Genomic DNA, 57671 nt, shown 5'->3' on the forward strand with positions numbered 1-57671 from the left:
CATTTCATCGATCCGCTGGTCCAGCACCGCTTTATCCGGATGGCGGATATCCGCGCTGAACACCGTTTTTCCCGGGATGACATTGATGGTAAAAGGCTCCGTTTTGATCCGGCCAAATGTGATTGTCGTCTGATCCTCCAGGCTGGATACCCATTCATGAAGAGCCAGCATGGCTTTCATGGCCATAATACCGGCGTCTGCCCGAGAGGCCATTGGGGAGGGTCCGGCGTGGTCGGCGTCTCCCCAAATCGTAAATTCATGCCAGGACAGCCCCTGAATTCCTTTCACAAGACCAATTTGTCTTCGTTCATCTTCAAGCACGGGGCCCTGCTCGATGTGGAGCTCGAGAAAAGCATGCGCCTGCTGCAGCCGGTTGGTTTCGTCTCCCTGAAGAACGAGCCGCTCCAGCTCGTTTTGTACCGTGATATGGTTCTCGTCTGTAAGTGTCATCATTTTTTGTGTACTGTAGGTTTCCGCAAGCACTCCCGAAGAGATCATCGGGACGGGAAAGCGGGCACCTTCTTCATTTGTGAAATTAACAAGCAGCAGCGGGCGCTCGGGCATCTTTCCGGATTCCTTGATGGACTGGATCACTTCCAGTCCGGCGAGGACACCGAGAACACCGTCAAACGTACCGCCGTTCGGAACAGAGTCAAGATGGGAGCCAAGAACAATTGGGTCAAGCGAAGGATCCCTGCCTGGAAGAAGGCCGTACATGTTGCCGAGGTCATCCTGCGATATGTCCAGATTCAGCTCCTTCATCCACTGCTGGAGGACGTCTCTTGCCTGTTTATCTTCGTCGCTCAAAGCAAGCCTGGATACTCCGCCTCCGGCAAGCGCACCAATGCCGGCAATCTGGGCATGCCGGTCACGGATACGGGTAATGCTGATGGGGGATGTCATGAGCCGTCACCTTCCCGTTTCTTTAATCCGCACCAGTCTGCGAGAAAAGCGGCGTATACTTTCGTCACCTGTTTCACGCTTTCCAGGTCGACCCATTCGTCGCCGCCGTGCATGTTGCCGCCGACCGGGCCGTAGCAGGTAGCCGGCGTATCATAATAAAGGGTATAAAATCGTGTATCTGTGGTCGCTGTGATCGGCTGAAAGGAAAGAGCTTCCTCATGAATGGTTTCGTGAGCCCGTCCGAGCGTCTGCATCATCGGAGAGTCTTCTTCTACAACAGCGCCTTCAGCATGAAAGCCGAAGAAATAAATATCAGGCGGATGGGAGGCGAGCCACTCGTCATCCTTTACGTGCTCGAGAACCCACGCTTTGAGTTCTTCTTTTATCTCAGATGGATCCTGACCCGGAAACAACCCGGCCCGTCCTTCGATAACAGCTTCAGCCGGCACGCTTGATGGCCAGTCGCCGGATTGAATCGTACCGATATTAATATTCAATGGATGGGGATGATGTTTATAGGCCTCCGGACGTTCGCGGCTGTTGATCATCTGTTCGTAGCTTTTCAACGCTTCGATAACTTTATATGATTTTTCGATAGCATTAACGGCTTCACTGGCGCGTTCTGTGTGAGCGCCGGCGCCGAGAACCGTGATACGAAACCAGACAACGCCTACCTGGGAGGTGGAGGCTTTCATGCCGAATGGCTCTGGAATCAGTACAGCGTCGGAATTCCAGCCTCTGTCCAGCGCGGCAAGCGCTCCATTTCCTGTGCATTCTTCTTCAATCACGGTCTGCAGCATAAAGGGAGCATCAGGCTCATAGCCTGCTTCACGGATCGCCCGGTAGGCAAAAATCATGGCCGAAGCACCGGACTTCATGTCCTGCATCCCCCGTCCGTACAGTTTATTTCCCCGCTGAACCGGATCCCAAGGATTGGTGGACCAGAAGCGGAGCGAACCCGGCGGCACCACATCGATATGGCTTTGAAACAGCAGACTTTTGCCGCTGCTGCCGTGCTTCTTTGAAACGGCGGCAACGACTTCCCGGCCATCGTAAGGATGCTCAGGGATGGAAAATCCCGGATGGGAGGATAACTTTTTCACATCCGGCGTAAAGCGATCAACTTCCATATCGAGCGTATTCTTCAGATAATCGGCTATATAAGACTGCAGCGGCTGTTCGTTGCCGAGCGTGGAAGGAAAACGTCCAATTTCTTTTAGAAAATCAAGCTGTTCTTCCCAGTGGTTGTCAATGGCTTGATGAATATCCGTAAGCGCGGTTTGTAAATGAGGCATAGAACATATCTCCTTTTGTAGTTGGATTTAAAAGCCGAGCATCATCAAGAAGTAACCCCAGATAAGTGCCGCTATAAATACAAAGCTGATAGAAATAATCATCGTCTGCTTATACTCTTTTTTCAGCTGGGCAAGACCGTTTGGACGCGAAGCGAAGTCTTTAATCGTAATCGCTGACATGCTCGTCTGCTTCATTTTTTTATAAAAAGCCTGTTCATGGGCAGAAGGACGCGTCGAGAAGCCGATAATAAACAGCGTCAGTACACCGACTGCAAAGGCGACCATTAAGGAATCAATATGGATGGGTAGGGTAATAACAGCCCTTCGGACAAGTTCATCCACTACGATAAAAGCAGTGGTGCCGGCAAGCATGCTGCCGATAGCGGCCTGGCTGTTCATTCGTTTCCATTCGAGTCCGCCTACAACAGTCGGAAGCCAGCCGACACCGAAAATCGCACCGGCATAGATGGAAATCCAGTAAATAGCCGCCGGCTGCATAATTGCGATCACGCAGACAACCACCGCTACGAGGACCTGTGCATAGCGCCCGACGCGAAGGCTGCGTTTTTCGCTCAGCTTTTTATCAAATAAATGTTCATACAAATCCCGGGCAAGAGCAAAACCTGTCAGGACAAACAGGGTAGAGGCCGTGGACATAATAGAAGCCATCAGTCCGGCAAGGCCGAGGCCGCCGAGCGCTTCCGGAACGTGATTCATAAACCCGATAATCATAACGTTATCCGTCGTTTCAATTCCCGGCTGGATAACCTGCATGCCGCCGGCTGCCAAAAAGACGATCACCTGCATAAAAGGAGCCAGAAATACGCCGATTACGGCAGCTTTTAGGATGACAAAATCATTTTTGGCTGGAAACACCCGCGATACGAGCGCCGGGGTGCAGGAAAAGAATAAGATCCAGACGAGAAACTGCGAAATCGACCAACCCAGCGGCCGTTGTTCGGCGCCGCCGATTGTCCAGTAAAATGGAATGGTCTCACTTAGTGCTTTCATATTATCAAAGCCTGCCTGGCCGATTAACAGCGGGGCAATCAGGCAGGAAATAGCAAGCATCGTGAACAGCATAATTGTGTCAGTCACGACAACGCCGTACATGCCGCCAAGAGCACAGAACACAAGCAGTGCAAGCGTGAACAGCACGATCATCAGCGGAAAGGAAATGCCGGTAACCTGGCTTAGTACAAGTCCCGCTCCGATAAGCTGAATCACGCCGTAGCCGAGCAGGCCGACAATCATAATAACAAGGGCGATAATGCTGACCTTTTTATTTTTAAAACGCATTTCGAAAAAATCGGGCATCGTCGTGCAGCCTAAGGCCTTCATCTTCCGGCCGATATAAACAACGGCAATCAATGTGCCGATCCAGGCGCCGAATGAGCCGAGGGCCGCGATTACAAGCGGTCCCTCTGCATAGGACTGCCCGGCAATACCGAGCAGCGTAACGGCACTTAAGTAAGTAGCGCCGAGCGTACCGACAATTAACAGGGTGGAACCTTTTTCCCCCATTACGTAGAAGTCAGATTTGTTTTTAACAAGCCGGGCAACGAGGCCGCCGGCTACCACATAAAAAATCAGTACAACAAAAAATATCGTCGTAGTCACTGGGTCCCGCTCCTCTCTGATTCAGGCTGCTGCCTGGATTTTTCCTGCTCCTGCTCCATTTTCCGGATAGCAGGAAGGTATTTTCTTCTTAAAATAATGACGACAATAATGGAAGATATGAGTGTCGTTAAAAAAGCATTTAAAAACAATATGAACACATCAATATTCACCACGTTCACCTCCTGATTCGATTCTTCCCCTATACATAAGCAAAAAGCGTGCCAACTTTTACAAGCCATTTCCGCCCTCTGGAGCTGTTTTGACACGTTACCTGAGAATCAGTACACTGAAATACGGGTAAAAATAGTCAAATACGGTTCGATTGAACGAAAATCGGTTCGTTTAAACAAGCTTTTTTAAAGAATTGAACCAATAATGGTTCAAAATAAAAGAATAATCTAAAAATTTATAATAATCTTTCGAAAAGAGGAAAAAATGAATCTGAAAACATTGTTTGAAACGCCAATGATTAAAGACTTATTCAACGTACTGGAGGATGGATTTTATTTTTCAAACGAAAAAGGTGAGACGCTTTGGAACAATGATGCGAGCGAAAAAATTCTCGGCTCGAAAAGAGAAGATCTAAGAGGAAAAAACGTGTGGGAGCTTGAAGGAAAAGGGATTATGAACCCCTCTATTACCAAAATGGTGCTCGAATCCGGGGAAGCTGTCAGCACGGTGCAGACTACGCAGCAGGGCAGACAGTATTTTGTGAGCGGCTATATTATTCCGTGGGAACAGGAAAAGCTGGTCGTGGTGCTCTCCCGCGATATTACAAAAGACATGCAGACAACCAAGCAGCTCGAGCAGGCCGAAAACCTGCTTCGTTTTTACAGCCAGGAAGTCCGGGGGATCCGCCTGCAGCGCAATAAAGAAAAAGGGGAACAGTTTACCGGAAAAAGCAAAGCCTTTACAAACACACTTGATTTATTAAAAAAAGTCGCCGCAGTGGATACGACCGTCCTGCTTTCCGGGGAAACCGGCGTGGGAAAAAGCTCCGCGGCAGGGAAAATCCACGAGTTCAGCGACCGGCATGAAGGACCATTTATTTCCATTAACTGCGGATCGATTCCGGAGTCGCTGATGGAGTCCGAGCTGTTCGGCTTTAAAAAGGGCTCCTTTACAGGCGCCTATCAGGGAGGGAAGGTCGGACTCGTGGAGCTGGCTGATAAGGGGACGCTGTTTCTGGACGAAATCGGAGAAGTACCGATGCACATTCAGTCGAAGCTGCTGCAGCTCGTCCAGCACAAAACATACCTGCCAATTGGCGAAACCGCTTCCCGTACCGTCGATGCCCGAATCGTCACCGCAACGAATAAAAACTTAAAGGAGATGATTGCCCGGCAAACTTTCCGCGAGGATTTATACTACCGGCTGAACGTGCTGCCTGTGCATCTGCCGGCGCTGCGCCACCGCCAGGAAGATATTTATCCGCTGCTTCAGGTGGCTCTTGACCGGTTTAATATGCAGCATACCAAACAAAGACGCTTTACTTCTGCGGTGCTGAAGCTGCTGCAGGATTATTCGTGGCCGGGAAATATCCGTGAGCTGGAAAATGTGGTCGAACGAATGGTGATTACCGCAGAGGAAGATGACATGAACACGATGGATCTGCCCGATGATATTGTCCGTGAAGTGTCAGGAGGAGGAAACTCCTTTGCTTTTGGATTAAACCGGACTCTTCCTGAAGCCGTGGAAGAACTGGAACAGAAGCTGATTCTTGAAGCTGAGGCAAAATATTCCTCTACCCGCAAGGCAGCTGCCGCACTTGGTTTATCCCAGTCTTCTTACATGCGGAGGAAAAAGAAATACACTTCTGATTGAAGCTTCTTTTCTTTTTCGCAGAGGCGTATAATAGAACAAAGAATATGTTTATCCAGACAGAACGTAAAGGCGGTTAAAAAATGAGACATAATATGTGTTGGATCGTTCCGGTCGTTATTATTGTCGGTGCCAATTTATTATCATCTCAGGCCGGCATTAGTTTTGGATTTCTTATCTGGCCGGCTATTGCTTTTGGACTGGCATATTACTTTTACAAAGGTGGATCAGTCTGGCTCAGCCTGCTGTTTGTCGGGCTCGCAATTATTCATCTGGCCCGGCATCTGGAAGGAATGTTTTTCGTGCTCGTCTTTTCGGTCATTGTGGCTGCAGCAGCGATTGCAGGAGGAATGCTTATCTACTCGCGGCGCAATCCGGTCGTTGATATTGACCGGGACCTTCCGGGAGGGCGCACAGAAGAGGAAGAAGAACCCGCAGAATCCCACTATTCCCGGCCGATGAGAGAAAAAAATATGCTGATCGGGGAGATAAAGTGGACAAAAATCCCTTATAAGCTGCCGCCGACAGCGATTCAGTTTTTTATTGGGGAAGTAACCATTGATCTCGCCAAAGCGGAAATCGACGAACGAGATGTTCACCTGCACATAAAAGGAGGCGTCGGCGGCATTAAAATTTTCCTCCCCGATACGTGGGATGCCGACGTCCAGACAAAAATAGGAATCGGCGAAGTGAACATGCTCAAGCAGAAGGAAGGCGGCATCTTCTCCAACGCCCATTTTGAGCACAAGACGCCCGTTGATCCGGAGCATAAGCTTTATCTTCAGGCCGACATCGGTATAGGAGAAATTGTTATTAAAAAATCCAGATGGTAAATACCTTTCCGTCCTGCCGGGACGGAGGGTATTTTTTTGCCCGGATAAAAAGAGAACTTGGACGGATACTAAACATTCTGGATATATGCTTCAATAAAGAGACGGACAGAGGGAGGTTTTTTCCATGAAAAAAGCAAAGATCGGTTTGGCCGCTGCTCTCACATCTGCGGCACTAATATGGCCGCAGGCGGCAGGCGCTCAGGAAGACTATGGAGATAAGGCAATGGAACATATGCGTTATCTATCCGAAGATATTGGTGAGCGTCCGGCTGGAACAGAGGACGAGCGCGAAGCGAAAGCATACATAGAGACAGCGCTGGAAGACATGGGATATGAAACAAAAACCGAAGCGTTCCCATTTACGAGAGACGGAGAAGAGCTTGAATCCGAAAATCTTTCTGCCGTGAAGCCGGGGAAGTTCAAAAAAGAAATTATTGTCGGTGCCCACTACGATACGGTAGCGGATGTAGAAGGCATTGATGATAATGCCTCCGGTGTCGGCGTAATGCTTGAAACTGCAGAGCATCTTGAAGATATGGACGTTCCCTATACGATCCGGTTTATTGCCTTTGGAGCGGAGGAAGGCGGATTAAATGGCTCGGAAGAGTTTGTGGAAAACATGTCCAATAAAGAAAAAAACAATACGCTTGCGATGATTAACCTCGACAGCCTGGCTGCCGGTGATCAGATGTATGTATACGGAGGCGGAGGCAAAAGCGGATGGTACCGGAATTTTGCCCAGCAGCTGGCAGAGGATGCCGGTATTGATATACAGACTAATCCCGGCCTCAATCCTGCATACCCGGAAGGAACAACAGGGCTTTGGAGTGACCATGCCCCTTTCCAGGAAGCGGGTATCGATATCGGCTATTTTGAAGCCACGAACTGGGAGCTTGGGGAGCAGGATGGCTATACCCAGACAGAAAAGCATGGAGCCGTCTGGCACGATCCGGAAAAAGACAACTTTGATTTTATAGAGTCCGAATTTCCCGGCCGGATGGAAACAAATATTTCCGGCTTTTCCGAAGTACTGACCGAATCATTAACCGAGATGAAACCCGAAACAAAAGCCCACTATCAGCAGTGGAAATAATACCGCAGCACCGGCAGAAATGCTGGTGCTTTTTTTAATAAAGTAAGAGAAAATTGATTGTCTGAATGAAAAGAAGGGAGTATGTTTAAAGCAAAGATATTCCACCGAAGAAAAGCCGTCTGCTGCTTTCATGCTGCTTGTGGAATGAAAAAACGGAAAAAAGGAGTGCTGGTGGGGATGCGCATAAAAAATGTTTACCTTTATGTACTCGACACAATGGCTGACTGGGAATATGGATATCTAACGGCTGAGCTGAACACGGGAAGGTGTTTTAAAAAAGACATAATGCCGTTAAAAGTAATCACTGCCGGAGCGGATAAAGAAAAAGTCACTACGATGGGTGGAGTGAGCATACAGCCGGAGTTGTCTTTTGATGAATGTTCGTTTGAAAGGGACAGTCTTTTCATTCTGCCCGGCGGAGATACATGGGGAGAAGAAATTCACGAGCCTGTTCTGAGAAAAGTCGGGGAAGCGATGGAGGCCGGCGCTGTCATTGCAGCTATCTGCGGAGCTACAGTTGGCCTTGCCCGAATGGGATATCTGGATACAAAAAGGCATACAAGCAATGATCTGGAGTATCTTCAAATGGTCTGTCCGGATTATAAAGGAGAAGCACTGTACGAAACGGAACCGGCTGTGACGGATGGGAATGTTATTACTGCCTCGGGAATAGCCCCGCTGGAATTTGCGAGAGAAGTGCTGAAGAAACTGGACGTGTTTACACCAGACACGCTGGATGCATGGTACCACCTCAACAAAACACATCGACCGGAATACTATTATCAGTTAATGAAAGCGACGAGCTGAATGTCAGCAAGTCTTTTTTATAAAAGACTTAATTTTCTGAACATTTAGAGTATAATAGTATTGCATTATGTTAAAAATAGAAAAGAGAGGTTGGTGTAATGATGGGTAAAACAGCTGTTATCACAGGGTCAGGACAGGGTATCGGCCGGGGGATCGCACTTCGGCTGGCGGGTGACGGATTTAATATTGTTATCAGTGATATTGATGAGAGCAGGGCAGAGGACGTCGTCCAGGAAATTAAAAATGCTGGTGGACAGGCCGTTTCAATTAAAGCAAATGTAACGAGCAAATCTGACATTCACCATCTTGTGCAGCAGAGCGTTCATGAGTTTGGAAGTGTGGATGTGTTTGTGAACAACGCCGGCATTGACCAGGTTGCTCCCTTATTAAATGCAACAGAAGAAGATATTAATACCATTTTCAATGTTAATGTAAACGGAACAATATATGGCATCCAGGAAGCAGCCGAGCAGATGAAAAAACAGGGAGGAGGCAAAATTATTAATGCCTGCAGCATTGCCGGCCATAAAGGATTTGCTCTTCTCGGCGTTTATTCGGCAACGAAATTTGCGGTGCGCGGACTAACCCAGGCCGCCGCCCAGGAGCTGGCACCGGAAAAAATTACGGTCAACGCTTACTGCCCGGGAGTCGTCGGTACCTCGATGTGGGAACGGATTGATGCCAGACTGGTCGTGGAGATGGGACTGGCAAGCTCCGGAGATGCCTTTAAAAAATTCACGGAAGGTATAGCACTTGGACGGGCCCAGACCCCGGAGGACGTTGCAAATTTTGTATCCTACCTGGCGTCATCAGACTCCGATTACATGACCGGCCAGTGTGTGCTTATTGATGGCGGGATTCTGTACAACTAATAAAAAAGAAGCGTGAATCGGTGACTGAGCCGATCCGCGCTTCTTTTCTATTATAATCCCATAGAAAGATACTTTGTTTCTAAATAAAGAGCGATTCCTTCGCTTCCGCCTTCACGACCGAGGCCGCTTTCTTTCATGCCGCCAAATGGTGCTTCCGCAGCTGACGGAGCGCCGTCGTTCCAGCCGACAATGCCGTAATGAAGACGCTCGTGCAGGTAGTGCCCGGTACGATAGTTTTCCGTGAAAAAGTAAGCCGCCAGCCCAAACGGTGTATCATTGGCCATATCGATCGCTTCATCAAGTGTAGAGAAGGAAACGATAGGTGCAACCGGACCGAAGGTTTCCACATGCATAATGTCCATGGAGCGGTCTACGTTGGTTAGTACCGTTGGGTGCACGAAGTAGGTGCCGGCTTCCGCATCTTCCTCGTAGCGGGCACCGGTGAGAACAGATGCGCCTTTTGCTTTTGCATCTTCAATCTGGCCTTTTACTTTTTCAAAGCCCTGGGCATTAATAAGCGGTCCGATATCGGTTCCTTCTTCTAAGCCGTTGCCAACCTGAAGAGCCTCCGCTTTTGCTGCAAGTTTGGCTGCATATTCTTCAAGCACGTTTTCCTGTACGAAAATACGATTGGCGCAGACGCACGTCTGGCCGGCATTGCGGAATTTAGAAGCCATCGTATGCTCGACAGCAAGATCAATGTCCGCGTCCTCTGCTACGATAAGCGGAGCATGTCCGCCAAGCTCCATTGATACATGTTTAACCGTATCTGCGCTGTTTTTAATTAACAGCTTGCCGACAGGAGTGGAGCCGGTGAAAGTAATTTTTCGTATGAGCGGGCTGCTCGTAAATACTTCCCCGATTTCTGCCCCGTCCCCGTTTACAAATTGAAGCACATCTTCCGGAATACCGGCTTCATGTCCGAGACGCACGAGCTCCATTGCCGTAAGCGGCGTATTTGGAGCCGGCTTAATAACAAAGGTGCAGCCTGCTGCAAGCGCCGGAGCGGCTTTTCTCGTAATCATAGCCGCCGGGAAATTCCATGGAGTGATGGCAGCGACCGGGCCGACTGCTTCCTTTGTCACATATAAACGTTTGTTGGCAGCACCGGGAAGGGTTTTGCCGAATACGCGGCGCGCTTCCTCCGCGTAGTATTCAATATAGTTTGCCGCATATACGACTTCGCCGCGCGCTTCTTTTAACGGTTTTCCATTTTCCTGTGTAATAAGAGAAGCAAGCATGTCCTGGTTTTCCAGAATAAGCTGATGCCATTTTTTCAAAAGGCCGGCACGGTGGGAAGCAGCCTGGCGGGACCAGGCGGGAAACGCTTCGTGAAGACGTGCTACAGCAGCCTCGACCTCTTGTTTGGAATGAAGCGGAACCTCCCGGACAGCTTCTCCGGTGGCAGGATTTTTAATTGTAACAGTGGATGACATACATAACTCCTCCTTCATCTTAGTACTTTTCATTATCCCGTTATTTGGTCGGATAAAAAGAACCAAATTAAAAATATTTATGGTACCAGAAAAAACCGCCGGTCTATAAACCGGCGGGTGGGGTGATGATTTACTTTTCGGATTGATTATAGGCCTTTAGATCGGAACGACGAAGCGAAAAACCCTGGAATCCGAAAGGAGGACGAGGATCGGTAAACACCCGGCCTTCGTTGGAGCTGGTTTCCTCTACAATTAACTCCCAAGTCCGGTTGTTTGATTCAAAGGAGACTTCAGCGAGCTGTGGAAAACGCTCAAGCACGCGCAGGCCGATGTAATAAATCAGGCTCTGAATGCTCGGGGAATTCAGTTCGTGAAAAAGTGTGCGGGCAATGCCTGCTACCTGTTCGGAGCTGACGTAGTTCTTCAGGTAATCGCGGCTGTCTTCATAAATCCAGTTAATATCAAGATAAATAAAAAGGGGGCGGTCTGTTGTTTCCGGAAGGGTTGTATATTCGTCTTTAATATATCCCTGAAACGAGCTGCCCTTTACTTTGATTAAATGAAGATCCTTTACGCCGCTCTGCCGGGACACAATCGCATGCTCGTTTTCTTCAGTACGCTCTGTTTCAAGCGATGCCACCGGAAGCTCCCGTTCCTTTTCATCAAACACGAGCGGACTGCTGCGGATGCCGGTTTCATCTCCGATGTCTGTTTCTGTAAACAGCTTCTGGACCGCAGATACGACAATGCCGTCAATATGGCTGTACGTTTCATAAAAACGTCCACTGATATATTCCAAAAATTCTTCCATCGTTGCCCCTTCAAAGCTGCCGGCATGGCGGAGAATAAAATTTTTCATCGAATCCGTTGCAATGACTTTCGAGTTGTCTCCCTCTGAAAAGGAGCTGAAAAAGGCTTCCCCTTTTAAGGCAATTTGAATGTCCATCGCAAAGATAATATTGCTGCGTCCTGTGAAGGAAGATTCAGGAATCGGCTGGATGTTTTTAAGGGGAGAAGCATAGGTACGATAGACAAATACATCGCCTTTTCCATAATACATTGTACGATTTTGATCGTTCTGGTGCTTCACGGCTTCTGTTTTTTTAATTTTCGTTTCCATTAGTATCCCATCCTTTTTTATAGTTAAGAGTTATTATAACGATGATTTCAACATGTAATAAAAAAAGCCGCAGAAAGCCTGTAATGGATTTACAGAGTCTTCGCTGCGGCTTCCTGCCTGCCGTATACGGCAGGGAAACGGCGCTGTAAGCTACCTGCCTGCTGCCGGGTCTGCGTAATAACGCAGCGCCTGACAGCGGCAGATTATGTATGGAGTAGAATAACAGTGCAGGAGGTATTGGTGTCCTGGTCGAAATCTTTGTAAATGGCTTTAACTACGAGGTCAAATTCCGAGGCCAGGATATCCTTGATACGTTGTTTATACTTATGATTCAAAGAAGCATCAATAAACAGCACAAGGTCGGGCCGGTCGGCAAGCGTATCGAGCATCGGTGTCCGGCTGACGGAGGCAAAAATCGTAATCTGACTTTCGGAAAGATCGATCTTCTGGCTCTGCACGCCGTGCTGATAAAACTCTTTATTAATTTCGTTATAGCGCAGAGCCAGCTCTTTCTTGGAAATCTTGAGCATGAGTATCACCTGCTTTACTGCAATTCATGAAAGCATCGTATCATGAGCAGAAAAAGACTACAGTACAATTGTCAGATAACGTGACATTCTTTTTGGAGAAAATGGAAACATAAGCATTAAAAAGCAGGAGCTCTGAGAAGAACTCCTGCTTTTTTACTGTTTATCGAAATAATTCGCTGCGTTATGCAGCGCCTGGTCGGCAAAGCGTTCCAGCACTTCATACGTTACATAGCCGATATGCGGCGTGAGGATAACATTATCGCAGTCGTGAAAGGGGTGCTCGCGAACGGGCTCTTCCTGAAAAACATCCAGGCCTGCGCCTGCCAGGTGACGGCTGCGGAGAAGCCGGGCAAGGGCATGTTCGTCTACAAAAGCTCCACGCGATGTATTAATAAATACAGCTCCCTGTTTCATTAAAGACAGTTTTTCTTCGTTTAGAAATCCTGTCCATTCCGGCGTGAGACGCATATGAAGACTGATCACATTGGACGTGCGCAGTATGTCTTCGAGCGTCATCTGCTCAATGCCAAGTTCTTTTTCAGACCCGTCCCCGCCGGTGGGGCGCCATACTTTCACGTTCATGCCGAGAGCCTGGGCTATACGGGCGGTTTCCTGACCGATGGACCCAAATCCCAATATGCCGAGCTGCTTGCCATGAAGTTCTGTGCCTGTATGCTGAATCCACTGATTACGGCTGAAGGCTTCCTGATGAGCAGGAAATTGTCTCACCGCCCCGATCATCATGCCAATAGTTAATTCAACAACAGAAGTCCGGGAACCTCCGGGAGTGGTTTTAATATCAATCCCTTTTGTTTCCAGTGCTTTCATATCAATATGAGCAACGCCTTTTCCCGTTTGGGAGATCAGCTGCACGTCATGAAGCTCATCAATAACCGATGCCGGCAGGGGGGTGCGCTCCCTGACGAGGATAATGGCTTTTTTCCCTTCCGCAAGAGAAGGGATCTGCTCCGGTTTAACCGGAATCGTAACAGCCTCCAGGTTCCAGCCTTTCTGGTGAAGCATACGGGCAGCGGGGGAGGAGGAATAAATGTTTTCATAATCGCCTAGCACAAGAATATTCAAACAAACGCCTCCTTATTCGATGGGCCTGAGGCCACACCATTCTGCATGAATAAATTCTTTTCTATCCAAAATGTTATATCTAGTATAAGATTCCCCTTTTACACTATCCTTAACCACAGCCGGCCGGCAAAAACAGGTGGGGATATTCCTTTTTTTCCAAATATGGTATGATGTTCTTAATAAAGTATAAATGGTTCGATATGAGAGGATGCTGGCGAGTGATTAATTTATACTCTAAAATCGTTCTGGAGAAACAAGAGCTGGAGGAGCCCTGGGCGGAAAGCATTGGAATCGCGGAACGTGCGGTTCGAAATGGGATTACTACTTTTGTGAACGCTCCTCCCTTCGTTAAGCGGGGAAATGAAAATTTTTCCATGACGCTGGACGAAGAGCAGAAAGAATTCCAGGCGCTGCTTGAAGAAAATAACCTGGACCTTACGGTGCTTCATGCCTACTGTATCCGTTCCCGCAAACGGGTTACAGAGGGAGCTAAGGAGCAGGAGCTTTTGACGGTAAACGAAACATCGTATGTGTATGTCGATTTAAGTGGTTTTTCTTCTGCTGTTTTTGCACAGACCCTTTTAGATCGGCTGCAAAGAGGAAACTATCGGCCGGTTCTGATTTTTCCTGAGTTCACCCCGATGTTTATTAACAACCCGGGATTTCTGCATTATTTCGTTAATCGCGGAGCCGTCAGTATTCTTTCAGCTGAATCCATCCTGCGCATTCATGGGAAAGAAACACAGCAGCTGGCCATAAAGTTTCTGCAGGCTAATCTTTCCCATGGGCTGTCTTCTTCCCCGCGGTCAGCTCTTGAACCATTCCGCCTAAAACAGGCATATGATTACATTGATCTGGAGTTTGGTACAGACTGGACCGGATTTCTGCAGAAAAATGCCGAGCATATTATCGAAGATAAGCCGGCCGTCATGTATGAGCCCGTACCCATGCAGAAAAGCAGAAGGCTTTTTCCATGGGGGAAAGGGTAAGATAAAGTTCCCTCTATTAAAAAGAGAGGACTTTATTTTTTTATTTTATGTCATCCGGTTGACATAAAATAAAGCGGGTACTATACTAAGATCAGAAAACGCTTACAAATAGGGAGTGATGAAATTGAGAGTTTTGGTAGCAGGAATGGTTTCCACTGCTTTACTGCTGTCTGCCTGTGGAAATGAAGCAGAAAGCGATGGCGGCGATAATGAAATTAGTCTATGGGTGCAAACATCGAGTGAAAGTCCTGAAGGACAGGCTATGCAGGGATCGGTGGAAAAATTTAATGAGCAGTTTAAGGGGACGTATACCGCCAACATAGAATTTATTCCACGCGGTGGCGGTGGTGGAGGATACGAAGATAAAGTGAATGCTGCGGTTTCTACCGGAACGCTGCCGGATGTATTAACCCTCGATGGTCCAAATACAGCCGCCTATGCAGAATCAGAAATAATAGCGCCGCTGGACGGAGTCATTTCTAATACAGAGGATTTACTGCCAAGTATCGTGGAGCAGGGAACATATGAAGATGAGATGTATGCGGTGGGGTATTCTGAATCCAGCGTGGGCATCTATTACAACAAGGAAATGCTCGAGCAGGCAGGTGTTGATCTTGAGACCCTGCCAACAGTTGATGAGCCGTGGACATGGGATGAATTTACCCAGCTCTCCGAAAAACTGACCGACTATTATGAAGTTCCTGCTATAGATATGGGACTTAATGACAATAGTGAGTGGCTGATGTACGCTTTTTCTCCATTTTTATGGTCGCAGGGAGGAGAAATTACTTCTGAGGATGGAAGGCAGGCAGAAACTGTATTTAATAGTGAAGCCAACATGAAGGCGATGTCTTTTCTACAGCATATGCTCAATAACGATTATACAACGATTTCTCCTGCTGAAAACGGATTTGAAACCGGTCAGTATCCTATGAAGATGAGCGGCTCCTGGACGATGGAGCAGTTGGACACTAACTATCAGGACATAGATTACGATATCATGCCCTATCCTGTTTCGCCGGACACCGGTGAATTAGTGACTCCAACCGGAAGCTGGCAGTATGCCATGTCCACAGCAACAGAAAATGAGGAAGGAGCCGGCGAATTAATTGACTTTTTAACTTCTACGGAAGCAGTGGTGGATATCAGTCTTGCAAACAGTGTACTGCCATCAAGATATTCAGCTATCGAAGAAATAGAAGATGACGTATCGCCGCAGATGAATACCCTGATTGAACAAAATGAGGCTTCCGGAAAAGCAAGACCCGTACTGCCGGAGTATCCGCAGATTACCCGTTCCTTTCAGCAGACAATAAGCGGTCTTCCTTATTATGAAGACCAAGCAGGCCTGCAGGAGCTGCTGGATGAAAAAGCAAAAGAGATGCAGACTTCATTAGAAAGAAGGGAATAACATGGATCTTACTAAAAAACAGACACGCTTAAAGCGCTGGGAAGGCTGGAAATCCAGTTCTCTTGCGTTTCAGGCACAGCCTTTTTATTTTCTGCTTCCAGCTATTATACTTCTTGGATTGTTTTTATTTCTGCCGGCGCTTTTAACAATTTATTATGCGTTTACCGATTATTATTTATTAACGCCCGACCAGCGTCAGTTCGTTGGATTAAGAAACTTTACGCAGATATTTGGGGATCCGGTATTTTTAAGAAGTCTGCAGAACATCACTATTTTTGTAGTAGGTATTATTATTTTTCAAGTAGGAATGTCTCTCGGGCTTGCTTTACTTATTAATAAACAGCGCAGAGGAAACATCTTTTTAAAAGTAGCTTTTTTCTCTCCTGTGGTCATGTCATTGGTTGTTATATCTGTACTTTGGCTCTATTTGTTAAATCCAACAGATGGGCTGGTCAACTCCATGCTGCAGGCAGTGGGAATCAATGCCCAGCCATTTTTAACCAGCCCGAACCAGGCTATTTACGCTATTATCCTCGTTTCTGTCTGGCAGGGGGCGGGGTATCAGATGCTCATTTTTCTAGCGGGCCTTCAGAATATTCCTGGTGATGTGTATGAAGCAGCCAGGATAGATGGAGCCGGCAAATGGAAAAGCTTTCTGCATGTAACCATTCCTCTGCTAAGACCGACAACGACCTTGATCGTTTTTACCACATTGATTGCAGCATTCAAGCTGATTATTCAGCCGATGATCATGACTCAGGGCGGACCGTTAAATTCAACAATGACACCGATCTATTATATCTATCAGACGGGCTTCACTGATCGGTTAGTCGGTTACTCAAGCGCCATGACAGTAGTGTTTGGACTATTGATTGTCATCGTAACGTTCGTACAGCGCAGATTTGCAAAGGAGGACTTATAAATGAAGAATGTGAAAAAATTAGTAGAATACGTCCTGCTTACACTGCTGGCATTCTTCTTTATTTTCCCGCTTTTGTGGATGGTTTCTTCTTCCATGAAGTCAGAAGAAAGTATTTATCAGGATTTGAACTCCGTCCAGGCTCTCCTGCCGTCTTTTCAGATTACTGAATGGCTGTCTACCTATACAGAACTGTTCAGCCGGTTTGATATTGGCACTTATTTATTTAACAGCGTTTTTTATGCCCTGTTGGTTACGGCCGGAGCAATTGTTGTAAATGCCATGGCAGGATATGCCTTTGCTAAATTCCACTTTAAAGGAAAAAATATCATGTTCAGCCTGCTGCTCGCTATGCTGATTATTCCGGTGGAAACCATTATTATTACCCAGTTTACTATCATTCATAATTTAGGGCTCGTAGATAACCGGCTGGCCGTCATTATTCCCTTGATAGCGAATGCATTCTTTATCTATCTTTTCCGGAATTTCTTTATCGCTGTTCCGGATTCCGTTATTGAGTCGGCAAAGATGGAAGGAGCCGGCCACTGGACCATCTTTTGGAGGATTATGCTGCCGATGTCCAAGCCGGCAGTAGCTACAGTCGGCACACTTGCATTTATTGGAAGCTGGAACGACTATATCTGGCCTTTGATGATTTTAACCGATTCGGATAAATACCCGCTGCAGGTCGCTATAACGAGTATTAATGCGACAGAGCCGGTTTTCATTAATCAAGTGATGGCCATCCTTACCATTTCAACGATTCCATTAATTATTGTGTATATTGTAGCGCAGAAATATCTGCTCCAGGGATTAAGCAGTTCCGGGTCAGGTCAGAAATAATCAAAATTAAATCAATTAGTCAGGGGATAGTTACTATGCAGAAAACGACATACAATCACGAGCAGATGCTTAAAAAAGGACAGGCAGCACTACAGAAAAACACAGGTCAGTTAGAAGATACTGTATACCGGCTCGATTATCATTTCATGGCGCCGTCAGGCTGGCTGAATGATCCGAACGGCTTAATTCAGCATAAAGGAATATATCATTTATTTTACCAGCATCACCCCTACAGCGCAGATTGGGGGCCGATGCACTGGGGGCATGCGACCAGTAAAGATCTAATAACATGGCAGCATGAACCGATTGCCCTTGCTCCTTCAGAAACCTACGAATACGAAGCTGAAAAAACAGAAGTTGGCTGTTTCTCGGGAAGTGCCGTAACAAACGGGGAAGAACTGGTATTGATTTATACCGGTCATGTTGAAGGCGGGGAACCTAAAGAAGTACAGGCAGCCGCTACGTCGTCAGACGGCATTCATTTTACAAAAAATAAGAATAATCCTATTATATCTGGTCCTCCATCAGAATTATCCGATGATTTTCGGGATCCTAAAGTATGGAAGTATGAAAATACGTGGTATATGGTCGTTGGCACGAGCAAAGGTGAAAATGGGGCGGCGGCTTTGTATTCATCAAAAAACCTGGAGGATTGGAACTATGCCGGGACGGTTCTCGAGGGGGATGGAACGCAGGGAGATATGTGGGAATGCCCGGATTTATTTCCGATCGGAGAAAAACATGCGTTAATCGTTTCCCCTATGAATATGGAAAATGGGAAAAATATTATTATCGTTGGGGAGATGGATTATGCCTCGGGTACATTCATACCGGAAACTCTTAAAGAGATAGATGAAGGCATTGATTTCTATGCCGCCCAGACGTTCGCGGACGAGAAAGGCAGACGGATTCTGATCGCCTGGATGGATACATGGGATACCGATTTCCCTACTAAAAAAGAAGGATGGGCAGGGGCCATGACCATTCCGAGGGAAATTACGCTGGACAGCGGTAATCACCCTGTTTTTCTCCCTGTACCGGAGATGAAAGAACTGCGGATAGAGCATGAAAGGCATCAAATTGAAATGCTTAAAGCAGACAGCGTACGGGATATTAATAGCAATAAAAACCTTGCAAACAGTTTTGAGATACAAACGGAAATAAAATGGAAGAAAGAAGAAGGGAAAGGAAGGGTTGGATTTATATTAAGGGCATCAAACGATAGAAAAGAACAGACTTTAGTTTACTATGATATAGAAAAGCAAAAATTGGTTGTAGATACAACAAACTCGGGAGAAAGCGCTCCAGCCCTGCCCTGTGAAATAAGCCTGAAAAGAGAAGACAGCCTGTCGCTTCAAATTTTTATCGACACTTCTTCCATTGAAGTATTTACTGAAGAAGGAGATGCCGTAATAACGAATAGGATTTATCCCAACCCTTCGCATACAGAAGCAGCCCTTTTCACAACAAATACAGATATTATATCGACAACCGTAGATACATGGAATTTAAAAAAAGTTATAAAATAATGAAAAACCCATCAATAGTAAAAAATATTGATGGGTTTTCAGGCTGTTGAAAAAGACAAAAAATAGGTATTTTTATACAAAACCTTTACAGGGGGTGCTTTCCGCAGGCCATGCCTCAGCTAAAGAGGAAAAACGCGGCTTTATCTTCTCCTATGGCTGTTCTGCAGGAGTCACCCCTGTTTATTTTCTTTTTTTCTTTTCATAAAAGACTTTAAAAATATTCGAGGTCATGTATGGTTATACCGTGGATCCTTTATGGAAAGAGACGGGATGACGTGTTTCACTTTTTTCCAAAGGCAGCATGTCTGTAATCTGTTTTTGAAGTATAGCAACAGCAGATTCTGCAATGGTAGAAATAGGCTGGCAGATGGTGGAAAGATGAGGGGCAGTAGTACGTATTGTTTCTGTCCCATCATATCCAATAATTTTCAGTTTTTCAGGGATAGGAATATTTCTTTTATGGGCCTCGCGGAGTACGTTAAGCGCCAGCAGATCGTCGCTTGCGAATATACCGTCTGCATGAGGATGCTCATCAAATACCTGACGTATAATACGATCCTGCTCTACCTGGTCAAACACGCCGGAAATTTCATAAGTGACAGGCTCCTGGCCACGTTTGTTCATCGTATCTTCATATGCTTTTCTTCTATAGTTTGCAGGTGTTTCCAATTCCCCTGGACCGTTAATATGTATAATATATCGGCAGCCGCTCTCCAGAAGTTTCTCCGTGGCCAGCCTCCCGCCCTGGTAATTATCTGAACCAACTACTGGAATATTTTTAGATAAATAATGGTCGATCGCTACAGTTGGAAGCTGATGCTGGTCATAATCAAGGATGCCCCGGTTATAAGTTCCCACAATTACACCATCCACCTGATTGCGGCGCAGCATTTCCCAGTATTTTCTTTCTTTTTCTATATTATTTAAACTGTTGCATATAAGCATTTTATATCCTCTATTGGAACAGTCATTTTCAATTTCTGCAGCTATTTCCCCAAAAAAAGGATTTTTCGTTGTAGGGACAATTAAGCCGATAATGTTAGTTTTTTTATTATAGAGAGAACGCGCCAGATCATTGGGTATGTAATTAATATCTGTCATCGCCTGATAAACTTTATTTTTCGTATTTTCGCTGATATAGCCCCTGTTATTCAATACACGGGAAACAGTTGTTGGAGAAACACCGGCAGCCTTAGCTACATCCTCTATTTTAGGTTTCATCGAAAGCCCCCCTTAACGCTTTGGTCACGTAGTTTTTTCATCAATCAAAAATATCAGGCTGCGAATCCAGCAGACCAACCATCGGTAAAGATAAAGAGGCGCTCTTTGTCTTTTTGTGAGGCCCGGCCTGCGGAAACGTCCGCCTGTATAAGTTATGCATGCATTTATTTTTTCTCCTGAATCTCCGCTTCGAGAATCAGTTCAGCAATTTCTTCGCAGCTGCGGATAAATTCCCGGCCCGTGTAATAAGAGAGGCCAAAGCCGGCTGTCATACCGCCGACTACGGGAACAACCTTTGTAATATTGGCGACACGCTGCTGGCCTTTAAATTTAGCCATGTACTCCAGCACCATCTGTTCGCTGATGTCATCTTCAGAAGAAAGAGCGGCAATCTGGTCGAAGTCTTCCACTTCCTCCTGGTCTTCCTGCATCATTTTCTGGAGCCTTTCTTCTGTGAGCCCGAACTGATCCGACACGTTTTCAATCATTTCTGTTACAACATCCACATCTACTGCCGTATCGAGCACATCTTCATACTCGGCCCCTTTGCCGGCGGCAAGAAATGAATATTTAAAAACAACCCGGTGGGCAGCTTTGGATTTCCGTTTTAAGAACGATTCGGAGTAGGCTTTCGCATTTCGGTAAAAAATATCCTGCTTTTTGGCGTCGAGCCGTTCGGTAACGGCATCATGCAGCTTACCAATACCAAGCTTGGTTTTAGAGCTCGTAAAAACTAATTTGCTGTCGCGGCCGAATACGTCATAAATTAAGTGACGGCGGATTTCGCGTTTCAGCTCGCGACGGCTTTTGTTCGGGTCATATAAGTTGTCGCTTTTTGTGCGCACAAAAATAATCTGGATGCCGTGCTCTTTTGCTTCTTTAAAAAAAGCTTCATCATCACGGTTCAGCTTTGTTTCAAAGCAGCAGAGCAGTACATCAAATGATTCAATGTCGTAGTTGACCCAGTAGTCATCCACCGTATGTTCTTCTATAAGACCACCGTATCCGGGAAGGTCAACAAACAGCATCGTGTCGTCTTCGCCCCAAATATGAGTCGTCACGTTCGTGCCCGGCGTGATTTTCGTATCCGTTTTACGTTCTCCGATCATTGCGTTCATAAGTGCAGACTTGCCGCAGCCGGGCGAACCGAAAAAGCCGATTTTCAACGATGTGCTGAGCTCAGATTCAACCCGTTCAGCAATAACCTCGACCGGTGTATCCTCTTCTACCTGCAGCTCCTGAAACAGCTGCTCCAATTCCTTATCCCATTGATTCTTTCGTTTCACACCCACCATCCAAAACCCCCTTTTTCTCTATTGCAGCGATGGTTTACGATCTTTTTTTGTGGATTTCTGCTTCGAGTATTTCAGAAGCGATCTCCCGGCAGCCTTCAATAGCTTCCCGGCCTGTATAGTACGTTAAGCCAAATCCAAGTCCGGCACCGCCGACAATAGGCACGAGCTTGGAGAAATTTTTGGTTGCTTCTTTTGCGGCATTGTTGGAAAGCCAGTTTGTCATAATTTTCTGGTTGGAGCCTTTCACCATAAAGCGGATCAGCTGTTCATACATTCTCAGCTTGTCTTCCTGTTCGGAAGTGAGCTGGCGCAGACGGCGCTCGGTAATCCCGAACTGGCGGCCGATCTGATTTGTCATCCGCATAACCGCAGGGATATCAATGGCTGCCCCAAGAAAGGGAACGGGTACTGCGCCGCTTCCCGCGGATATGAAGGAATAATACATAACGACCCGGTGCGCCGCTTTCGCTTTTTCTTCAAGAAATAAATCCGAATAAGCTTTGGCATTGCGGTAGTATTTCGCTTTTTTATCGGTATCCAGATGGTCTATGATGGCGAAGTTCAGTTTATCGATGCCAAGCTTTGTGCGGGCGCTTGTGAAGACCAGAACATTATCATCACCAAATACATCATAAATAAGATGCTGGCGGATGTCGCGCTTTAATTCGCGCTTGCTTTTTTCCTCATCATGCAGGGTATCTGTTTTGGTGCGGACAAAGATAACCTGAATGCCTTCCGCGATTGCTTCTTTAAAAAAGTTCTCGTCATCCTGATTGAGCTTTGTTTCAAAGCAGCAGAGCAGGGCATCAAAGGAATCAATTTCGAAGTTCTCCCAGTATTCGCTTACTGTATGTTCTTCATCCAGACCGCCGTAGCCGGGAAGATCCACAAACATAATAGAGTCATTTTCGCCCCAGGTATGGGTAGTGACGTTTGTACCGGGCGTCACTCCGGTATCGGTTTTCTGTTCACCGATGAGCGTGTCCATCAGTGCGGACTTGCCGCAGCCGGGCGAACCAAAAAAGCCGATTTTCAGCGGGCTGTTTAAATCAGCTTCCAGCTTCTGTGCAATCACATCAACAGCTACAGAACTGTTGGTTTCCACCGATTTTAAGTAGTGATCCAATTCCTTGTTCCAGCGTCTTTCGACTTTATCTTTAGCCATAAGAACCTCCCGAAGTCTAGTGTTGTCGTTTATTTTCGTGCCTGCAGCCAGGCCGGATCATAAAGAGACATATTGCATCAAATTTTCCCTAAAGCGGGGCGGCTTAAACCTTTCTATAAAAAAGAGCTGTTCCTTTAGCGGCTATAACGCCGGGAACAGCTCTCTTCCTGATATTATATCATTACTTTGCACATGTCGTTGGTGAAGGCCACCGGGTCTTCTACAGAAAGTCCTTCAATAAGAAGTGCCTGGTTGTATAAAAGGTTCGTATAAAGCGCCAGCTTCTCTTTATCCTGCGTGTAGGCGTCTTTCAGAGACTGGTATACATCATGGTTAATGTTAATTTCGAGCACTTTGTCGGCCTGGACGTGCTGATTTTGATCCGGCATCTGCTGAAGGATTTTCTCCATTTCAATAGATACTTCTCCATCGGCTGACAGGCAGACCGGGTGGGTTTTCAAACGCTTGGAAGCCCGCACGTCTTTTACCTTGCCGGAGAGGAGATTTTTAATTTCTGTAAATAGTTCTTCGTTCTCTTTTTCTTCGGATTCTTCCTTTTCTTTTTCTTCCTCGGATTCAATGCCAAGATCACCGGCAGCTACCGATTTGAATTCTTTATCTTCGTAGCTCATGAGCGTCTTAATGGCAAACTCGTCAATGTCTTCCGTAAAGTAAAGAATTTCGTAGCCTTTGTCGAGAACCATTTCTGTCTGCGGCAGTTTTTCAATACGGTTGTAGGACTCGCCTGTCGCATAGTAGATATATTTCTGGTCTTCCGGCATTCTTTCTACATATTCCGCAAGCGTAACGAGCTTTTTCTCTTTGGAAGAGTGGAAGAGTAGGAGATCTTTTAAATCATCTTTGTTGGCGCCAAAATCCATTTGAATACCGAATTTAAGCTGGCGTCCGAATGACTGGAAGAACGTTTCGTATTTTTCGCGGTCTTCTTTAAGCAGCGTTTTCAGCTGGGTTTTGATTTTGTTTTTAATATTTTTGGCAATCAGCTTCAGCTGTCTGTCGTGCTGGAGCATTTCTCTGGAAATATTTAAGGAAAGATCCTCTGAATCGACAATTCCTTTCACAAAGCCAAAGTAATCCGGGAGCAGGTCTCCGCATTTTTCCATAATCAGTACACCGTTGGAATAAAGCTCAAGTCCTTTTTCGTAGTCTTTCGTATAGTAATCAAAAGGCGTGTTTTCCGGTAGGAAAAGAATCGCCTGATAGCGGACAGCGCCATCCACGCTGAGGTGAATATGCGTCAATGGCTTGTCAAAGCCGTAGTGCTTTTCCTGATAAAACGCTTCATAGTCTGCGTCGGTTAATTCATTTTTATTTTTTCTCCAGATTGGAATCATGCTGTTTACAATCTGTTCTTCCTGTACTTCTTCTGTTTCTTCTTCATTGTCTGCTTTTGGCTGGTGGACAGATACGTCCATTTTAATAGGATAGCGGATATAGTCGGAATACTTCTTAACGATGGATTTAAGCTTATGCTCATCGAGATACTCGTCGTAGTTCTCATCTTCTGTGTTTTCGCGCAGTTTAATGATCACTTCGGTGCCGACGGTTTCTTTTTCAGCAGGTTCAATCGTATAGCCGTCCGCGCCGTTCGACTCCCATTTGTAAGCCTGGCTGCTGTCAGCAGACTTTGTGTAGACCGTGACATAGTCAGCGGCCATAAAAGCAGAGTAGAAGCCAACGCCGAACTGGCCGATAATGTCATGGCCGTCTTTGATTTCATTCTCTTTTTTGAAGGCAAGAGAACCGCTCTTTGCAATAATGCCGAGATTGGCTTCCAGCTCTTCTTCTGTCATGCCGATACCGGTGTCCGTAATAACGAGCTCGCGATTTTCCTGGTCGGTACGGAGCTTAATGTAATAATCATCTTTATTAAACGTGAGCGTATCATCCGTAAGCGCACGGTAGTACATTTTATCAATGGCGTCACTTGCGTTGGAAATCAATTCGCGGATGAAAATCTCTTTCTGCGAATAAATCGAATTAATCATCATTTCCAATAAACGCTTCGATTCGGCCTGAAATGGCTTTGTAGTCATAGTTTATCGTCACCTCGTATGTGTATTTGGCACTCATTGTGTTCGAGTGCTAAAAAGTCTCCTCTTATATTGTACATGTCATGGAAAACGTGTCAATATGCCTTTTTAAAAATTAGTCAGTCAATAATTTATTGATTTTTCTGATATTTTTATTGAAATTAATTTTATAAAGGTTACAATAGGGAACATAAAGGAACTATAAAGATCTTTTTATGAAAGAAGTGATGGTATGAATCGATATAAAGTAGCAGTGATAGCTCCGAGTGATATTATCGCTGACTGTATGGACGTGACGGAGACGTTTCCGCTGTTGGAACTGCTTCCGTATGCATATAAAAAGGAAGAGGAAATTCCTGAGGTAGTTCAATCAGTGGATAAGGGTGCAGCTGCCGTCCTTTTTGGAGGACTGGTTCCTTTTCATAAAATAAAAGAACGAATGAGTTTAACGGACAAGCCGGCTTTTTTTCTGCCTTTTACAGGAGCGGGTTTGTTTAAAGCACTTTATTCCTTAAAAAATGTAAATATCAATAACATCAGTATGGACACGATGAATAAGAAACCAATATTGGAAACTCTTATGGAGATTGGTATGGAGGAAGCACCGGGTCATATTCTCGAGTTTGAAAGCTCCATGAGCGTCAGCAGTATCGTATCGTTTCATAAAGAGCTATTTGAACAGGGAGAAACGGAGTACGCACTGACGAGTCTTGCAGAATGCTACGAAGCGTTAACTCAGGTGAATGTGCCTGTAAAAAGAATCAAGCCTCCTAAATCAGTTATACGGGAAACTCTTGAAAAAATAGAATTGTCCTGTGAAAGGGAACCGGTGGATACTTTTCAAGCAGCAGCCTGCAGTATTTCTTTAAAAGGCTACAGCGAATGGGCCGTTAATCAACATGCCATAGCAGTAAAGGAATATGAACTTGAACTGGAAAAATTAATGTATGCCTCTGCAGATAAAGTAAAGGGCTGCCATGTCCAGCGGTCTCCCGAGGAAATTCTATTAATGGCTACACTTTCACATACGAAAAAAAAGGAATTTATTCGTGAAATAGATGCACTAAAAACAAAAATAGAAGCCCTTCTTCCTATTCTTATTCATATTGGTGTTGGATTTTCACTTACGCTTCAAGAGGCTGTGCTTGAAGCCAGAGAAACAGCAGGGAAACCATTTATAAAAGAGTTCTCTTATGTAAAGCAGATAAAAAGAAAACCTATACAGGCAGATTTCCGGGAACTGGCTGATAAAGTGGGTATCAGCATACTCACCCTTAATAAAGTGTATGAGCTGTCCAGGACATATGAAGGGAAATTTACTGCTAATCAATTGGCAGAAGGGATAAGCATTACTGTGAAAAGTGCCCAACGGATTTTAAGACAGCTCGAAAAAGCAGACCTGGTAGAAGTTACTGGAAAAGAATCACATAACACGAAAGGAAAACACCGGCGTGTATATAGTTTAAGTAAACTATTTGATACTTATTCATAAAGGAGGCAGAGAAAATGAGGATAGTTATTGGACAGTTATCCCATGAAACAAACACTTTTCTAGAAGAAACGACAGACCTGTCTTTTTTCGAAGCAGGGGAGTGGGAAATGAAAGAAACTCTGCTGGCCAATCACACAGGAGTCCAGGACTATCTTGGAGGGATGATAGAGAGTGCATCAGAAGAAAACATAGAAATTCTGCCTGCCTTATCTGCTCTGGCTTCTCCTTCCGGCCTGATTGAAAAAGGTACATATGCGTATATTAAAAAAGTGTTTTTGCAGGAATGCCTTCAGTATTCCAATGTAGACGCGTATTGTCTGGCTCTTCATGGGGCCGGAGTAGTAGAAGGGATTGATGATCTGGAAGGAGATCTATTACAAACGCTCAGAAAAGAAATAGGCAGGTCTGTACCTATTGTGGTGACTCTGGATTTACACGCCAATGTCACAGAAAAGATGGCTGCATACGCAGATATTTTATTATCGATAAAAGAATATCCGCATATTGATACATTCGCGACTGGAAAAAAAGCGATGCAGCTTACTTCGCAAATAGTAAAAAGAGAAATAAAGCCGGTCATGCATATTGAAAAACTACCCCTGCTTATCCCCACATTTACTACAATGCATGAGCCTGCCAAAGCACTTGTTCTAACATGCAGAAGACTGGAAAAGCCGTCCGGCGTACTGGACTGTTCCTTCATCCATGGCTTTCCTTATGCAGACGTGAAAAGTGCCGGTGTTTCTGTTATTTGTATTACCGATGCGGATAATCTTTTAGCAGAAGAAACAGCCATAACGGCTGCTTCAGCCATTTGGGAGGTTAGAGAACAGTTCTTTCAATCTTTTTTTTCTCCAAAAGAGGGGGTAGAAGCCGCTGCTGTCAGCAGGGAGTCGCCTGTGATTATTAATGAGACCTCAGACAACCCTGGTGCAGGCACACCAGGTGACGGCACTTTTTTATTAGAAGAGATGCTGGAGAAAAACATAAAGAACAGCTGCTTTGGCGTTATAAATGATTCTGAAGTAGTCCAGCTGGCTCATGAAGCGGGGGTAGGTGAATATATCGAGTGCTCTATCGGAGCAAAAATAGATAATAAACACGGACGTCCTCTTTCTATTAAAGGCTATGTAAAATCGTTAACCGATGGGAAATTCATTCAATCTTCTGCAATGTGGAAGGGAATGAAAAGAAACATCGGAAAAACCGCTAGACTGCAGATAGGAAATGTAGACGTTATTGTATGTTCCCGGCGGGCTCAGGTGTTTGATGATCAGGTCTTCTTACTGCATGGTATTGACGTTTCTGCCTGCAGAACAGCAGGCCTGAAATCGAGCCATCATTTCAGGGATTATTACAGTACATTGGCTGCATCTATAATTACCGTAGATTCGCCAGGGCTTAGTACAAACAATTTATTTTCGTTTTCTTATCAGCATATTCGTCCCTCTATGTATCCTTTTGAAGAAACAGCAGCGTACAGCGCCGATTCAACTAATTTGTGAATGAGGAAAAGGAGGAAAAGTAAAATGGGTGAAGCATTGATTAGTCCAGATGATTATTGGGTGTTGTGGGGATTTTTAGCTATATGGGCTGCGGTGAGTATTTATTTAGAACAAACGTATCAATGGGCCTCCAAGATTTCCGGCGCTATTATTGCATTACTGGGGGCGATGATACTTACGAATATCAATGTGCTGCCTGTAGAATCTCCTGTGTATGATGCCGTATGGTCCTACATTGTGCCGCTGGCGATTCCTCTTTTATTATTCCAAGTTAACTTGAAAAAAATATGGAAAGAAAGCAGCCGGATTCTTTTCATTTTTCTTATTAGTTCTATTGGAACAGTAGCGGGTACCACACTGGCTTTTTTCGCATTAAAAGATGTGATACCTGAACTTGATAAAATTGGGGCTATTATTACAGGTTCCTACATTGGAGGTGGAGTAAACTTTGCTGCAATGGCAGCTAAATTCGACACACCCGGTGAATTGGTTTCCGCGACAGTAGTCGCCGATAACTTAATGATGGCAAGCTACTTCTTCGTTCTCATTGCTATACCGGCAATCGGATTTTTTAGAAAGAATTACCGGACTCCTTATATAGAAGAAGTAGAAAGAGAAGCAAAAAACACAGAAGGTAAAACAATTTCGGAAAGTTTTTGGGCAAGAAAAGACATTTCTCTTAAAGACATTGCGTTATCTATAGGAACAGCATTTCTGCTGGTCGTTGTATCTTTTAAACTGGCAGAGTGGTTCGCTTCGATTATTCCTTCCGGAGAAAACGTCTTCTGGTTTTATGCAGTACTTGGGGGAGTTCTTGGAGACAGTTATTTAATGTTAACTACGATCACTATTGCAGCGGTTTCGTTGTTTCCCCGGAAATTTGAGGCAATGAATGGCAGTCAGGAATTCGGAACCTATTTTATCTATATATTTTTCGTAGTCATCGGCATCCCGGCATCTTTACCAATTATTTTTCAAAATGCTCCACTTTTATTAGTGTTTGTGGCTATTGTAGTGATTATTAATATGCTTATTTCCTTTACTCTGGGAAAATTCTTCAACTTCAGCCTGGAAGAAATTATTCTCGCAACGAATGCTAATGTAGGTGGACCTACTACAGCAGCAGCCATGGCTATAGCAAGAGGATGGAAAGATTTAATTGTTCCGATTCTGCTTATAGGTACTCTCGGTTATATTATTGGGAACTATATAGCAACAGCGATGGGATTGTGGTTCTCGACTTTTTTTTAAAGAAGAATCAAATGTCATATTTTACAAATCAAGTCGGCAAAACCGGCTTTTTTGTTTATACTAGGCTAAAAGAGAGGAGTCGGTACCCATGAAAAATGACAAGCTGGCTGAGGCGTATATGTCTCCAAAGCGCCGGATGAACGCAATGATCGGTGCGGTCTTTCTGATGGCAACCTCCGCGATAGGACCGGGCTTTCTTACGCAGACTGCCGTTTTTACCGAACAGCTTCTGGCAAGCTTTGCTTTTGTTATTCTCGTGTCGATTATTTTAGACATCGGTGCACAGATCAATATCTGGCGGATTATTGCGGTGGCAAAAATGAGAGGACAGGATATAGCAAACGCAGTTTTCCCCGGGCTGGGCTACCTGGTGGCATTTTTCATTATTCTGGGAGGGCTTGCTTTTAATATTGGAAATGTAGGCGGCGGCGGACTTGGCGCAAATGCCCTGCTTGGCGTCGATCCTACGGTAGGTGCTGTGTTAACAGGTATTATCTGCATTGTTATCTTTTTATTAAAAGAAGCCAACGCTGCCATGGATCAGATTGTCCGGTATCTGGGCATTGTGATGATCGGGTTTACTGCCTATATTATGATTATCAGCGACCCGCCTTATGGGGAAGCTGCCCTCCGCACGGTTGCTCCGCTTGAAGTAGACTTTCTCGTAATTATTACGATTGTAGGAGGAACGGTAGGCGGATATATCACCTTTGCCGGCGGCCACCGACTGCTGGAGGCCGGAATTACCGGCCGGGAAAACTTAACATATGTGACAAGAACGGCTGTCTCCGGCATCATTGTAGCCTCGGTAATGCGTACCCTTCTTTTCCTTGCCATCCTTGGAGTAGTTGCTGCCGGGCATTCACTGGACGCCGGCAATCCCACAGCTTCTGCTTTCCAAATAGCGGCAGGAGACATCGGTTACCGGATATTTGGGCTTGTGCTTTGGTGTGCGGGTATTACTTCTGTCATCGGAGCAGCCTTTACGTCGGTGTCATTTCTGACTACTTTTCATAAAAGCGTGGAGCGTTACAAAAATTATTGGACAGTAGCTTTTATCGTACTGTCCACAGTGATACTGGCTGTTGTAGGGGAACCGGTAACGCTGCTTGTTCTGGCAGGAGCAGTGAACGGCCTGATTCTGCCACTCACTTTGGGATCGGTACTGCTGGCTGCCCACCGTGTCAGTATTGTAAAAGACTACAAGCATCCCATCTGGATGACTATATTTGGTGCCCTTGTAGTCGGGCTGACGACGTACCTGGGCATATATACGATGATAAATATGCTTCCACAGCTGTTTTAAAGGAGGAAAAGTATGGAGCACTATATTGATTTAAACTGCGACCTGGGGGAAAGCTTCGGTCCTTATGTACTGGGTAACGATGAAGAGGTATTAAAAGAAATTACGTCAGCCAATATAGCCTGCGGTTATCATGCAGGAGACTACCGGGTAATGGCTCAGACCGTTAAACAGGCCGCCGCTGCCGGTGTGGCAGCAGGTGCACACCCGGGGTTTCAGGATCTGCAGGGGTTCGGGCGCAGGGAAATACAGACGAGCCCGGAAGACGTCTACCAGTTGACCGTGTATCAGGTCAGTGCGCTTCAGGGTTTCTGCCGTATAGAAGGCACAGCCATGCAGCACGTAAAGCCGCACGGCGCTTTATATAACATGGCAGGCAGGGATCCCGGGCTTGCTGAAGCGATAGCTTCAGCCGTTTACGATGTGGATAAAAGCCTGATTTTGTTTGGTCTTTCCGGAAGCGAGCTTGTGAAAGCGGGGGAGAGACAGGGACTCCGCGTGGCAAAGGAAGCATTTGCAGACCGGACCTACCAGCCGGACGGATCCCTCACTCCGCGAGGCCGGGATAATGCTGTTATTCATGACGCCGATACGGCGGTCCGCCACGTAAAGCAGATGATTCTGGAGGGCACCTGCACTGCCGTAGACGGGACAATCATTCCATTAGAAGTAGATACATTATGTGTTCACGGAGACAATCCCCAAACACTGGCTTTTACAAGATCGCTTCGTCATATGCTGCTTGAAGAAGGCATTCAGATTCGTTCTTTTACCTAAAAGAATGTCTATGAAAAAAAAGAAACGTTATCTCTATCAGACGCATGTTTTCGGCTTCTCTTCAGTTAAATAACCTCGTATTCCTGTAAAGAGGAATACGAGGTTATTTGTTTATCTTTTAAGCAGCGAACGATACGCGCTACGACGCTTCTTCACTTATATAATAAGTGCAGAAGGCATCATATAGTAGGAAATAATGGAAGAAGTTTTGGAATGCGGTGTGGTATCGATGGCGGTCACTTTCGTTTCATAGGCACCAATGTTAAATTCTTCCCCAAGTTCGAAACCATCCCAATCGTTAAGGCTCTCGTCCAGAATGGGAGAAGTTCGCAGCGCTTCTACCGTATCGAAAAACAATACCTGCTGCTTTGTCTTTGGGTCAGCGGGAACATAAATGAACTGAATCACGGTGTCGTTGGAAAGATTCAATCGATAACCACCTTCTTTTTATAGTATGTAAAGTTCTTTATAAAGAATTATATACGAATTTAATTATCTGTCAACAGGTTTTCGGGAGAATATATTTGTTCTTCACGAATTCTTCATACTTGTAGGGTAAGCTGAGGGTATTCAAATAAAAATAAACAAAAGAGAGAGGCGCCTTACATATGCAGAAAATAACAGCAGGAAGCATCTTATTAACCGTTGTACTGGCTTTAGGAGCATGCGGGAGCGGAGAAGAAACCGAAAATATGATGGATGAAGACATGATGGATGAGGAGACGATGGAAGATAATATGTCCGAACAGGAAATGATGGGTGAAGATTCAGAAGGGCATATGAATCATTCCAGCTCCGGGGAAGTGCCGGAAGATTTACAGGAAGCTGAAAGTCCTGAATTCGAAGAAGGCAGCAGGGCCATAATTGAAGCAGGTCACATGGAGGGCATGGAAGGAGCGGAAGCCGTTATTGAAGGCGCATATGATACGACCGCCTATGCCGTCTCCTATACACCGGAAAATGGCGGAGATCCTGTAGAAAATCATAAATGGGTGATACATGAAGAGCTGGAGGATCCCGGAGAAGCTCCTCTTCAGCCTGGTGAGACAGCTGTTATGAATACCGATCATATGGAAGGTATGATGGGAACAGAAGCAGAAGTTGATTCAGCAGAAAATACGACAGTTTATATGATCACCTTTACTCCGACCAACGGGGGAGAGGAAGTATCCAATCACAAGTGGGTTACGGGTGCAGAATTATCTGAAACAGAAGAATAATCAGCAGAAGTTGTCCCAAAATCTATATTGTTCATCGTAATTAGAAAAAAAGATCCATCAAAAATCTCGTACTCCTTTTAAAAGGAATACGAGGTTTTTTTCGTTATCATAATGGTCATTTTTGTTGAAAAGAAGTGCTTCCGCCTGGTTCTGTTTTTATCTTTTTATTTTCCGATAATTTTTACTTCTTTTTTTCCAGCTTAAGGGCTACACCTGGCAGAAGGGAACAGGTATGCTTGTAGAAGGAAAATAAGATGCTATGAATAGAAAGGTGTTCAACGTATATGATACAAAATCCGCAGGGCAGACAGCGGCTTGGTCTGGCAGTGCTTCTCAGCCTGCTTGCTATTCTTGGTCCGCTTAATATTGATATGTACCTGCCCAGCTTTCCAAACATTGCCGAAGAGTTGAATGCCAGTGCTTCCATGGTCCAGCTCAGTTTAACCACCTGCCTGATTGGACTTGCCGTCGGCCAGATCGTTGTGGGGCCGATCAGTGATGCCAAAGGAAGAAGAAGACCATTAATTATTTCGCTGATTTTATTTGCGGTTGCTTCCTTTCTCTGCGCGGTGGCGCCAAACATTACGACACTGATCATCGGCCGGTTTCTGCAGGGATTCACCGCAGCCGCAGGGGTTGTCCTTTCCCGGGCGGTCGTACGGGATATATTCAGCGGACGGGAGCTGACTAAATTTTTCTCCCTTCTGATGGTCATTAACGCAACAGCCCCGATGGCTGCTCCGATTGCGGGCGGTGCTATCCTACTGCTGCCTTTTGCCAACTGGTCGACTATTTTTCTTTTTCTCGCCCTGCTTGGCCTGATCATCGTCATCATCATTAGTCTGCGGCTCGAAGAAACTCTTCCGATGGAAAAAAGACTGCCGAGCACGCTCAGACAGTCCGTCGGCACACTGTTTGACTTAACGAAGGACAAAGCATTTATCGGCTACGCCCTTACTCTCGGATTTGTGCACGGCGGCAGCTTTTCATATGTATCCGGAACGCCATTTGTGTATCAGGGCATTTACAACGTATCGCCGCAGGTGTTCAGTATTTTATTTGGGATTAATGGTATTGCTATTATTATAGGAAGCTTTCTGATTGGACGGCTCTCTGGTATCGTCACAGAACGGACGCTTCTGCGGACCGCGGTTCTGGTTGCCTCAGGTGCCACGGCTTTTCTTCTCACGATAACAATAATAGAAGGGCCGCTGGCACTCATCGTTATACCTATTTTTATTTATATGACAGCGATGGGAATGATATTAACGAGTTCCTTTACGCTCGCGATCGCAAAACAGGGTCACCGGGCGGGAAGCGCAAGTGCGCTGCTCGGCATGCTGCCGCTGCTGATTGGGTCTATCGTCTCTCCGCTTGCGGGAATTGATGAAACAACCGCGGTGCCAATGGGAGCCATTATGTTCAGCACAACGATGCTCGGTCTGATTGCCTTTTTCACTTTAACTGAGAAAAAAACAGATATTATGTAAAAAAAAAGACCGGAGGGGGTGACCTCCGGTCTTTCATATAGTTTACTGGAAAAACGGCATAATAAGCGCGTATCCGATAATAACCGCAAATAACAGTGTCATATGGTTCAGCGAAAAGATAAACATTGTTTTTGCCCATTTTTCCGGAACCATTTTTTTGTAGGTGGCAATGCTTGTAATCAACCAGGCGGCGCTTAAAATAAAAGCGACAGCTACTATAAAAGAGCTGAGCTGGATGAAAAGAAAGCTGGAAAGCACAAGGGCAATAAGGTAAACGTTCGTTTGAATATACGTCCGGCGGTTACCCTTTACAACAGGAAGCATCGGAATGCCGGCTGCTTTGTATTCATCATGACGGCGGATCGCAATTGCATAGAAGTGCGGCATCTGCCAGATGACCATAACAATGAACAGGCCAAGTACTTCCAGGTGCATAAAGTCATTTGTAATAGCGGCCCAGCCGATTAACGGCGGCACGGCTCCGCTGATGCTGCCAACCTCTGTATTGTAAATAGTGCGGCGCTTTGTCCACATCGTATAGGGGACAACATAAAGAAAGAGCCCCAAAAAGCCCATAAGAGCAGCAAGTGGTGAAGCAAAGGCCAGAAACCCGATACCGGAAAGAGACATTACAGTACCGAGAATAAGAGCGTTCCGGGAATTCATACGCCCGGTGACGGTCGGCCTGTTTTTCGTACGATCCATAATTTTATCAATATCCCGGTCGTATACATTATTGAATGTACCAGCGGCACCTATGACTAGTGCCGATCCGATGACAGCGAGAATAATTGTTCCTATCTGGTCGAAAAAAGATATTCCATTTATAAATAGTGCAAGGCTGATCCCCGCGAACATGACAATTAAATTGGATTTAATGATTCCGGTTTTTATCGTCTCAGCAAGTACTTTACGGAGTGCCTGCTGCGGAACGAGGAGAGAGTCCTGTTGAGCATTATGCTCGATATTTTCACTTCTCATCTGCTTCTCCTTCCTCCTTGAGTTGAAATGTTATGTAACCAATGTATCATATTAATACTATCAAATCCTGAAATCAAGAAAGAGTTCGGGATGTTGTCAATAATATGTGAACGCTTTTTGACTAATATCAGATAGTTCACACAGCTTTCATTCAAAAAACGCTACCACTTATTATACCTTATACGCTTACATTTTACGAGAACTTAAATAGGACTAAACACTCAAAATAGAATGACATAATAAAATACAGGTTTGAACATGCAGCCGACGTGTTTCTATTTTATAATATGTTTAAATAAAAAAATTATTTAGTGAATAAATAAGCCCCGAGGCACTGGACAGCACCGGCAAAGACACTTACTATAAAAAGAAAGAGAACAAACTTTCGGGAGGTGGCTATATGAACAATCAATGGATGATTGCAGCAGCAATGGGCTTTGCCATAGGCACATCCGGTGTTCTTCCTGCCCAGGCAGCAGGAGCGGCAGACCAGTCCGCTGCCCTGGAAGGCAGGGAAGTAGATGATACCCTCGCTTTTCAGTGGCAGACCGCATTAAAGCAGATTGCCTCCCAGTATAATATCGATGTAGAAAACAAAGCACGCCTGGACGTTGTCGAGGAAATAGAAGCCGCTGTTTTAAAGCAGGCTGCCAGTCAATATAACATCACCACAGCGCAAAAAGAGCCGCTTGATGTTATAAAGGATATCCAATCCATTCAGCTCAAGCAGGCAGCCGACGTTCTTAACATAGAAGTAAAAGGAAAAACGCAGGATGATATCGTCGGAGAAATAATGGATCATCACGAAATAGAGGCAGAAGCCAAAGGCCTGTTTCCCTTTATTTCCTACTTCGCTGTATAAGTTAAATGGATTTAAGAGAGAGCCGCTACCGGCTCTTTTTTTGTTTATTCGAAAGCAGATGTTACTAGAAGCAGTAATTCGGGAATTGGTAGTTATAGTGAACAGGAAGTAGTTGTTGATATATAGAGAACAATCACCATGTCATTATAAGGAGGGCCGGTTATGCAGTACACACAGGAAGAGTTAATCCAGCGTTTAAAAACAAACGCCGTTGTCCATCACAATGGCATTGAAAAAATAGATAAAAAAATTCCTTTTGATGAAAATAAAAAAGGAATGGACCCAAGAGTAAAAGAGCTTATGCTGGACGAAGAAAATACGAAATTAAAAAAACCGATTGAGCTTGCGGACCTGGAAGAAATCCGCAGCAGCGGTGGTTTCAAAAATGCTGATTTAAGCAAGGGGATCCGCACGGAAAACAGAAATGTTTTTCAGGAAGACAGCACCCTGCGTGTACGTGTTTATAACCGCGGAGAAGAAAAAAAACCAGCCATTATTTATTACCACGGTGGGGGATTTTTTGACGGCGATATGGACGTAGTGGAAAATCCATGCAAGCTTTTGGCCCAGGAAACAGGAGCTGTCGTTATTTCCGTAGAGTACAGGCTGGCGCCGGAGTTTCCATATGCCGCCGGGCTGATGGATTGTCTGGAAGCGGTCCGCTATGTATATAATTTTGCCGATGAATTGTCTATAGATCGTGATGCCATCGGTCTGGTCGGGGACAGCGTAGGAGGGAACCTGGCGCTTGGCGTAAATCATTTGAGCTCAGAGGAACCCTGGTCTATTAATTATTTGGGCCTGCTGTATCCGCTCGTTGACCTGTCCGATTTTTCCGGAAAAAAATGGAATATGGCAGCGTACGATTTCTCGGAAGATGAAGCATTGATACGAAGGGAACTTATTAATATGAGACAGTCTCTTTTTTTTATCCAGTCTCTTTATTTAGACGACCTGGAACAGGCTATATCGCCTCTCGTATCCCCGGTACTGAGCGAAGTGAAGCAGGATATTCCACCGGTTACCATTATTACGGCTGAATTCGATTATTTAAAAGTTCAGGGGGCCGAATTTGCCAGGCAGATAGCAGATGCTTCCGTTCCTGTCCGTCATATTGAATATAAAGGCATGGATCATGCATTTGTTGAAAAGCTGGGCTATTATCCCCAGGCAGCTGATGCGATTGCTGAAATTTCCCGGCACTTTAAAGAAATAATATACTGACCATTTGGCCATCTGCTTTTACGGGGATGGTTTTTGTATGGAGAAAATTCACTACAGCTGATTAAATGTAAGTAGTTACGGGAAAGGGACAGAAGGACTAAAAGAACAGGTTTCTTTTTATATAAATAAAAGAGTCTGCAGCCGGATATAAACTACTGCAGCGTTCTCTTTAAGGAGATGCATAAAATGGCAGGACACGATCAGCTGAGAAAACAGATGCGCGAAAAAGAAACGCGGCAGGTCTATGGAAATATGGAAAAAATGATTAAGCATATTCCGGACCAGGAAGAAACCGGGGGTCTGGATCCAAGAGTAAAGGAATGGATGCTTACATCAGAGCCTGATAAAACGAGAAGGCCTCTGGAAGTAGATGATCTGGAAGAGATCCGAGAGCACGAAGGTTTTCCAAATACAGACATCGCTTCTTTTGTATCAAGTCGGGAATTTTCAATTGATCTGGAAGACCGAAGCATTCCTATCCGCATTTATAATGAAAGCAGTGAAAAAAAGCCGGTCATGCTTTATTTCCATGGAGGCGGATTTTTCAGCGGTAATATCGGCATGGTGGAAAACCCATGCAAGTGGCTCGCACACAAAGCAGATGCAGTGGTGGTTTCCGTTGGATACCGCCTTGCGCCTGAACATCCATTTGCAGACGGATTAAATGACTGCCTCGAAGGAACCAGATGGGTATGGGAGCACGCAGATCAGCTGCAGATAGATACAGATAACATCAGCCTTGCAGGAGAAAGCGCAGGGGCTAATCTTGCTCTTGGCGTAAGTGAGCTGAGCCTGGAGGAAAAATGGGATATTAAGCATATAGCCCTTCTATATCCACTTGTTGATCTGGCAGACTTTACCGGAGAGCAGTGGAAAATAGATCAGTATAAATTTTATAACGATGAAGCATTGATACGGAAAGAATTAACGAGTATGCAGCAGTCCACCGTGTTTATTCAATCCTTGTATCTTCAGGATCTGAATGAGGCGAACTCGCCGCTTGTATCACCTATTCTCAGCGAAAATAAACACAGACTGCCGCCCATGGCTATTGTAACGGCAGAGTATGATTATTTGAAAATACAAGGACAGGAATATGCCAGACAGGTGGCAGCCGCCGGCGTTCCTGTAAGCCTATGGGAATATAAAGGAATGGATCATGCTTTTGTTGATAAACTCGGCCTATATCCCCAGGCAGCTGACGCATTAACAGAATTAGCGGACCACTTTCAGGAAGTCAGAAACGGAAAACAAGCAGCAGAATGGAAAAAAGGCTCTTAACATCATCAAATTCAGACATGATAAACAATTATTCTCATAAATGGATAGAATCTAGGCCCGAAATTGTATAAAATATCCTTATGGCTTTAAATGATGCAATTCTTAGGACATGGGATGGTGAATACGATGGATGAACGTTCTTTATGCAAAGGGCTGGTCTCTTTAAAAGGACACAAGCTTCGTCTGGTATATGCTCTTCTGCAGAGAACAAATACCATTGATTTGTTAATTTCAAGGGGAAGAGAAGCGCTGTCTGCTGAAAGCGAAGATGCTTTCGGCTCGCATCTGGAAAGAGAAATCAGCCAGCTCGAAGGCGAAGAAGACGCCATGCTGCAGCTGGATATTTTTTCAGAACTCGGCCGCCTGATGAACGTTATACAGCCGCCGCTGACGAACGAGGCGGCAATTAGAAGTCAGGCAGACAGTATTCTGGAACATGCTTATTCTTATTTGGAAAAGCAGAATAAAGTGTTTAAACAGTTTGCCGACGTGCAGACGGGCGGCACAAAGTTAGATCATATGATTCATTTTATTATGCTCTCGCTTTTGGATATTATCGATACAGAAACAAAAGAATATTCGGAAGAGGAGCTTGAAGCAACTGCTTCAGCTCTCCATGGCGGTTACCTGGATACGCTGTCGGATGAATCCAAACAGGAGCTGGCTTATCAAATTGGAAAGCCGGTCACGACTATGGGAGAAGTGAAACGGATTATCCGCCGATCTGAGCTCAGCACGCTGTTTTCTGCGGCGGCCGAAATAGAAGGAGTTTCTTCTTATCTGGGAGTAAAAACGATGCTTCCGGTTCTTCTGAAGCGAAAAGGAGTAAAAGTGCCGTTTGCTGAGCAGACAGACACTTCTTATTTAACCGCTGCTTTTGCATCACCTTTCTTTTTCCTGCCTGTCATCCTGGGAAACAGCTTTTTCTCACAGGGAGCCCAACATTTTTATTTTAAAAAACTGCTTGTGCCAAGTACGATCGTGTACATTTCCCTGCTCTCCTCGACCGTAGAAGAGGAGACGTGTGAACCGCTGCTGAAAGCCTGGGAAAAACGTACGGCCTTTTATAAGGATGAATTGGAGCGCGCGGAACAGTTAAAAAATAAAATATCCGCGCAGGAATCCGTGATCCGCTCCCAGGAGCAGAAAATTCAATCGTTAAAACAGGAATTGGATAAGAGTATGTCTGCTCTTGATGAAGCAAAAAACGATATTTGGCTGTCTTTGTATACGAGCGGTTTAAAAGAATGGGATATTAACGATACGTTTTCTTCACACCGGAGTGAATACAGGGAAGCAATGAATCGTTTGAATGAAATTGAACGCCAGCGCCGGAAGCATAATCCACGCGCCGGATTTCGAAGCATGATGAACCGGACGGCAGCTCACGTAACAACGTATATGGACGAAAAGAAAGAAAAGCGTGAAGCCAATGAGGCAATGCGGAAAATGGTGGATGAGTTTATTGACGCAGAGCATGCGTATGAACCCCACAAAAAAGCAGCAGCGCTGGAAAGAAAGAAAATGGTAGATGACCTCCAGAATGATAAACAGGAGGCGGAATACCAAAAAGAGCAGGAACGCCGCCGCTGGAAAGAATATAAAGAACAATATAAAGAAAATCTCGCCTCGATCCGGGCGCTTGAACGAGATAATGGATCGATTACGAAGTAAAAAAACACGATCCTCCTGTGTGGGGATCGTGCTTTTTTATGATGAAAGAAAGGATGTTATTCTGCGCTGTCTTCGAGACTTTCTACGACAAAATCAAGCTGGCTTTCAAGGGAAACGGGATCATTAAAGAAAGAGGCAGCCGTATCCAGTTCATATACGTTATCCTCCTGTACGGCAGGAAGGTTCTGCCACACATTGCTGTCATATACTTCATCTGCCGATCCGGTTTCCGATTCCTGCCACGGGCTTGTGAAAATGATATCGCCGGCATAATCATCCAGCGCTTCCAGTGAGACATTGACAAAGCCTTCGCCGCTGTCAATAGCATCCTCCTGTACAGCATCAGGGGCAGCCAGACCGAATTCATCATAGATGATTTCGCCGCCGCGGGCAAATGTATTGCCAAAGACGTAAACGCCTTTTTCAAATGGCTGGATAAGAGAAATGGTCCGGTCGCCTACGCTCTCCTCTACAGAGGCGCGGTTTGCTTCGATCGATTCATCCCACTCTGTAATCCATGCTTCGGCAGCTTCTTCTTCGCCTGTCATGGTGCCAAATTCCTGCAGCTGCTCTTTAAACGGAAGCTGACCATAATCAATGGTTACCGTAGGAGCTACATCCTGAAGCTGTTCGAGGTTTTCATCAGAGCTTAGTGTGACAATAAGATCAGGTTCGAGGGACAGCACCTGTTCTACTGAAGTGCCGTCTCCCAAATCCTCAATTCCTTCTGTCATTTCTTCGTCAAAGTAGGGGTTTTCCAATGCCTGAGTCGTGGCTCCTATCGGCTTTTCATCCAAAGCCAGAAAATATCCGACGTAAGAAGGGGCGAGAACGACTATATTCTGCGGGTCTGCCGGAATATCAAAGGAGCCGTTGGGTCCTTCATAGGTTACGGTGTCGCCGGAGCTTTCTTCCTGTGTACTTTCTTCTTCAGAGGAGTCCGTTTCCTCAGAGTTTTCTGTACCGCCGCCGCAGGCAGCCAAAAGCGTCAGTGCTGCTGCTGAAGCAGTAAACATGCTTCTATGTATCCATTTTTGCATGATAAATCTCCTTTTCTTTTGTTTAAATGATAAAGATTATCATTATCGTATATTTTTTTTATTGATTTTGCAACTTATTTATTATTAGTAAACAACTAGACATTTGCTGTAGTTATTGCTAAGCTTTTTATGATTGAAAATGATTCTCACTTAAAATAATAAAAACAATGAGGGTTACATATGAAAGAAAACCAGACAGAAAAGGTAAAGCGCAAACCGCTTTCCGCGGCCTTCCTTTTTATTATTGGAACGCCGCTTTTGTGCTTAATGTTTATGCTCTCCATTTCTGTAGGGGCAGCAGATATTAACCTGCAGACGGTGTGGGCATCGCTGTTTTCCTTTGATTCTTCCAATAATCAGCACGTGATTATTCAAGAACTGCGTCTGCCCCGCTCAACCGCTGACGTCGTGGTTGGTGCGGCCTTTGCTGTAGCGGGGGCTGTTCTTCAGGGTATGACACGCAATCCCCTGGCGGAGACGGGGATCTTTGGTATTAATGCAGGGTCTATTTTTATGGTCGCTGTATGCTTTGCTTTTTTTCCGGGAATGTCCTACAGCAATCTTATACTATTTTCCTTTGCAGGCGCTGCGATGAGTCTAGGCCTGATTTTTGGCATTGGCGCCATGACGAAAGGCGGGCTGTCCCCGGTCAGGCTCGTTCTGGCGGGGGCAGCTATCAGTGCTCTGTTTACTGCTTTAAGTGAAGGCATCGCGATTTATTATGATTTGAGCCAGGATCTGGCTTTCTGGTATGCAGGAGGCGTTGCCGGAGTGAGGTGGGAGCAGCTGCTTCCGGCTCTCCCGTGGCTCGCTGCAGGACTTGGTATGGCCATGGTGCTGTCGCGTTCCATTACGCTTTTAAGTCTGGGGGAAGAGATTGCGGCTGGACTTGGGGCAAGAGTCCGCTGGATTAAGCTGGGCTGCGTAATTGCTGTTCTTATTTTAGGGGGGCTTGCGGTTTCGATTGTGGGTCCGGTCGCTTTTGTGGGTCTCGTTATTCCGCATATCGTCCGCTACTTTGTAGGGGCGGACTACCAGCTGATTATTCCCGGCTCTATTATTGTAGGGGGAATATTTATGACAATGGCGGACATCGGCGCACGAATGATAAATCCTCCATACGAAACGCCCATCGGTGCCTTGTTTGCCCTGATCGGCGTTCCGTTCTTTCTTTATATCGCCCGTAAAGAAAGGAGAGAAAGCTTATGAAATCGATTGTTCAGGAACGACTGCGGAGAAAACAGCTGTTTTTCTTCGCGGTTATTATCCTCCTTATATTGGCCGTCTTCTTTTACAGTATGAACACAGGCTTTACAAGTCTCTCTCCAATAGAAGTAATTCAAACGTTTATCGGATTGGGGGATTCTCAAAGCAGTTTGATTTTGTTTGAATTCCGGCTTCCCCGGATCGTGCTGGCTCTGCTGGTTGGTGCTTGTCTCGCAGTTTCCGGATGTATTTTACAGGGAGTGTCACGGAACAGTCTGGCGGACCCCGGTATTTTAGGAATTACGACCGGAGCCGGATTGTTTGTTGTGGTGTATATTTCCTATGCCTCGTCTTTTGAAGCAGCCTCTGCTTTTACGCTGCCGTTTCTCGCTCTCATCGGCGGATCGATAACCGCTTTTCTGATTTATATTTTATCTTATGAGAAAAATGTCGGGCTTCTGCCGTACCGCATGATCCTGAACGGAATTGCCATCGCTGCGGGCATCAGTGCTTTAATGACCATACTTATGCTCCGCCTCGCACCTGAACAGTACAGCTTTGTAGCCATATGGCTCGCCGGGCGCATCAGCGGCTCAACGTGGAATGAAGTATTGTCGCTGCTGCCCTGGCTCGTTATTCTGTTTATTATTATTATGTTTCGGGCAAGAGACCTTGATACGCTTGCTTTTGGAGATAAAATGGCGACAGGCCTCGGGGTTACGGTGGAAAAAGAACGCCTTATTCTGACCGGCTCCGCCGTGGCGCTTGCCGCGGCAGGCGTCTCGGTCAGCGGTGGTATTGGGTTTGTAGGTCTGATCGCGCCGCATCTGGCACGCAGGCTGGTTGGAAGCCAGCATGTAATGGTGCTTCCGGCATCAGCACTTCTCGGAGGACTGCTGCTTTTAACGGCTGATACGATCGGCCGCTCTATCATTGAACCGTCGGAAATTCCGGCAGGAGTTGTAGTAGCAGTTATTGGCGCCCCTTACTTTCTCTATCTTCTGGCACGCCAGAAAGCCTAGGTTTAACAAGGAAGGCCTCTCCATGTATACTGGAGGCAGTAAGGAAAGGAAGTGATCAACCTGTTTCCTATTGCGATGACCATTACTTATTTAGTGATTATTATTATTGTCGGCTACAGTATTTATATGATGCGCAGAAGAAAGGGCCTTAACGATTTCAAAAGTGCTCTTACGCCCATCTGCTTTCTGCTTGTGCCCATTATGAATCTGGCCGTCCTTTGGCTGGAATGGCCGTCTATTGTAAGCTGGGTGGCATTTACGGTTCTTCTTCTGCTCGGTGCTTATTTTATGAAGTATCTGCCGAAACCTGAACCCGAATCCGAATAAAGGTACTTTCCCAAATAGTTCTTCATGATCCGGAAACCAGTTCATCTGGTTTCTTTTTTTTGAAAAAATGTTTGTAATATTTGCAGGCCACAAAAAGCCGCTGCCTGCGCTGTTTAGTAAATAAAGGAAACAGTAAAAACAGCATATATTACAAGAAAATAAAATCCGGAGTGTTCACTACAGGCGCTTTCAGCTATGCTCTTCCAGTGAATTGGAAGCTATAATTACAAAGTATTACATATTTAACGAGATAATGACGGGATTTCAATTTCGATTACACTCTGCTAACAAGCGTGGAAAATCTATTGTATTAAGAGATTCAGCTGTCTATACTTCAACTAGTCAAACAGACACTATTGCCATTCAGAGAAACAAAAAATAAACTCAGGAGGTGAACGAGCGTTAATTCAAGAAAGCCGCAATATGAAATACATAGATTTATCGAGTTATGGGGATTCGGGACTATGTTTTGCCAACGGCCAATTGATATTCTAACGCTTCGTACATTTATGAAAAAATTTATCTTAACTTCAATCGTGGGCACAGCCCTTTTAGCAGGACCCGTTGCAGGAGCAGATGCTGCAGTAGGCGATCAGACACTACGTGATGGAATGAATCATTCCGACGTATCCGAGCTTCAGGAATTGTTAAATGAAAAAGGACATGATGCAGGTTCCGTAGACGGCATTTTCGGTCCTAATACAGAATCTGCTGTAAAATCTCTTCAGTCTTCTGAAGGATTAAGCGTAGACGGTGTTGCCGGCAATAATACATTTGATGCTATGAATCTGGAAGCAGCCGGAAATACCGGATCAAGTGCTTCTTCAGAAAAAGTAGCAGGCGCGTCTACATCAGAAGCTTCCCAGTCTGCTGGATTTATTAATCCTGCAAACGGACCGGTAAGCTCTGAATACGGCCCACGCGGCGGCGGCATGCATAACGGTATCGATGTTGCGTCCGGCGGCCAGTCTAATATAGCGGTTAAATCAGCTGCTTCTGGTACAGTCAAGCAGGCAACAACGATGAGCGGTTATGGTAATACGGTCATTGTAGAACACACAGTAAACGGTCAGACGTATGAAACCCTTTATGCCCACCTCGCTTCAATTAACGTTTCTGCCGGACAGAGTGTCGGCCAGGGCGAATCTGTCGGCGTAATGGGCAACACAGGCCAATCAACGGGTACACACCTGCACTTTGAAATTCACGAAGGCGCATGGAACGGTGCTAAATCAAATGCCGTGGACCCAAGAAATTATGTAAGCTTCTAAATAATATTCAATCAGCCTGTTCCTAGTCGGAACAGGCTTTTTATATTTTTATTTAATTAATTATTAGAAAATTGAAAAATATATGTTTCAAGTGTATAATAAATGGATATAGTATGTACAACTATTGTTTAATAGTTGGTTGTACATTCCCCGTCCCTGAGACACGAATCTCAATAGAAAGAAGGGAAAGGTATGAAAAAGTTTGCTGGATCGATGTTAACTGGTGTGCTGGCATTTGGGTTGGTTGGAGGAGGCACGGCGCTTGCCGACAGTCATGATACGGATGATGGTTCATCAGAAGACACCGGAATGGTAAGAATTGTTCACGCATCCCCTGATGCACCGGAAGTCGATGTATATGTCGATGGTGAAGCAGTAGTTGAAGGGGCGGCATTCAAGGATGCAACTGATTATTTGGAAGTACCTGAAGGCGAACGGGAAGTAGAGATTTTTGCAGCAGGTGAAAACGGTGAAGGAGATCCTGTTCTGGCAGGAACGCTTGATGTAGAAGATGGTGAAGCTTATACAGCTGCGGCTACCAACACGCTTGAAGAGCTTGAGCTGACTGTGCTTGAAGATAAGCAGGATACAGCAGAAGGTATGGCGGATGTAAGAGTGGCCCACTTCTCCCCTGATGCACCGAATGTTGACGTGGCCGTTACAGACGGCGATATTTTGTTTGAAGACGCACCATTTACCGGCGTAACGGATTATCTTGAAGTGGAGGCAGGTTCTTATGACCTGGAAGTACGGCCTGCCGGCACAGAGGATGTAGTACTTGATCTTGCCGGAACTGAGCTCGAGGAAGGCATGAGCTATTCCGTACTGGCTGTTGGTTTTGCAGAAGGTGATCCTGCCCTTGATGCCATTGTACTGGCAACTCCTTCTAGTGACAGCATGCCATCTGAAATGCCACAGACCGGCTCAGGCGGAACAGATAACACGATGATGTATGTACTGGCAGGCCTGATGGCAGCTGGTCTTGGAGCTGGATACTATGTACGCCGCCGCGCGGGCGCTTCTTCATAGTATTGTCTTCGCTTTCCTGATTCTTTTCTTGACCGGAAGTTCAGAAGAATTTCTGGAAGCGGAAACAGAGTATGCGCCGCAGGCATCAATAGACGGAGCCGAAGCAGCAGAATCCACGAGTGGGGCAGAGACGATTTCTGTTTCTTCGCAGCAGTCCGTTTCCCCCGCAGCTATCAGAATAAATGCGATTGGCCTGGACGCCGAAGTGGATGAGATGGGATATACAGAGAGTGGAGGCATGGAAGTCCCGGATAACGGAGAAGATACCGGTTGGTTTTCGCCGGGATTTAAACCGGGTCAGCAGGGAAATGCAGTAATAGCGGGACATGTAAATGACCGGTCCGGGCCTGCTGTATTTTACCACCTGGATAAACTCCAACCCGGCGACCTGATAGAAGTGACCGGTGAAGATGGAGAAAAGGTGACGTTTGAAATGGAATCCGCTGCGTCTTATCCGTATGACGATGCGCCGATTCAACAGATTTTCGGTGCCTCGAATGAAAGAAAACTGCAGCTGATTACATGCACGGGAGAGTTTGATAATGATGCCGGTACCCATCGCGAAAGACTGGTAGTTACCGCATCAGCTGTGGAAAACTAAAAGAGAGCCGGCTTTCTGTAAGCCGGTTTTTCTTACGTGAAAAAACAGCCTCCGGTTTTAGAGCCGGCGGCTGTTTTTGGTTACATATTAGCTTGATCAAGATCGTATTCATTAGAGCGGATCATCGTCAGCATAGGGTGCTGCTGAAGAGTGATAAGGGATGCGGCAGCTTTGGCAAGAGCTTCATCCTCAGACAGGCTGGAAATGTTTGCGAACGTTTTTTTCTTGAACGTATCTTTCCCGGTGCTGTCCGTACCTGTATAAAATTCGATTACCAAACGGGATTGCTGTATTTCAGTCATTAAGAAAATCTCCTTTCACGAATGGGGATGAGGGGGAAGGATGGATTTCAGAAGAGGAAGCGGGACGGGGAGGGGCCTGATGAACAGTATAAATCAGCATATCCAGCTTTTTTTCCATCCGGTGCAGGAGGTAAAAAGCAATGGCGGCTGAAATACCGTGATCGCTCATTACTTGAATCCAGAGGTCTGCATTCACAACTGTATCTCCTTTGAGTTTGAATAAGAAAATTGTAAGCCGGTTACGGGCCGGCTTGACTATTCAAATTATGCTTCAAAAATAACATCAACGCTGCGGTCCACAATACGGGCATCCCGCTTGCCGACGAAAAGACCGCCGGAGGAGGTGAAAGCAGCAGATGCAATAACAGCATCCATTGCGGCTTCTACCGCAATCGGGTCAGCTGGTTCAATCGGCTGGTCCAACGTAATTGTTACTAGTTTACCTTCTTCGTTTTCAAAGCGCAGTTCAAGTCGTTTATTCATTATAGGGGACAGCTCCTTTAGTATAATTATATAGTTTTTTTAGGCGAGATGGTGAAGACTGTATTCATTTGTGCGGACAATAGCGGAAACGGGAAGCGATTGAAGAGAAGCGAGAGCCTGGGCAGCTTCATACAGCGGAGCGCTGTCTGCGCGGTTGCGGATCTGTTGAAATGATTTGGATACAAATGATTCTTTTCCTTCTTCTGTAAGACCTGCGTAAAATTCAATGGTCAGCTTTGACTTAATGGCCTGATTCATCGTGCGTCACCTCCTTTCACTCTCTATATAGAAGCGGAGCGGAGAAAAGGGGGAGGCGGGGCAGTCTTTTTTTAATTTTTTCAGCGCCATTTTCCTCCACGACTTTACCGTAGAAGAAGAAACGCCATGCAGTGCGGATATCTGCTGAATGGTTCTGCCGTAAATAATCGCTTCAACGACCCACGTTTTTTCCCTGGCAGAAAGAGAATGAAGGTAGTCCTCCAGGGATTCCTCTGCTGCGGCCGGAGTTTCCGAAAAGCCGGAAATGAGCCCTTCCGCGGCTTCGTCCGTCAGCCATGTGTGCTGCTGGTCGTAAGTGGCTTCCCGGCGCAGGTGGGTAAGCATCTCCCCGCGCACATAGCTGAAAGCATAAGTAGAAAAGGTTCCTTTGCTCTCGTTAAATCCCTGCCAGGCTTTCCACAGGGCAATTTGTCCGATTTGAATAAATTCTTCTTTGTTTTTATGAATATGAAGCCGGTTGATCATTCCCCCGATAAGGGGCATGTAGTCTTCCATTACTTGTTCAAAAGCAGTATTCTGCATGATAAACCTTCTCTGGAGTGGCGCGCCTTCCGTATATTCCATGGTAGGCTTATCATACTGCGGCCGGGGTGAATGAAGCTAAGCGCTTATTATGAAGCTGGTGTTTCCTTTTTTTATCCACGGGACCGTATGCCATAGTTGAAGAAGATCGGGACTGAAAAATAAGATAAAAAAGTCTCCCTTTTGGAAGGAAGACTTTCGGGTTATTCATTTATGCCTGTTTCAGGCCGATTCCTTTTATAGAGGATTCCTTAAGCTGAAGCGTGACCGTATCGCCGGGAGCAAAATTCTGAAGAATGTCAGCGTGTACGGTAAGATCTGTTTCTTCAACGGAAACAGTGTACTGAATATAGGTGCCTTGAAACTGTACATTTTTAATTACTCCCTGAAGGCCGTCTTTTTGAACTTCTCCTATAAGAATCAGTTCATCCGGCCGGGCGGGGAAGATAGATTTTTTTTGAAAAAATGGAGCGACTTTTGGTTTTTCCCAGAACGTATGAGATCGATTAAAAGGGTGAAAGGTAGAATGGTTCCAGACGCCGGGTATGATATTCGCTTTACTGACAAAAGTGGCAGCAAAAGCAGTGGCTGGATAATAATAAATACCTCTTGGGGTGCCGGCCTGTTCAATCTGCCCATTCTGCATAACGACGATCCGGTCTGCCATAGCAAGAGCTTCCTCCTGATCATGTGTCACATAAACGATAGTAGCACCGGAGTGTTTATGAATGCGTTGAATTTCCTGGCGCATGGCACTGCGCAGCTCTGCGTCCAGACTGCTCAAAGGCTCATCCATCAAAAGCAGGGAAGGAGAAGCTACAATAGCACGGGCCAAAGCCACTCTTTGCTTCTGGCCGCCGGAGAGCTGGTGGGGCATTCGGTCAGCGAATGCAGTCATACCCGTTAAGGAAAGAACTTCTTCTACGCGTTTTTGTTTATCGTTTTTGCTCATTTTTTTAGAGGAACGGTGCTGGAGCGGGAACATAATCTGCTCTTGAACCCGCATATGAGGCCACAGGGCAAAGGATTGAAAAACCATTCCAATGGAACGTTTCTCTGGAGGAAGAGCTTCGGAGGCGTTGGCTGCCATTGTTTCCCCAATAGTGATTTCTCCGTGGGTAGGCCGGTCAAATCCTGCTAAAAGTCGAAGAAGAGTCGATTTTCCACAGCCGGATGGCCCTACAATAGCCACAAACTCTCCTTCTTTTACTTCCAGGTTTATATTCTGTAAGGCATGTAAGTCTCCGAAAGATTTGGTAACACTGTGCAGACGTGTACTCATGCTGTAACCCCTCTTTTCTCCAACCTTTTTTTAAGTAGTAACAATCCAATTCCTATAACAGCCATACCGCCGACAATAAGGGAGGAAAAAGCTGTGGAATGAGTAGTATAACCTGCCTGTTCAAATTGAAAAATCATAACGCCGATCGTTTCATTTCCTGAAGACCAAAGCAGTGCTGAAACAGTTAATTCTGCCAGGGCTGAAAGGAAAACAAGGAAAGCACCCCCTGCCAGACCGGACAGCATAAGCGGAATCATGATTTTTCGCCATAATGAAAAGAAACCGGCTCCGCTGCTTCTGGCAGCTTCCTGCATAGATTGGCCGATCTGCATAAAAGCTGTAGTGCTGGCACGTCCCTGCAATATAGTAAAGCGGGTGATATAGGCAATAATTAAAATCCATATACTTCCATACACGCCGGGATTCCAGCCCGGTACCGGCTGCATCCAGGTAAAGATCAGCGCAAGCGCAAGTACCGTTCCCGGAAGCGCATAAGGGAGAGCTATACTAAGCTCAGCACTCTTGGAGAAAGCGGAAGGGCGGTACACCCGGAAATAGGCAATGGTGGTACCGATAACTAATGCAGCAAAAGTAGTGATCAAAGCCAGGGTAAGACTGTTCGTTATCGCTCCGCTTACCTGACTGTTTCCTGCAAGCAGAAAACGATAATGCTCAAAGGTGATAGTATCCAGACGGAAGGGAGCGCCAAAAGCCGGCGACAGGGAAGCAGCTGCCATAGCGGTTAATGGAATGATGCTGATTATAAATAGAAAGGACCAAATGATAATTTCTGCGTATTTCCTGTATTTCCCAAAAGTGAAACGGGGAGCTGTATCTTCGTAAGATGTTTCATGGTTCTGTGACTTCTTGGTTAAAAGCCACTGAAAAAGCGTGCCGATCAGTGCTGCAGCTCCTAAAAGAGAGGCCAGGACAGCGGCTCTCGAAAAAGCCTGCGGTCCAAATCCTGCTATTTCCTGATAAATAGCTGTGCTCAGCACAGGTATATTTGCCGGGATGCCGAGAAAAGCAGGGATACCAAAATTGTCCAGGCTGGCCAGAAAAGCAAGCAGACCGCCTCCGGCAAGCCCGGGCAGAGCGAGCGGCCAGTATACGGTGCGGAAAGTCTGCCATTTTCCTGCACCTGAAACCCGTGCTGCTGCTTCGAGTTCCCGGGGAATACGGCGTAAAACGCTGACGGTGAGCAGATAAACCAAAGGGAAGTGGGAGATACTTAATACGAAAATGATGCCCCCCATACTATATAAATTAACAACAGCTATATCACCGGGGAGTTTTTCCAGCAAAGCAGCCACCCAGCCATTGCTGCTGAAAAGCTGCGTCCATGCCAGCGTTACAATATAAGAAGGAATAACAAAGGGAAGCAGAATGAAAAGATGCATGATTGACTTGCCGCGGATATCGCTGTACGCAACGATAATTGCTGCAAGCAGACCGCCGCCTGCAGAAAACAAAGTAGAAACCCCGACAATGATTACCGTGTTCCAAAGCGTGGTCCAGGTGGAAGCCTCCCGCCATACTTCCTGATAAACAGAAAAAGTGAACCCCTCTTCTCCTGAAAAGCTTAATTCCACTAATCGCAGGAGCGGCAGTACGAAAAAGATAAACAGTAATAAAAGAGAGATCCCGCCAAAAATTCTACGTTTTGCCAAAGCAGATAGGAGAAAAGAGAGGGGAGGCGTTCCCCTCTCTTTTTTTAAGCCGGTGGAATGGAACATAATACAGCACCTTTCTTGTCTGGAAATAAAAATCTACTTTCTCATTAATGCTGATTACTGTGCCCCCGTTATATCACTAAACGTTGTTTTGTCTTCTTCTCGTGAATCCAGCAGAGTTTTAACATCTTGAGACATTATCTGAAGCTCATCCATCGTTTTCAGGCCTTCCGGCACTTCTACGTCATCACGAAGCGGTGTATATCCCATATCAGCAGCTAACGTTTGTCCTTCTTCGGAGAGAATAAAATCGACAAATGCCTGAGAAGCTTCTACATTATCTGATGCTTCTGTGATGCCGACTGGTTCTGTAATCACAGGCACTCCTTCTTCCGGATAAACAAGTTCCACTGGAGATCCTTCGGCTTTAGCATTGGCAGCAATAAAATCAACAACCATTGCATAAGATTTTTCACCGGAGGCAACAGATTGGAGAGCACCGCCATTTCCCTGCACAATAGTTACATCGTTATCGGAAAGGTTTTCAAAGAAGTCCCATCCAAGACCTTCTTCCCGGCTTATCACTCCTGCGTTATAGGCGGCAGCTCCGGAATAAAGAGGGCTCGGCATAACGGTCTGACCCGCTGTTTCCTCAGCGGTAAGATCCTTCCAGGAAGAAGGCATCTCCTCGACTTCATTCGTATTAACGGCAAGTATAGTGGCCATCGCTTTAGTTCCGTAATACATTTGATCCGGATCTATAAACTCTTCAGATATATTTTCTGCTTCCGGCGAATCATAGGATTGAAGGAGATCCTGCTCTTTCAGGCTTTCAAATGTGACGCTGTCTGCAAGAAGAAGAACATCGGCTTCTACGGATCCGGCCTGATTTTCCGCCTGTACTTTGCTTACTACTTCTTCAGTTCCGGAGCGGTATAAGTTCACCTCAATGTCGGGATGAGCCTCATTAAAGGCTTCTATCAGTGCATTGGCGTCCTCGTCGGGCTGGGATGTATAAAAAGATAATTCTTCCCCTGAGCTGTTATTGTCCCCGCTGTCAGCTTCGGATTCTGCACTGCCGCCACATGCAGCAAGTGATAATAGAGACGCACCGGCAGTAAATGCAAAAAGAACTTTTTTCATATGTATAACCTCCTCGTTTATATTCATCATAAATGTGGAATATGTAGAAGAGGTTACGTTGATGTAAGGATTCATAAAGTTCAGGTAAATATATAAAAATAAAACAAATACCAGGGGGCTTATAGCATGTTTGACCGATTCAGAGGCAAAAAGGAAAAAGATCTCAATAAAGAGGACTATCAAAAAGGATATAAGAAGTTTGAAGGACAGGCCGAAGAATATTACGAAGATAAAAATAAATCAAAAGGCCTTTTGAAAAAAGCAAAAGGCAAGGCAGAAGATAAAAAAGAAGAGCGTAATTTATCCGACGTATGGGAGGATCTTCAGCTGATGCTGCAGATGTTCCGTTCCTGGATCAAAGGAGATTATACTGAGCTTGATAAAAAATCCATCATCATGGTAATAGCAGGAATACTGTATTTTGTTTCCCCGATTGATTTAATCCCGGACTTTATTCCGGTTATTGGGTTCTTCGATGATGCAGCGGTTATTGGATTTATCGTAAACCGGCTGACTGATGAAGTCGATCATTTCCGCCTGTGGAAACAAAAACAGGGAAAATAAACGAAAAAAGGGCGCGGAGCATTGGCTTCGCGCTCTGTTTGTATATTAAGAGGAAACAAAGGAACGACGCTGCTCGGGAAGGGAATGCAGGCCGGATTTCTGCAGATAGTCAAGGTGTCTCGACAACAGGTCGTTGTTCTCGGACTGATCGAGCCCCTCGAGGACGACAGGGAGGCTGGTTTTGGAAAGAATGCTGAGCATATCCGGCAGGTGGAGACGTCCTTCGCCGAGTGCAACGTGATATTTATCAAGCGATGTGTCACTTAGGTGGATCTTGTTGACCCGTTCTAATTTTTTCAGGTAATCATATGGATTAATGGTCAAAGGAACGTGCGCCGTATCAAAGGTCACTTTTACTTCTTCCGGCAGAAAATGGCTCAATGCGTTGATCTGCTCCGGTTCGGAGAACAGCTCTTTTGGCGTTTCCTCCATTTGTTCAAGCGAAAGCGTGCATCCATAGTCTGCCGCCTTCATTGCAAGCTCGATATAGACACTCAGGCTGTGATTCATCAGGCCGGGTGTACTCTGGCGGCCGGGGTGGACAGTAACATTGTGAGCGCCCAGTTGTTTGGCGAGTGCGAATGATTTAGAAATTTCCTGGACGGACTGCCGGCGGATGCCTTCATTGATGGAATGTATATTTATATCCCAGCTGCAGGCATGCAGCGTGAATTTAAGGCCAAGTTCCTGCTTGAGCGAATAGACAGCAGCGGGTGATTCCTGCTGGAGCCAGAACTGCTCCGCCCAGATTTCTACACCCTCTGCACCGATACGGGAAGCTTCCTGAAGAATATCGGCAAATGGTTTACCCCACATTAACGAAGATGAAAAATATAATTTCATTCTTTTCCTCCTTCAGCTCTAGTCTATCTTTCTAAAGCTATCATACAACTTAAAAATCAAGCTGGTATGAAGAGAAGGTAAGGAAATATAAAGATTGTGTAAAGAACCCTCAGCTGACAATATCCCGGGTGTTGTCATACTGTTTATATGCTTCGGTTTTCATAATGTTTTCCAGGATAACAATGGTGTGCCACACATCTTCAAAAGAAGTATACAGCGCGACGGGGGCAAGGCGGATGCCGTTGGGCATGCGGAAGTCGGGTACGACTCCTTCATTTTTTAAAGCCTTGCAGATTCCGGCGGCTGCCGGATGTTCGATGAAAAGATGGGCGCCGCGCCGATGATGCTCCACCGGGCTGACAATAGTAAAGCCATGTTCTGCCAGCTTTTCTTCTATCAGGCTGGTCATATAATCCGTCAGCTGAAGAGACTTCTTCCGGATTGCCTGTATCCCTGCTTCTTCAGTGATTTCAAGAGAGCCAAGCAGCGGAGCCAGACTGAGCACGTGCGGAGTGCCGATCTGGAAAGCACCTGCATCGGAAGCCGGCGTCATCGTGTGATCCATGTCGAACTGTTTTTCTTTAGCCGAACCGAACCACCCAGCGAGACCGGGCATCCGGCCGCTGTGTTTTTCATGCACAAACAATGCACCGACGCTCCCAGGGCCTCCGTTCAAATGTTTATACGTACACCAAAAGGCAAAATCGGCTCCCCAGTCGTGGAGCTGATGAGGTACGGCGCCGGCCGAGTGGCTGAGATCCCATCCAATGATAATGTCGTTCTTACGGGCGGCTTCAGTAATGCGCTGCATATCAAGCACCTGCCCGCTCCGGTAGAGCACGCCGGGTAGAATGGCGACAGCAGTCTCCTCAGTCATTGCAGCGATAATATCATCTTCCTCCAGCATAAACCCATCCCGGCTTTCTATTTGAAGAAGCTGATCGGCAGCCGTAAGCCCTTTCTGTTCGATCTGGCTTTGAATGGCGTAGATATCAGAGGGAAACGTAAGCGCGTCTGCTATTATTTTTGTTTTCCGTCCCTCCGGCTTGTAAAAAGAAGCCAGCAGCTGATGAAGATTAACCGTTGTTGATCCTGTTGCAATAACTTCATGGGGCAGCGCTCCGGTGATCCCGGCCATCTGCTGTCCTATATGTTCGGATAGGTAATACCAGGCATGCGTGCCGGAAGTCCATCCATTAATCCCGAGCGTTTTCCAGCTTTCCATCAGCTCGAGCGTTTTTGCTTCTGCGCGTCTGGACATCAGCCCAAGCGAATTTCCATCCATATATAACACACCGGATTGAAGGTGGAACTCTTCTCGAAATGAATAAAGAGAGTCATTTTCGTCCATTTTCTTTGCGTAGTCGAGACTTAGGTCCATCGAATCTTCCTTTCAGGTGCAGGTTGGTTTTAGTATAGCAGGAAACCAGCAGGGGCATACAAAAAAGCCCTCTTTTCCAATGAGAAAAGAGGGCGGTAAAAGCTTATTGTACCTGAAGATGTTCATTTAATTCAGTAGAGATTCCCTGAATGGTCTGGTCTGGAATTTCCATGTAATAAATGCCATCAATGGTTGCATCTTCTCCGCGCATCTGCGTTTCTTCCAGATTATGGCGTGCGGCTCTGTAGTTGGACTGCACCTGTCTCATCTCTTCAAACGTGAAGCTTGTCTTGGCATTGTCTCCAAGAATCTCGAGAAAGTCATCGATTTTTGTAATGTTGGAAATCTGGGCTCCTTCATTAATAACAGCATCAATAACCTGGCGCTGGCGTTCGTTACGTCCGGCATCGCCCTGTGGATCTTCTTTACGCATTCTTACAAAAGCAAGCGCTTCTTCCCCGCTTAGTTCAATTTCGCCTTCCGGAAACGTATAGCCGCCGTACTCAAAGGAAAGTCCATTATTGACAGTTACACCGTTTACCATATCCACTGTATCAATAAAGCTTTCCATATTTACCGTTGCGTAGTAATCAATTGGAACATCAATAAAATTTTCTACAGTATCCATAGCAAGTTCTGCTCCGCCGAACGCATAGGCGTGATTAATTTTATCCTGGCCGCGGCCTTCAATGTTAACGAGACTGTCACGGGGGATACTGACCATTTTTATAGATTCGAGTTCTGGATTAACGGTCATGACGATCATCGTGTCGGAACGACCGCTCGTGCTTTCTTCTGAATCAATACCGAGAAGCAGCATAGAGAAGGGATCACCGTTACTCAGGTCGGGTTCGCCTTCCCGCAGCTCGCTGGTTCTTCCAATAGGATCGTGCATTTCTTCGGCTGTGCTGGCCGTGGATTGGAATAAGTAAAAGAGGTAGGCTGCGATGCCGATAATGACAACACCAAATATGACAGCAGTAATAATTAAGAATTTTTTCATACGCTTCTCCTATTCGCTGATTTTTCCCTGACGGGTTTCTATAAATAATTTTCAGAGCCATTTTTTAATGTTCTGTCGGCAGGGGGATAGAGTGCTAGATTTCCAAATGCTCTTTCAATTGATCGGATACTTCGTTTTTTCTCTGCTCGTTGAGTTCCAAATAATAAATATCGTCCTGCATAATGCCTTCGCCTTCCAGCTGAAGGGTGTCAATGTTGTGGCGGGCCGACCGGTAGTCCGATTGAAGCTCGCGCATGTCGGCAAATGTCAGGCTGGTCCGGACATTGTCCTCTACGATAGTTAAGTAGTCCTGAATACGGGTGATGGATGAAATACTTGCACCTTCCTGAATAACAGCATCAAGCACCTGCCGCTGCCGCTCGGTTCTTCCCAGGTCTCCCTGCGGGTCTTCATAGCGCATACGTACAAAAGAGAGAGCTTCTTCTCCATCAAGCGAAATTTCGCCTTCCGGATAGGAATGACCGTTGTCTTCAAAGGAAAGATTGTTTTGAACGGTCACGCCTCCTAATGTATCTACAATGTCTTCAAAACTCTGCATATTGACCGTGGCAAAATGATCAACCGGTACATCAAGGAGACCTTCCACGCTGTCCATTGCCATCTCTGCCCCGCCGAACGCGTAGGCATGGTTGATCTTGTCTTCTGTGCCCCGGCCGGATATTTCCGTTAATGTATCTCTTGGAATGCTCACCATTTTAATGGATTCCTTTCCCGGATTTACGGTTAAAAGTATCATCGTATCGGAACGTCCGCTGGTGGATTCTTCATCGTCCACGCCCATAATAAGAAAGGACAATGGCTGTGGATTCTCTTCATCCTCCTCTGTAGAGGTGCTTTCAGCATTATCCCCGGAGCTGCTGTTTTCTTCCGTATTAGATGGCTCTCTTAGTTCGCTTTCCCGTGCTATTGGTTCGTGAATATCATCAGCTGTCTGACTCAGCTGATCGTACAAATAAAGAGCATATCCACCGCCGGCAAGCAGCAGAGCGATGAAGATGCTTCCAAAAATAATCATAGGTCTGCTCATATGTAGTAGGTACTCTCCAATCTTTCACATAAAATATGAAAATATACAATAAATGCAAGTATAAGCTACTTCGTTCTTAATGAAAAGATACGGCATATCAAAATAAAAGTTTCAATATATGGAAGGAACAGTAATCTGGACCTATACAGCCGTCCTGATTCAATGATTTCCTGTGAAAAGTGGAAAAAGAATGTATATAGATCAGAATGTTTTCTTTATACACTGGAAGTAGAAAAACAGCTCTATAATAAGAGAAAAGCGGGAGGGCGAATCAGATGGAAAAAGGATTGAAAATAGCTGTGATAGGCGGAGGATCAAGCTATACCCCCGAATTAGTGGAAGGATTTATCAATCGGCATCATGAACTGCCGGTCCGGGAATTGTGGCTTGTGGACATTCCGGAAGGAGAAGAAAAATTAAATATTGTCGGGGAGCTGGCCCGGCGGATGGTCATAAAAGCAGGAATCGATATGACTATTTATTTAACGTTAGACCGCAGGCAGGCCCTTGCTGGAGCTGACTTTGTGACGACCCAGTTCAGGGTCGGCCTGCTTGCTGCCAGGCAGAAAGATGAAGCAATTCCATTAAAATATGGGGTGATCGGCCAGGAAACAAACGGACCCGGGGGTCTTTTTAAAGCACTGCGTACCATTCCGGTGATATTGGAGATTACAAAAGACATAGAAGAGCTTTGTCCGGAAGCATGGCTCGTTAATTTTACTAATCCTGCCGGAATGATTACAGAAGCTGTTC

Annotated in this window: 55 protein-coding genes and 1 pseudogene (2 of these 56 cut by a window edge); 29 read left to right on the forward strand and 27 right to left on the reverse strand. The window is 45.7% G+C overall.

Annotation, left to right across the window (positions count from 1 at the left end; all coding sequences use genetic code 11):
* The 4 genes in view from ATL39_RS02985 to ATL39_RS17320 are tightly spaced (at most 27 nt apart) and all read right to left on the reverse strand, a layout consistent with a single transcriptional unit that may run on beyond the window.
* Positions 1 to 903: the 5' portion of a M20 family metallo-hydrolase gene (locus ATL39_RS02985; RefSeq protein ID WP_120191798.1), read on the reverse strand. It extends 324 nt beyond the left edge of the window; only the first 903 of its 1227 coding nucleotides appear in the window; the start codon lies at positions 901 to 903; the stop codon falls past the left edge of the window.
* Complete coding sequence (locus tag ATL39_RS02990) at positions 900 to 2198, reverse strand: ArgE/DapE family deacylase (RefSeq protein ID WP_120191799.1); 1299 nt, start codon at positions 2196 to 2198, stop codon at positions 900 to 902. The genes ATL39_RS02985 and ATL39_RS02990 overlap by 4 nt, the downstream gene beginning before the upstream one ends.
* Positions 2199 to 2225: 27 nt before the next feature.
* Entirely contained in the window at positions 2226 to 3818 is a 1593-nt protein-coding gene (locus ATL39_RS02995) for a sodium:solute symporter family protein (RefSeq protein ID WP_120191800.1), read from the reverse strand.
* A complete protein-coding gene (locus ATL39_RS17320) occupies positions 3815 to 3991 on the reverse strand; it encodes a hypothetical protein (protein WP_170146787.1) in 177 nt (58 codons plus the stop codon). The genes ATL39_RS02995 and ATL39_RS17320 overlap by 4 nt, the downstream gene beginning before the upstream one ends.
* A 262-nt stretch (positions 3992 to 4253) precedes the next feature.
* Here ATL39_RS17320 and ATL39_RS03000 point away from each other — a divergent pair, with 262 nt between their 5' ends.
* The 5 genes from ATL39_RS03000 (at position 4254) to ATL39_RS03020 (ending at position 9244) form a co-directional block, all read left to right on the forward strand.
* Positions 4254 to 5642, forward strand: a complete 1389-nt coding sequence (locus tag ATL39_RS03000) for a sigma-54 interaction domain-containing protein (RefSeq protein ID WP_120191801.1) — start codon at positions 4254 to 4256, stop codon at positions 5640 to 5642.
* A gap of 80 nt (positions 5643 to 5722) precedes the next feature.
* Entirely contained in the window at positions 5723 to 6472 is a 750-nt protein-coding gene (locus ATL39_RS03005; RefSeq protein ID WP_120191802.1) for a LiaF domain-containing protein, read from the forward strand.
* A gap of 124 nt (positions 6473 to 6596) precedes the next feature.
* Positions 6597 to 7565: a M20/M25/M40 family metallo-hydrolase gene (locus ATL39_RS03010; RefSeq protein ID WP_120191803.1), complete on the forward strand. Its 969-nt coding sequence runs from the start codon at positions 6597 to 6599 to the stop codon at positions 7563 to 7565.
* Between the two features lie 177 nt (positions 7566 to 7742).
* Entirely contained in the window at positions 7743 to 8372 is a 630-nt protein-coding gene (locus ATL39_RS03015) for a type 1 glutamine amidotransferase family protein (protein WP_120192007.1), read from the forward strand.
* 101 nt (positions 8373 to 8473) lie between these two features.
* On the forward strand, positions 8474 to 9244 hold the full coding sequence (locus ATL39_RS03020; protein WP_211326968.1) for an acetoin reductase: 771 nt from the start codon (positions 8474 to 8476) through the stop codon (positions 9242 to 9244).
* Positions 9245 to 9294: 50 nt separating this feature from the next.
* On the opposite strand, the gene ATL39_RS03025 is transcribed toward ATL39_RS03020, so the two are convergent.
* The 4 genes from ATL39_RS03025 to ATL39_RS03040 all read right to left on the reverse strand — a co-directional run bounded on the left by ATL39_RS03025 (position 9295) and on the right by ATL39_RS03040 (position 13413).
* Complete coding sequence (locus tag ATL39_RS03025; RefSeq protein ID WP_120191805.1) at positions 9295 to 10680, reverse strand: NAD-dependent succinate-semialdehyde dehydrogenase; 1386 nt, start codon at positions 10678 to 10680, stop codon at positions 9295 to 9297.
* Positions 10681 to 10810: 130 nt separating this feature from the next.
* Positions 10811 to 11800: a factor-independent urate hydroxylase gene (pucL, locus tag ATL39_RS03030; protein WP_120191806.1), complete on the reverse strand. Its 990-nt coding sequence runs from the start codon at positions 11798 to 11800 to the stop codon at positions 10811 to 10813.
* Between the two features lie 203 nt (positions 11801 to 12003).
* Positions 12004 to 12330: a Na-translocating system protein MpsC family protein gene (locus ATL39_RS03035; protein WP_120191807.1), complete on the reverse strand. Its 327-nt coding sequence runs from the start codon at positions 12328 to 12330 to the stop codon at positions 12004 to 12006.
* 153 nt (positions 12331 to 12483) lie between these two features.
* Positions 12484 to 13413: an NAD(P)-dependent oxidoreductase gene (locus ATL39_RS03040; protein ID WP_120191808.1), complete on the reverse strand. Its 930-nt coding sequence runs from the start codon at positions 13411 to 13413 to the stop codon at positions 12484 to 12486.
* Between the two features lie 218 nt (positions 13414 to 13631).
* Here ATL39_RS03040 and ATL39_RS03045 point away from each other — a divergent pair, with 218 nt between their 5' ends.
* The 5 genes from ATL39_RS03045 (at position 13632) to ATL39_RS03065 (ending at position 19104) form a co-directional block, all read left to right on the forward strand.
* Positions 13632 to 14402, forward strand: a complete 771-nt coding sequence (locus ATL39_RS03045; RefSeq protein WP_120191809.1) for a CpsB/CapC family capsule biosynthesis tyrosine phosphatase — start codon at positions 13632 to 13634, stop codon at positions 14400 to 14402.
* A 118-nt stretch (positions 14403 to 14520) separates the two neighbouring features.
* Positions 14521 to 15813: an ABC transporter substrate-binding protein gene (locus tag ATL39_RS03050; protein WP_120191810.1), complete on the forward strand. Its 1293-nt coding sequence runs from the start codon at positions 14521 to 14523 to the stop codon at positions 15811 to 15813.
* Position 15814: 1 nt separating this feature from the next.
* Entirely contained in the window at positions 15815 to 16735 is a 921-nt protein-coding gene (locus tag ATL39_RS03055; RefSeq protein WP_120191811.1) for a carbohydrate ABC transporter permease, read from the forward strand.
* Positions 16736 to 17575 carry a carbohydrate ABC transporter permease gene (locus tag ATL39_RS03060; protein WP_120191812.1) on the forward strand — a complete coding sequence of 280 codons (840 nt, stop codon included), beginning with the start codon at positions 16736 to 16738 and terminating at the stop codon, positions 17573 to 17575.
* A 35-nt stretch (positions 17576 to 17610) separates the two neighbouring features.
* Positions 17611 to 19104 carry a glycoside hydrolase family 32 protein gene (locus ATL39_RS03065; protein WP_120191813.1) on the forward strand — a complete coding sequence of 498 codons (1494 nt, stop codon included), beginning with the start codon at positions 17611 to 17613 and terminating at the stop codon, positions 19102 to 19104.
* Between the two features lie 237 nt (positions 19105 to 19341).
* On the opposite strand, the gene ATL39_RS03070 is transcribed toward ATL39_RS03065, so the two are convergent.
* From ATL39_RS03070 to htpG, 4 genes are all read right to left on the reverse strand, one after another.
* Positions 19342 to 20325 carry a LacI family DNA-binding transcriptional regulator gene (locus tag ATL39_RS03070; RefSeq protein WP_120191814.1) on the reverse strand — a complete coding sequence of 328 codons (984 nt, stop codon included), beginning with the start codon at positions 20323 to 20325 and terminating at the stop codon, positions 19342 to 19344.
* Positions 20326 to 20489: 164 nt separating this feature from the next.
* A complete protein-coding gene (locus ATL39_RS03075; protein ID WP_120191815.1) occupies positions 20490 to 21620 on the reverse strand; it encodes a GTPase in 1131 nt (376 codons plus the stop codon).
* Positions 21621 to 21654: 34 nt separating this feature from the next.
* Positions 21655 to 22785, reverse strand: coding sequence for a GTPase (locus ATL39_RS03080; RefSeq protein WP_120191816.1), 1131 nt, complete (start codon positions 22783 to 22785; stop codon positions 21655 to 21657).
* Positions 22786 to 22958: 173 nt separating this feature from the next.
* Entirely contained in the window at positions 22959 to 24842 is a 1884-nt protein-coding gene (htpG, locus tag ATL39_RS03085; RefSeq protein ID WP_120191817.1) for a molecular chaperone HtpG, read from the reverse strand.
* 229 nt (positions 24843 to 25071) lie between these two features.
* On the opposite strand from htpG, the gene ATL39_RS03090 reads away from it, so the two are divergent.
* The 5 genes from ATL39_RS03090 to ATL39_RS03110 all read left to right on the forward strand — a co-directional run bounded on the left by ATL39_RS03090 (position 25072) and on the right by ATL39_RS03110 (position 31167).
* Entirely contained in the window at positions 25072 to 26331 is a 1260-nt protein-coding gene (locus ATL39_RS03090; protein WP_120191818.1) for a winged helix-turn-helix domain-containing protein, read from the forward strand.
* Between the two features lie 14 nt (positions 26332 to 26345).
* Positions 26346 to 27836 carry a M81 family metallopeptidase gene (locus tag ATL39_RS03095; protein ID WP_120191819.1) on the forward strand — a complete coding sequence of 497 codons (1491 nt, stop codon included), beginning with the start codon at positions 26346 to 26348 and terminating at the stop codon, positions 27834 to 27836.
* A 24-nt stretch (positions 27837 to 27860) separates the two neighbouring features.
* The gene (locus tag ATL39_RS03100; protein WP_120191820.1) at positions 27861 to 29087 is read left to right on the forward strand and encodes a DUF819 family protein; all 1227 of its coding nucleotides are present in this window, start codon (positions 27861 to 27863) and stop codon (positions 29085 to 29087) included.
* Between the two features lie 88 nt (positions 29088 to 29175).
* Positions 29176 to 30393 carry an NRAMP family divalent metal transporter gene (locus ATL39_RS03105; RefSeq protein WP_245960899.1) on the forward strand — a complete coding sequence of 406 codons (1218 nt, stop codon included), beginning with the start codon at positions 29176 to 29178 and terminating at the stop codon, positions 30391 to 30393.
* A gap of 12 nt (positions 30394 to 30405) precedes the next feature.
* Positions 30406 to 31167, forward strand: coding sequence for a LamB/YcsF family protein (locus ATL39_RS03110; protein WP_120191821.1), 762 nt, complete (start codon positions 30406 to 30408; stop codon positions 31165 to 31167).
* A gap of 156 nt (positions 31168 to 31323) precedes the next feature.
* Here the strand turns inward: ATL39_RS03110 and ATL39_RS03115 are convergent, their stop codons facing one another.
* Positions 31324 to 31596, reverse strand: coding sequence for a hypothetical protein (locus tag ATL39_RS03115; RefSeq protein ID WP_120191822.1), 273 nt, complete (start codon positions 31594 to 31596; stop codon positions 31324 to 31326).
* 179 nt (positions 31597 to 31775) lie between these two features.
* On the opposite strand from ATL39_RS03115, the gene ATL39_RS03120 reads away from it, so the two are divergent.
* Together ATL39_RS03120 and ATL39_RS03125 are read left to right on the forward strand one after the other, a co-directional pair.
* The gene (locus ATL39_RS03120; protein WP_120191823.1) at positions 31776 to 32387 is read left to right on the forward strand and encodes a YdhK family protein; all 612 of its coding nucleotides are present in this window, start codon (positions 31776 to 31778) and stop codon (positions 32385 to 32387) included.
* Between the two features lie 284 nt (positions 32388 to 32671).
* Positions 32672 to 33877 (forward strand): Bcr/CflA family efflux MFS transporter, encoded by a 1206-nt coding sequence (locus tag ATL39_RS03125; protein ID WP_120191824.1) that lies wholly within the window; start codon positions 32672 to 32674, stop codon positions 33875 to 33877.
* A gap of 42 nt (positions 33878 to 33919) precedes the next feature.
* Here ATL39_RS03125 and cyoE read toward each other — a convergent pair whose 3' ends face one another.
* Entirely contained in the window at positions 33920 to 34858 is a 939-nt protein-coding gene (cyoE, locus tag ATL39_RS03130; protein ID WP_120191825.1) for a heme o synthase, read from the reverse strand.
* A 400-nt stretch (positions 34859 to 35258) separates the two neighbouring features.
* Here cyoE and ATL39_RS03135 point away from each other — a divergent pair, with 400 nt between their 5' ends.
* The 4 genes from ATL39_RS03135 (at position 35259) to ATL39_RS03150 (ending at position 39899) form a co-directional block, all read left to right on the forward strand.
* Positions 35259 to 35720 carry a hypothetical protein gene (locus ATL39_RS03135; protein WP_120191826.1) on the forward strand — a complete coding sequence of 154 codons (462 nt, stop codon included), beginning with the start codon at positions 35259 to 35261 and terminating at the stop codon, positions 35718 to 35720.
* A gap of 162 nt (positions 35721 to 35882) precedes the next feature.
* Positions 35883 to 36944 carry an alpha/beta hydrolase gene (locus tag ATL39_RS03140; RefSeq protein ID WP_120191827.1) on the forward strand — a complete coding sequence of 354 codons (1062 nt, stop codon included), beginning with the start codon at positions 35883 to 35885 and terminating at the stop codon, positions 36942 to 36944.
* Positions 36945 to 37130: 186 nt separating this feature from the next.
* Complete coding sequence (locus ATL39_RS03145) at positions 37131 to 38225, forward strand: alpha/beta hydrolase (RefSeq protein ID WP_170146821.1); 1095 nt, start codon at positions 37131 to 37133, stop codon at positions 38223 to 38225.
* Between the two features lie 126 nt (positions 38226 to 38351).
* On the forward strand, positions 38352 to 39899 hold the full coding sequence (locus ATL39_RS03150) for a hypothetical protein (RefSeq protein ID WP_120191829.1): 1548 nt from the start codon (positions 38352 to 38354) through the stop codon (positions 39897 to 39899).
* A 56-nt stretch (positions 39900 to 39955) separates the two neighbouring features.
* Here the strand turns inward: ATL39_RS03150 and ATL39_RS03155 are convergent, their stop codons facing one another.
* Positions 39956 to 40939 carry an ABC transporter substrate-binding protein gene (locus tag ATL39_RS03155; RefSeq protein WP_120191830.1) on the reverse strand — a complete coding sequence of 328 codons (984 nt, stop codon included), beginning with the start codon at positions 40937 to 40939 and terminating at the stop codon, positions 39956 to 39958.
* Between the two features lie 180 nt (positions 40940 to 41119).
* Here ATL39_RS03155 and ATL39_RS03160 point away from each other — a divergent pair, with 180 nt between their 5' ends.
* From ATL39_RS03160 to ATL39_RS03185, 6 genes are all read left to right on the forward strand, one after another.
* A complete protein-coding gene (locus ATL39_RS03160; RefSeq protein WP_120191831.1) occupies positions 41120 to 42148 on the forward strand; it encodes a FecCD family ABC transporter permease in 1029 nt (342 codons plus the stop codon).
* Entirely contained in the window at positions 42145 to 43167 is a 1023-nt protein-coding gene (locus tag ATL39_RS03165) for a FecCD family ABC transporter permease (protein WP_120191832.1), read from the forward strand. Before ATL39_RS03160 ends, ATL39_RS03165 begins: the two co-directional genes overlap by 4 nt.
* A 51-nt stretch (positions 43168 to 43218) precedes the next feature.
* Entirely contained in the window at positions 43219 to 43494 is a 276-nt protein-coding gene (locus ATL39_RS03170) for a hypothetical protein (protein ID WP_245960900.1), read from the forward strand.
* 464 nt (positions 43495 to 43958) lie between these two features.
* Positions 43959 to 44765 carry a peptidoglycan DD-metalloendopeptidase family protein gene (locus ATL39_RS03175; protein WP_120191833.1) on the forward strand — a complete coding sequence of 269 codons (807 nt, stop codon included), beginning with the start codon at positions 43959 to 43961 and terminating at the stop codon, positions 44763 to 44765.
* A gap of 192 nt (positions 44766 to 44957) precedes the next feature.
* Positions 44958 to 45794, forward strand: a complete 837-nt coding sequence (locus tag ATL39_RS03180; RefSeq protein WP_120191834.1) for a DUF4397 domain-containing protein — start codon at positions 44958 to 44960, stop codon at positions 45792 to 45794.
* A complete protein-coding gene (locus tag ATL39_RS03185) occupies positions 45763 to 46395 on the forward strand; it encodes a class F sortase (protein ID WP_120191835.1) in 633 nt (210 codons plus the stop codon). The genes ATL39_RS03180 and ATL39_RS03185 overlap by 32 nt, the downstream gene beginning before the upstream one ends.
* 80 nt (positions 46396 to 46475) lie before the next feature.
* Here ATL39_RS03185 and ATL39_RS03190 read toward each other — a convergent pair whose 3' ends face one another.
* From ATL39_RS03190 to ATL39_RS03225, 8 genes are all read right to left on the reverse strand, one after another.
* Positions 46476 to 46697, reverse strand: coding sequence for a DUF1659 domain-containing protein (locus ATL39_RS03190; RefSeq protein ID WP_120191836.1), 222 nt, complete (start codon positions 46695 to 46697; stop codon positions 46476 to 46478).
* Positions 46690 to 46893 carry a YvrJ family protein gene (locus ATL39_RS03195; protein ID WP_245960901.1) on the reverse strand — a complete coding sequence of 68 codons (204 nt, stop codon included), beginning with the start codon at positions 46891 to 46893 and terminating at the stop codon, positions 46690 to 46692. Before ATL39_RS03195 ends, ATL39_RS03190 begins: the two co-directional genes overlap by 8 nt.
* A gap of 68 nt (positions 46894 to 46961) precedes the next feature.
* Complete coding sequence (locus tag ATL39_RS03200; RefSeq protein ID WP_120191837.1) at positions 46962 to 47180, reverse strand: DUF2922 domain-containing protein; 219 nt, start codon at positions 47178 to 47180, stop codon at positions 46962 to 46964.
* 39 nt (positions 47181 to 47219) lie between these two features.
* On the reverse strand, positions 47220 to 47438 hold the full coding sequence (locus ATL39_RS03205) for a DUF1659 domain-containing protein (RefSeq protein ID WP_120191838.1): 219 nt from the start codon (positions 47436 to 47438) through the stop codon (positions 47220 to 47222).
* Between the two features lie 6 nt (positions 47439 to 47444).
* Entirely contained in the window at positions 47445 to 47981 is a 537-nt protein-coding gene (locus tag ATL39_RS03210; RefSeq protein ID WP_170146822.1) for a sigma-70 family RNA polymerase sigma factor, read from the reverse strand.
* A 211-nt stretch (positions 47982 to 48192) separates the two neighbouring features.
* Positions 48193 to 49263 carry an ABC transporter ATP-binding protein gene (locus ATL39_RS03215; protein WP_120191840.1) on the reverse strand — a complete coding sequence of 357 codons (1071 nt, stop codon included), beginning with the start codon at positions 49261 to 49263 and terminating at the stop codon, positions 48193 to 48195.
* Positions 49260 to 50999, reverse strand: a complete 1740-nt coding sequence (locus tag ATL39_RS03220; RefSeq protein ID WP_120191841.1) for an ABC transporter permease — start codon at positions 50997 to 50999, stop codon at positions 49260 to 49262. Before ATL39_RS03220 ends, ATL39_RS03215 begins: the two co-directional genes overlap by 4 nt.
* A 54-nt stretch (positions 51000 to 51053) precedes the next feature.
* Entirely contained in the window at positions 51054 to 52079 is a 1026-nt protein-coding gene (locus tag ATL39_RS03225; protein ID WP_120191842.1) for an ABC transporter substrate-binding protein, read from the reverse strand.
* Positions 52080 to 52463: 384 nt separating this feature from the next.
* Here ATL39_RS03225 and ATL39_RS17535 point away from each other — a divergent pair.
* Positions 52464 to 52571: pseudogene (locus ATL39_RS17535) on the forward strand (YkvA family protein); the annotation flags it as partial.
* Positions 52572 to 52688: 117 nt separating this feature from the next.
* Here ATL39_RS17535 and ATL39_RS03235 read toward each other — a convergent pair.
* The 4 genes from ATL39_RS03235 to ATL39_RS03250 all read right to left on the reverse strand — a co-directional run bounded on the left by ATL39_RS03235 (position 52689) and on the right by ATL39_RS03250 (position 56918).
* On the reverse strand, positions 52689 to 53486 hold the full coding sequence (locus ATL39_RS03235) for a sugar phosphate isomerase/epimerase family protein (protein ID WP_120191844.1): 798 nt from the start codon (positions 53484 to 53486) through the stop codon (positions 52689 to 52691).
* Positions 53487 to 53595: 109 nt separating this feature from the next.
* Positions 53596 to 54867: a kynureninase gene (gene kynU, locus ATL39_RS03240; protein ID WP_120191845.1), complete on the reverse strand. Its 1272-nt coding sequence runs from the start codon at positions 54865 to 54867 to the stop codon at positions 53596 to 53598.
* A gap of 103 nt (positions 54868 to 54970) precedes the next feature.
* Entirely contained in the window at positions 54971 to 55870 is a 900-nt protein-coding gene (locus ATL39_RS03245) for an LCP family glycopolymer transferase (protein WP_120191846.1), read from the reverse strand.
* Between the two features lie 94 nt (positions 55871 to 55964).
* Complete coding sequence (locus ATL39_RS03250) at positions 55965 to 56918, reverse strand: LCP family glycopolymer transferase (protein WP_120191847.1); 954 nt, start codon at positions 56916 to 56918, stop codon at positions 55965 to 55967.
* 275 nt (positions 56919 to 57193) lie between these two features.
* Here ATL39_RS03250 and ATL39_RS03255 point away from each other — a divergent pair, with 275 nt between their 5' ends.
* Positions 57194 to 57671, forward strand: partial view of a 6-phospho-beta-glucosidase gene (locus ATL39_RS03255; RefSeq protein WP_120191848.1) — the beginning only. It continues 851 nt past the right edge of the window; the window shows 478 of its 1329 coding nt (coding positions 1–478); its start codon is at positions 57194 to 57196; its stop codon lies off the right edge, out of view.

The organism is Sinobaca qinghaiensis, from assembly GCF_003610495.1.
In the GTDB taxonomy this organism is placed as follows: domain Bacteria; phylum Bacillota; class Bacilli; order Bacillales; family Marinococcaceae; genus Sinobaca; species Sinobaca qinghaiensis.

Excerpts from the sequence above, each read along its gene's own strand:
- ATL39_RS03010 (WP_120191803.1), top strand. The coding sequence starts at position 6,597 with ATGAAAAAAGCAAAGATCGGTTTGGCCGCTGCTCTCACATCTGCGGCA.
- ATL39_RS03180 (WP_120191834.1), top strand. The coding sequence starts at position 44,958 with ATGAAAAAGTTTGCTGGATCGATGTTAACTGGTGTGCTGGCATTTGGG.
- ATL39_RS03145 (WP_170146821.1), top strand. The coding sequence starts at position 37,131 with ATGGCAGGACACGATCAGCTGAGAAAACAGATGCGCGAAAAAGAAACG.
- ATL39_RS03150 (WP_120191829.1), top strand. The coding sequence starts at position 38,352 with ATGGATGAACGTTCTTTATGCAAAGGGCTGGTCTCTTTAAAAGGACAC.
- cyoE (WP_120191825.1), bottom strand. The coding sequence starts at position 34,858 with ATGAGAAGTGAAAATATCGAGCATAATGCTCAACAGGACTCTCTCCTC.
- ATL39_RS03190 (WP_120191836.1), bottom strand. The coding sequence starts at position 46,697 with ATGACTGAAATACAGCAATCCCGTTTGGTAATCGAATTTTATACAGGT.
- ATL39_RS03050 (WP_120191810.1), top strand. The coding sequence starts at position 14,521 with ATGAAATTGAGAGTTTTGGTAGCAGGAATGGTTTCCACTGCTTTACTG.
- ATL39_RS03175 (WP_120191833.1), top strand. The coding sequence starts at position 43,959 with ATGTTTTGCCAACGGCCAATTGATATTCTAACGCTTCGTACATTTATG.
- ATL39_RS03155 (WP_120191830.1), bottom strand. The coding sequence starts at position 40,939 with ATGCAAAAATGGATACATAGAAGCATGTTTACTGCTTCAGCAGCAGCA.
- ATL39_RS03065 (WP_120191813.1), top strand. The coding sequence starts at position 17,611 with ATGCAGAAAACGACATACAATCACGAGCAGATGCTTAAAAAAGGACAG.
- ATL39_RS03210 (WP_170146822.1), bottom strand. The coding sequence starts at position 47,981 with ATGCAGAATACTGCTTTTGAACAAGTAATGGAAGACTACATGCCCCTT.
- ATL39_RS03140 (WP_120191827.1), top strand. The coding sequence starts at position 35,883 with ATGCAGTACACACAGGAAGAGTTAATCCAGCGTTTAAAAACAAACGCC.
- ATL39_RS03060 (WP_120191812.1), top strand. The coding sequence starts at position 16,736 with ATGAAGAATGTGAAAAAATTAGTAGAATACGTCCTGCTTACACTGCTG.
- ATL39_RS03025 (WP_120191805.1), bottom strand. The coding sequence starts at position 10,680 with ATGTCATCCACTGTTACAATTAAAAATCCTGCCACCGGAGAAGCTGTC.
- ATL39_RS03200 (WP_120191837.1), bottom strand. The coding sequence starts at position 47,180 with ATGAATAAACGACTTGAACTGCGCTTTGAAAACGAAGAAGGTAAACTA.
- ATL39_RS03090 (WP_120191818.1), top strand. The coding sequence starts at position 25,072 with ATGAATCGATATAAAGTAGCAGTGATAGCTCCGAGTGATATTATCGCT.
- ATL39_RS02990 (WP_120191799.1), bottom strand. The coding sequence starts at position 2,198 with ATGCCTCATTTACAAACCGCGCTTACGGATATTCATCAAGCCATTGAC.
- ATL39_RS03105 (WP_245960899.1), top strand. The coding sequence starts at position 29,176 with ATGAAAAATGACAAGCTGGCTGAGGCGTATATGTCTCCAAAGCGCCGG.
- ATL39_RS03100 (WP_120191820.1), top strand. The coding sequence starts at position 27,861 with ATGGGTGAAGCATTGATTAGTCCAGATGATTATTGGGTGTTGTGGGGA.
- ATL39_RS03015 (WP_120192007.1), top strand. The coding sequence starts at position 7,743 with ATGCGCATAAAAAATGTTTACCTTTATGTACTCGACACAATGGCTGAC.
- ATL39_RS03185 (WP_120191835.1), top strand. The coding sequence starts at position 45,763 with ATGTACGCCGCCGCGCGGGCGCTTCTTCATAGTATTGTCTTCGCTTTC.
- ATL39_RS03250 (WP_120191847.1), bottom strand. The coding sequence starts at position 56,918 with ATGAGCAGACCTATGATTATTTTTGGAAGCATCTTCATCGCTCTGCTG.
- ATL39_RS03110 (WP_120191821.1), top strand. The coding sequence starts at position 30,406 with ATGGAGCACTATATTGATTTAAACTGCGACCTGGGGGAAAGCTTCGGT.
- ATL39_RS03245 (WP_120191846.1), bottom strand. The coding sequence starts at position 55,870 with ATGAAAAAATTCTTAATTATTACTGCTGTCATATTTGGTGTTGTCATT.
- ATL39_RS03035 (WP_120191807.1), bottom strand. The coding sequence starts at position 12,330 with ATGCTCAAGATTTCCAAGAAAGAGCTGGCTCTGCGCTATAACGAAATT.
- htpG (WP_120191817.1), bottom strand. The coding sequence starts at position 24,842 with ATGACTACAAAGCCATTTCAGGCCGAATCGAAGCGTTTATTGGAAATG.
- ATL39_RS03075 (WP_120191815.1), bottom strand. The coding sequence starts at position 21,620 with ATGGTGGGTGTGAAACGAAAGAATCAATGGGATAAGGAATTGGAGCAG.
- ATL39_RS03205 (WP_120191838.1), bottom strand. The coding sequence starts at position 47,438 with ATGAATCAGGCCATTAAGTCAAAGCTGACCATTGAATTTTACGCAGGT.
- ATL39_RS03000 (WP_120191801.1), top strand. The coding sequence starts at position 4,254 with ATGAATCTGAAAACATTGTTTGAAACGCCAATGATTAAAGACTTATTC.
- ATL39_RS03080 (WP_120191816.1), bottom strand. The coding sequence starts at position 22,785 with ATGGCTAAAGATAAAGTCGAAAGACGCTGGAACAAGGAATTGGATCAC.
- ATL39_RS03020 (WP_211326968.1), top strand. The coding sequence starts at position 8,474 with ATGGGTAAAACAGCTGTTATCACAGGGTCAGGACAGGGTATCGGCCGG.
- kynU (WP_120191845.1), bottom strand. The coding sequence starts at position 54,867 with ATGGACCTAAGTCTCGACTACGCAAAGAAAATGGACGAAAATGACTCT.
- ATL39_RS03120 (WP_120191823.1), top strand. The coding sequence starts at position 31,776 with ATGCAGAAAATAACAGCAGGAAGCATCTTATTAACCGTTGTACTGGCT.
- ATL39_RS03160 (WP_120191831.1), top strand. The coding sequence starts at position 41,120 with ATGAAAGAAAACCAGACAGAAAAGGTAAAGCGCAAACCGCTTTCCGCG.
- ATL39_RS03070 (WP_120191814.1), bottom strand. The coding sequence starts at position 20,325 with ATGAAACCTAAAATAGAGGATGTAGCTAAGGCTGCCGGTGTTTCTCCA.
- ATL39_RS03220 (WP_120191841.1), bottom strand. The coding sequence starts at position 50,999 with ATGTTCCATTCCACCGGCTTAAAAAAAGAGAGGGGAACGCCTCCCCTC.
- ATL39_RS03215 (WP_120191840.1), bottom strand. The coding sequence starts at position 49,263 with ATGAGTACACGTCTGCACAGTGTTACCAAATCTTTCGGAGACTTACAT.
- ATL39_RS03235 (WP_120191844.1), bottom strand. The coding sequence starts at position 53,486 with ATGAAATTATATTTTTCATCTTCGTTAATGTGGGGTAAACCATTTGCC.
- ATL39_RS03125 (WP_120191824.1), top strand. The coding sequence starts at position 32,672 with ATGATACAAAATCCGCAGGGCAGACAGCGGCTTGGTCTGGCAGTGCTT.
- ATL39_RS03225 (WP_120191842.1), bottom strand. The coding sequence starts at position 52,079 with ATGAAAAAAGTTCTTTTTGCATTTACTGCCGGTGCGTCTCTATTATCA.
- ATL39_RS03055 (WP_120191811.1), top strand. The coding sequence starts at position 15,815 with ATGGATCTTACTAAAAAACAGACACGCTTAAAGCGCTGGGAAGGCTGG.
- ATL39_RS03165 (WP_120191832.1), top strand. The coding sequence starts at position 42,145 with ATGAAATCGATTGTTCAGGAACGACTGCGGAGAAAACAGCTGTTTTTC.
- ATL39_RS03095 (WP_120191819.1), top strand. The coding sequence starts at position 26,346 with ATGAGGATAGTTATTGGACAGTTATCCCATGAAACAAACACTTTTCTA.
- pucL (WP_120191806.1), bottom strand. The coding sequence starts at position 11,800 with ATGGAAACGAAAATTAAAAAAACAGAAGCCGTGAAGCACCAGAACGAT.
- ATL39_RS03135 (WP_120191826.1), top strand. The coding sequence starts at position 35,259 with ATGAACAATCAATGGATGATTGCAGCAGCAATGGGCTTTGCCATAGGC.
- ATL39_RS03005 (WP_120191802.1), top strand. The coding sequence starts at position 5,723 with ATGAGACATAATATGTGTTGGATCGTTCCGGTCGTTATTATTGTCGGT.